Annotated in this window: 56 protein-coding genes and 1 pseudogene (1 of these 57 cut by a window edge); 42 read left to right on the top strand and 15 right to left on the bottom strand. The window is 61.3% G+C overall.

Features of this window, described 5'->3' with window-relative positions; all coding sequences use genetic code 11:
- The first annotated feature begins 56 nt into the window (after window positions 1-56).
- On the top strand, window positions 57-476 hold the full coding sequence (locus AC1U7K_RS01765) for a response regulator (RefSeq protein WP_480249079.1): 420 nt from the start codon (window positions 57-59) through the stop codon (window positions 474-476).
- 50 nt (window positions 477-526) lie between these two features.
- Here AC1U7K_RS01765 and AC1U7K_RS01770 read toward each other — a convergent pair whose 3' ends face one another.
- The 3 genes from AC1U7K_RS01770 to AC1U7K_RS01780 form a co-directional block, all read right to left on the bottom strand.
- The gene (locus AC1U7K_RS01770; RefSeq protein ID WP_480249080.1) at window positions 527-4,204 is read right to left on the bottom strand and encodes an aldo/keto reductase; all 3,678 of its coding nucleotides are present in this window, start codon (window positions 4,202-4,204) and stop codon (window positions 527-529) included.
- 104 nt (window positions 4,205-4,308) lie between these two features.
- Entirely contained in the window at window positions 4,309-4,524 is a 216-nt protein-coding gene (locus AC1U7K_RS01775; protein WP_480249081.1) for a hypothetical protein, read from the bottom strand.
- Window positions 4,525-4,627: 103 nt separating this feature from the next.
- Complete coding sequence (locus tag AC1U7K_RS01780) at window positions 4,628-4,774, bottom strand: hypothetical protein (RefSeq protein WP_480249082.1); 147 nt, start codon at window positions 4,772-4,774, stop codon at window positions 4,628-4,630.
- Window positions 4,775-4,947: 173 nt separating this feature from the next.
- Between AC1U7K_RS01780 and AC1U7K_RS01785 the strand changes: the two genes are divergently transcribed.
- Window positions 4,948-6,393, top strand: a complete 1,446-nt coding sequence (locus AC1U7K_RS01785) for an NAD-dependent malic enzyme (protein ID WP_480249083.1) — start codon at window positions 4,948-4,950, stop codon at window positions 6,391-6,393.
- A 19-nt stretch (window positions 6,394-6,412) separates the two neighbouring features.
- On the opposite strand, the gene AC1U7K_RS01790 is transcribed toward AC1U7K_RS01785, so the two are convergent.
- Window positions 6,413-6,907 carry a c-type cytochrome gene (locus AC1U7K_RS01790; RefSeq protein WP_480249084.1) on the bottom strand — a complete coding sequence of 165 codons (495 nt, stop codon included), beginning with the start codon at window positions 6,905-6,907 and terminating at the stop codon, window positions 6,413-6,415.
- A 165-nt stretch (window positions 6,908-7,072) separates the two neighbouring features.
- Here AC1U7K_RS01790 and AC1U7K_RS01795 point away from each other — a divergent pair, with 165 nt between their 5' ends.
- Both AC1U7K_RS01795 and rnd read left to right on the top strand, forming a co-directional pair.
- Window positions 7,073-7,717, top strand: coding sequence for a J domain-containing protein (locus tag AC1U7K_RS01795; RefSeq protein WP_480249085.1), 645 nt, complete (start codon window positions 7,073-7,075; stop codon window positions 7,715-7,717).
- 6 nt (window positions 7,718-7,723) lie between these two features.
- Complete coding sequence (rnd, locus tag AC1U7K_RS01800; protein WP_480249086.1) at window positions 7,724-8,911, top strand: ribonuclease D; 1,188 nt, start codon at window positions 7,724-7,726, stop codon at window positions 8,909-8,911.
- Window positions 8,912-8,915: 4 nt separating this feature from the next.
- Here the strand turns inward: rnd and arsC are convergent, their stop codons facing one another.
- Window positions 8,916-9,272 carry an arsenate reductase (glutaredoxin) gene (gene arsC, locus AC1U7K_RS01805; protein ID WP_480249087.1) on the bottom strand — a complete coding sequence of 119 codons (357 nt, stop codon included), beginning with the start codon at window positions 9,270-9,272 and terminating at the stop codon, window positions 8,916-8,918.
- 87 nt (window positions 9,273-9,359) lie between these two features.
- On the opposite strand from arsC, the gene AC1U7K_RS01810 reads away from it, so the two are divergent.
- A complete protein-coding gene (locus AC1U7K_RS01810; protein WP_480249088.1) occupies window positions 9,360-9,728 on the top strand; it encodes a hypothetical protein in 369 nt (122 codons plus the stop codon).
- 111 nt (window positions 9,729-9,839) lie between these two features.
- On the opposite strand, the gene AC1U7K_RS01815 is transcribed toward AC1U7K_RS01810, so the two are convergent.
- Window positions 9,840-10,244 (bottom strand): hypothetical protein, encoded by a 405-nt coding sequence (locus AC1U7K_RS01815; RefSeq protein WP_480249089.1) that lies wholly within the window; start codon window positions 10,242-10,244, stop codon window positions 9,840-9,842.
- Window positions 10,244-10,471 (bottom strand): hypothetical protein, encoded by a 228-nt coding sequence (locus AC1U7K_RS01820; protein WP_480249090.1) that lies wholly within the window; start codon window positions 10,469-10,471, stop codon window positions 10,244-10,246. The genes AC1U7K_RS01815 and AC1U7K_RS01820 overlap by 1 nt, the downstream gene beginning before the upstream one ends.
- Window positions 10,472-10,574: 103 nt before the next feature.
- Between AC1U7K_RS01820 and AC1U7K_RS01825 the strand changes: the two genes are divergently transcribed.
- Both AC1U7K_RS01825 and AC1U7K_RS01830 read left to right on the top strand, forming a co-directional pair.
- Window positions 10,575-11,708 carry a citrate synthase gene (locus tag AC1U7K_RS01825; RefSeq protein WP_480249091.1) on the top strand — a complete coding sequence of 378 codons (1,134 nt, stop codon included), beginning with the start codon at window positions 10,575-10,577 and terminating at the stop codon, window positions 11,706-11,708.
- A gap of 248 nt (window positions 11,709-11,956) precedes the next feature.
- Window positions 11,957-12,130, top strand: coding sequence for a hypothetical protein (locus AC1U7K_RS01830; RefSeq protein ID WP_480249092.1), 174 nt, complete (start codon window positions 11,957-11,959; stop codon window positions 12,128-12,130).
- Window positions 12,131-12,180: 50 nt separating this feature from the next.
- Here the strand turns inward: AC1U7K_RS01830 and AC1U7K_RS01835 are convergent, their stop codons facing one another.
- From AC1U7K_RS01835 to AC1U7K_RS01845, 3 genes are all read right to left on the bottom strand, one after another.
- The gene (locus AC1U7K_RS01835; protein WP_480249093.1) at window positions 12,181-13,305 is read right to left on the bottom strand and encodes a S1C family serine protease; all 1,125 of its coding nucleotides are present in this window, start codon (window positions 13,303-13,305) and stop codon (window positions 12,181-12,183) included.
- A gap of 116 nt (window positions 13,306-13,421) precedes the next feature.
- Window positions 13,422-13,577: a hypothetical protein gene (locus tag AC1U7K_RS01840; RefSeq protein ID WP_480249094.1), complete on the bottom strand. Its 156-nt coding sequence runs from the start codon at window positions 13,575-13,577 to the stop codon at window positions 13,422-13,424.
- A 27-nt stretch (window positions 13,578-13,604) separates the two neighbouring features.
- Window positions 13,605-14,996, bottom strand: a complete 1,392-nt coding sequence (locus AC1U7K_RS01845; RefSeq protein ID WP_480249095.1) for a DegQ family serine endoprotease — start codon at window positions 14,994-14,996, stop codon at window positions 13,605-13,607.
- Window positions 14,997-15,320: 324 nt separating this feature from the next.
- On the opposite strand from AC1U7K_RS01845, the gene AC1U7K_RS01850 reads away from it, so the two are divergent.
- Together AC1U7K_RS01850 and AC1U7K_RS01855 are read left to right on the top strand one after the other, a co-directional pair.
- Entirely contained in the window at window positions 15,321-16,742 is a 1,422-nt protein-coding gene (locus AC1U7K_RS01850; protein WP_480249136.1) for a class II fumarate hydratase, read from the top strand.
- 158 nt (window positions 16,743-16,900) lie between these two features.
- Complete coding sequence (locus AC1U7K_RS01855; protein ID WP_480249096.1) at window positions 16,901-18,292, top strand: FAD-dependent oxidoreductase; 1,392 nt, start codon at window positions 16,901-16,903, stop codon at window positions 18,290-18,292.
- Here the strand turns inward: AC1U7K_RS01855 and AC1U7K_RS01860 are convergent, their stop codons facing one another.
- Entirely contained in the window at window positions 18,293-19,150 is an 858-nt protein-coding gene (locus AC1U7K_RS01860) for an NAD(+)/NADH kinase (protein WP_480249097.1), read from the bottom strand.
- Window positions 19,151-19,370: 220 nt separating this feature from the next.
- Between AC1U7K_RS01860 and AC1U7K_RS01865 the strand changes: the two genes are divergently transcribed.
- The 13 genes from AC1U7K_RS01865 (at window position 19,371) to thiE (ending at window position 32,485) form a co-directional block, all read left to right on the top strand.
- Window positions 19,371-21,797, top strand: coding sequence for an ATP-dependent Clp protease ATP-binding subunit (locus AC1U7K_RS01865; RefSeq protein ID WP_480249098.1), 2,427 nt, complete (start codon window positions 19,371-19,373; stop codon window positions 21,795-21,797).
- Window positions 21,798-21,943: 146 nt separating this feature from the next.
- Entirely contained in the window at window positions 21,944-23,035 is a 1,092-nt protein-coding gene (gene tsaD, locus AC1U7K_RS01870) for a tRNA (adenosine(37)-N6)-threonylcarbamoyltransferase complex transferase subunit TsaD (RefSeq protein WP_480249099.1), read from the top strand.
- A 217-nt stretch (window positions 23,036-23,252) separates the two neighbouring features.
- Window positions 23,253-24,731 carry a GTPase HflX gene (gene hflX, locus AC1U7K_RS01875; RefSeq protein ID WP_480249100.1) on the top strand — a complete coding sequence of 493 codons (1,479 nt, stop codon included), beginning with the start codon at window positions 23,253-23,255 and terminating at the stop codon, window positions 24,729-24,731.
- A gap of 2 nt (window positions 24,732-24,733) precedes the next feature.
- The gene (gene nth, locus AC1U7K_RS01880) at window positions 24,734-25,423 is read left to right on the top strand and encodes an endonuclease III (RefSeq protein WP_480249101.1); all 690 of its coding nucleotides are present in this window, start codon (window positions 24,734-24,736) and stop codon (window positions 25,421-25,423) included.
- Window positions 25,387-26,286, top strand: a complete 900-nt coding sequence (locus AC1U7K_RS01885; RefSeq protein ID WP_480249102.1) for a YicC/YloC family endoribonuclease — start codon at window positions 25,387-25,389, stop codon at window positions 26,284-26,286. The genes nth and AC1U7K_RS01885 overlap by 37 nt, the downstream gene beginning before the upstream one ends.
- A gap of 68 nt (window positions 26,287-26,354) precedes the next feature.
- A complete protein-coding gene (gmk, locus tag AC1U7K_RS01890; protein ID WP_480249103.1) occupies window positions 26,355-27,005 on the top strand; it encodes a guanylate kinase in 651 nt (216 codons plus the stop codon).
- 22 nt (window positions 27,006-27,027) lie between these two features.
- Complete coding sequence (locus AC1U7K_RS01895) at window positions 27,028-27,432, top strand: DNA-directed RNA polymerase subunit omega (RefSeq protein WP_480249104.1); 405 nt, start codon at window positions 27,028-27,030, stop codon at window positions 27,430-27,432.
- Window positions 27,433-28,656, top strand: a complete 1,224-nt coding sequence (coaBC, locus tag AC1U7K_RS01900) for a bifunctional phosphopantothenoylcysteine decarboxylase/phosphopantothenate--cysteine ligase CoaBC (RefSeq protein ID WP_480249105.1) — start codon at window positions 27,433-27,435, stop codon at window positions 28,654-28,656.
- 120 nt (window positions 28,657-28,776) lie between these two features.
- Window positions 28,777-29,226 (top strand): type II 3-dehydroquinate dehydratase, encoded by a 450-nt coding sequence (aroQ, locus tag AC1U7K_RS01905; RefSeq protein WP_480249106.1) that lies wholly within the window; start codon window positions 28,777-28,779, stop codon window positions 29,224-29,226.
- 21 nt (window positions 29,227-29,247) lie between these two features.
- Complete coding sequence (gene efp, locus AC1U7K_RS01910; protein WP_480249107.1) at window positions 29,248-29,808, top strand: elongation factor P; 561 nt, start codon at window positions 29,248-29,250, stop codon at window positions 29,806-29,808.
- 104 nt (window positions 29,809-29,912) lie between these two features.
- A complete protein-coding gene (accB, locus tag AC1U7K_RS01915) occupies window positions 29,913-30,377 on the top strand; it encodes an acetyl-CoA carboxylase biotin carboxyl carrier protein (RefSeq protein WP_480249137.1) in 465 nt (154 codons plus the stop codon).
- 88 nt (window positions 30,378-30,465) lie between these two features.
- Window positions 30,466-31,824: an acetyl-CoA carboxylase biotin carboxylase subunit gene (gene accC, locus AC1U7K_RS01920; RefSeq protein ID WP_480249108.1), complete on the top strand. Its 1,359-nt coding sequence runs from the start codon at window positions 30,466-30,468 to the stop codon at window positions 31,822-31,824.
- A 4-nt stretch (window positions 31,825-31,828) separates the two neighbouring features.
- Window positions 31,829-32,485 (top strand): thiamine phosphate synthase, encoded by a 657-nt coding sequence (gene thiE / locus AC1U7K_RS01925; RefSeq protein ID WP_480249109.1) that lies wholly within the window; start codon window positions 31,829-31,831, stop codon window positions 32,483-32,485.
- On the opposite strand, the gene bioD is transcribed toward thiE, so the two are convergent.
- Complete coding sequence (gene bioD, locus AC1U7K_RS01930) at window positions 32,442-33,158, bottom strand: dethiobiotin synthase (RefSeq protein WP_480249110.1); 717 nt, start codon at window positions 33,156-33,158, stop codon at window positions 32,442-32,444. The two genes, thiE and bioD, sit on opposite strands and share 44 nt — an antisense overlap.
- A gap of 37 nt (window positions 33,159-33,195) precedes the next feature.
- Complete coding sequence (locus AC1U7K_RS01935; RefSeq protein WP_480249111.1) at window positions 33,196-33,972, bottom strand: SDR family NAD(P)-dependent oxidoreductase; 777 nt, start codon at window positions 33,970-33,972, stop codon at window positions 33,196-33,198.
- Between the two features lie 63 nt (window positions 33,973-34,035).
- Between AC1U7K_RS01935 and AC1U7K_RS01940 the strand changes: the two genes are divergently transcribed.
- The gene (locus AC1U7K_RS01940) at window positions 34,036-34,821 is read left to right on the top strand and encodes a hypothetical protein (protein WP_480249112.1); all 786 of its coding nucleotides are present in this window, start codon (window positions 34,036-34,038) and stop codon (window positions 34,819-34,821) included.
- Between the two features lie 15 nt (window positions 34,822-34,836).
- On the opposite strand, the gene AC1U7K_RS01945 is transcribed toward AC1U7K_RS01940, so the two are convergent.
- On the bottom strand, window positions 34,837-37,785 hold the full coding sequence (locus AC1U7K_RS01945) for a proline dehydrogenase family protein (RefSeq protein WP_480249113.1): 2,949 nt from the start codon (window positions 37,783-37,785) through the stop codon (window positions 34,837-34,839).
- Window positions 37,786-37,933: 148 nt separating this feature from the next.
- Between AC1U7K_RS01945 and AC1U7K_RS01950 the strand changes: the two genes are divergently transcribed.
- The 19 genes and pseudogenes from AC1U7K_RS01950 (at window position 37,934) to AC1U7K_RS02040 (ending at window position 55,432) form a co-directional block, all read left to right on the top strand.
- Complete coding sequence (locus AC1U7K_RS01950; protein ID WP_480249114.1) at window positions 37,934-38,761, top strand: acyl-CoA desaturase; 828 nt, start codon at window positions 37,934-37,936, stop codon at window positions 38,759-38,761.
- 479 nt (window positions 38,762-39,240) lie between these two features.
- The gene (locus tag AC1U7K_RS01955; RefSeq protein ID WP_480249115.1) at window positions 39,241-40,104 is read left to right on the top strand and encodes an Mrp/NBP35 family ATP-binding protein; all 864 of its coding nucleotides are present in this window, start codon (window positions 39,241-39,243) and stop codon (window positions 40,102-40,104) included.
- Window positions 40,105-40,124: 20 nt separating this feature from the next.
- A complete protein-coding gene (locus tag AC1U7K_RS01960) occupies window positions 40,125-40,430 on the top strand; it encodes a Rieske (2Fe-2S) protein (RefSeq protein WP_480249116.1) in 306 nt (101 codons plus the stop codon).
- A 97-nt stretch (window positions 40,431-40,527) separates the two neighbouring features.
- Entirely contained in the window at window positions 40,528-41,493 is a 966-nt protein-coding gene (gene pdhA, locus AC1U7K_RS01965) for a pyruvate dehydrogenase (acetyl-transferring) E1 component subunit alpha (RefSeq protein WP_480249117.1), read from the top strand.
- Window positions 41,494-41,495: 2 nt separating this feature from the next.
- The gene (locus AC1U7K_RS01970) at window positions 41,496-42,479 is read left to right on the top strand and encodes a pyruvate dehydrogenase complex E1 component subunit beta (RefSeq protein WP_480249118.1); all 984 of its coding nucleotides are present in this window, start codon (window positions 41,496-41,498) and stop codon (window positions 42,477-42,479) included.
- Between the two features lie 20 nt (window positions 42,480-42,499).
- Window positions 42,500-42,865, top strand: a complete 366-nt coding sequence (locus tag AC1U7K_RS01975; protein ID WP_480249119.1) for a hypothetical protein — start codon at window positions 42,500-42,502, stop codon at window positions 42,863-42,865.
- A 5-nt stretch (window positions 42,866-42,870) separates the two neighbouring features.
- Window positions 42,871-43,260, top strand: a complete 390-nt coding sequence (locus tag AC1U7K_RS01980) for a hypothetical protein (protein WP_480249120.1) — start codon at window positions 42,871-42,873, stop codon at window positions 43,258-43,260.
- A 289-nt stretch (window positions 43,261-43,549) separates the two neighbouring features.
- Window positions 43,550-44,833, top strand: coding sequence for a dihydrolipoamide acetyltransferase family protein (locus tag AC1U7K_RS01985; RefSeq protein WP_480249121.1), 1,284 nt, complete (start codon window positions 43,550-43,552; stop codon window positions 44,831-44,833).
- Window positions 44,830-45,720 carry a lipoyl synthase gene (lipA, locus tag AC1U7K_RS01990; protein ID WP_480249122.1) on the top strand — a complete coding sequence of 297 codons (891 nt, stop codon included), beginning with the start codon at window positions 44,830-44,832 and terminating at the stop codon, window positions 45,718-45,720. The genes AC1U7K_RS01985 and lipA overlap by 4 nt, the downstream gene beginning before the upstream one ends.
- A gap of 318 nt (window positions 45,721-46,038) precedes the next feature.
- Window positions 46,039-46,413 (top strand): hypothetical protein, encoded by a 375-nt coding sequence (locus AC1U7K_RS01995; protein ID WP_480249123.1) that lies wholly within the window; start codon window positions 46,039-46,041, stop codon window positions 46,411-46,413.
- Entirely contained in the window at window positions 46,410-48,236 is a 1,827-nt protein-coding gene (locus AC1U7K_RS02000; RefSeq protein ID WP_480249124.1) for a glutamate mutase L, read from the top strand. The genes AC1U7K_RS01995 and AC1U7K_RS02000 overlap by 4 nt, the downstream gene beginning before the upstream one ends.
- Before the next feature lie 140 nt (window positions 48,237-48,376).
- Window positions 48,377-49,510 carry a hypothetical protein gene (locus tag AC1U7K_RS02005; RefSeq protein ID WP_480249125.1) on the top strand — a complete coding sequence of 378 codons (1,134 nt, stop codon included), beginning with the start codon at window positions 48,377-48,379 and terminating at the stop codon, window positions 49,508-49,510.
- Between the two features lie 12 nt (window positions 49,511-49,522).
- Window positions 49,523-50,770 (top strand): DUF6754 domain-containing protein, encoded by a 1,248-nt coding sequence (locus tag AC1U7K_RS02010; protein WP_480249126.1) that lies wholly within the window; start codon window positions 49,523-49,525, stop codon window positions 50,768-50,770.
- Entirely contained in the window at window positions 50,767-51,417 is a 651-nt protein-coding gene (locus AC1U7K_RS02015; protein ID WP_480249127.1) for a hypothetical protein, read from the top strand. The genes AC1U7K_RS02010 and AC1U7K_RS02015 overlap by 4 nt, the downstream gene beginning before the upstream one ends.
- A 66-nt stretch (window positions 51,418-51,483) precedes the next feature.
- Window positions 51,484-52,320 (top strand): hypothetical protein, encoded by an 837-nt coding sequence (locus AC1U7K_RS02020; protein WP_480249128.1) that lies wholly within the window; start codon window positions 51,484-51,486, stop codon window positions 52,318-52,320.
- Window positions 52,317-53,075, top strand: coding sequence for a hypothetical protein (locus AC1U7K_RS02025; protein WP_480249129.1), 759 nt, complete (start codon window positions 52,317-52,319; stop codon window positions 53,073-53,075). The genes AC1U7K_RS02020 and AC1U7K_RS02025 overlap by 4 nt, the downstream gene beginning before the upstream one ends.
- 42 nt (window positions 53,076-53,117) lie before the next feature.
- Window positions 53,118-54,359, top strand: coding sequence for an AmmeMemoRadiSam system protein B (gene amrB / locus AC1U7K_RS02030; protein WP_480249130.1), 1,242 nt, complete (start codon window positions 53,118-53,120; stop codon window positions 54,357-54,359).
- A 76-nt stretch (window positions 54,360-54,435) separates the two neighbouring features.
- A pseudogene (locus AC1U7K_RS02035) lies at window positions 54,436-54,801 on the top strand (GAF domain-containing protein); the annotation flags it as partial.
- Between the two features lie 85 nt (window positions 54,802-54,886).
- Complete coding sequence (locus AC1U7K_RS02040; protein ID WP_480249131.1) at window positions 54,887-55,432, top strand: PAS domain S-box protein; 546 nt, start codon at window positions 54,887-54,889, stop codon at window positions 55,430-55,432.
- Between the two features lie 7 nt (window positions 55,433-55,439).
- Here AC1U7K_RS02040 and AC1U7K_RS02045 read toward each other — a convergent pair whose 3' ends face one another.
- Window positions 55,440-56,419, bottom strand: partial view of a tetratricopeptide repeat protein gene (locus AC1U7K_RS02045; RefSeq protein ID WP_480249132.1) — the 3' portion only. It continues 541 nt past the right edge of the window; the window shows 980 of its 1,521 coding nt (coding positions 542-1,521); its start codon lies beyond the right edge, outside the window; it ends in the stop codon at window positions 55,440-55,442.

A 56,419-nucleotide genomic window follows, 5' to 3' on the forward strand; every position in this document is an offset into this window, starting at 1 on the left:
CTGTGACGATTCACCCAAGGTGGTGATCCAAGCGGGCTAGGGAAGGAGTGTTCGCCATGAACCGATCAGTCGTCATGGTCGTGGATGATGAGGAGCCGGTCCGTCATGTGTTGAGCGTGCTGTTGACGCGAGCCGGCTATGAGGTCGATGTGGCGGAGGACGGTCGGGCCGCGATCGCGCGACTACACGAGCGGCCGTACGACGCGATCATTACCGATTACCGGATGCCGGGGATGAACGGCATTGAGCTGGCCGCCCAGGGCCGACAGCTCCAACCCGAGACTCCTATCATCGTGATGTCGGGAGAAGTCTCGACTCCTACCGGGGGGATGGTGAGCGCGGGCGTCTATGCGTGGCTGTCCAAGCCGATCGATCAAGGACAACTGCTCCAACTGCTGCGGGCTGCGATTTGCGAGTCGGTCAGCGCGCGCCTTCCGGTGAGTCATGGCATCCCGGCTACGCCGAGAGGCATGTGATCGCGCAGATTGCATCGCCGTCCTCTCCTGGCCCCGCTCGTTCATATGCGTCAGTCTGACGACAACCCTCTTCTCATCGCTTCATAGATCGGCCGGACGTCGGGGAGCGGTGCCCAGGAGAGGATCGCCAACGAATCGGCGACGTACGCCGGCGTCCGCATCCCGTTGAGCACGGACGTCACACCGGGCGTGCTCGCGACCACCCAGAGCGCCTTGCGGGAGAGCGACTCGCGGCGCTGAGCCGGTGGAAGGAGAGGGTCGAGGGCTTGGGCGAGTACCGTGGTCTTGGCCCGGCTCTTGAGGGTCGCTTCACGTCGGAGTTCTTTGAGCAGTCGCAGCAGTTCGGGCAGATAGCGAGCTTGCCACTCGTGCCAATCCTTCGCTCTGTCGTCGGTAAAGTACTGGGTGAGCGCGCGCAGCACCTGGTTGAGATGGGGCGCGATCATTTGGTTTTCAACGTGCTCCCAATGCTCGGCGTTTTGCACCTGCGGCCGAATCTTGGCCAGCTCCTCGGCCCAGGTGAAGTACTCATCCGGGGGCGTGCCTTGCCCGCCGGTTTGGATTTTTGATGCGAACTCGCGGCGGTACTCCTCTTCCAGGGCGGCGACGACCTTGCGCTGGTCCTCGAACCGGACCTCCTGCGGCTCCACGGAAAGGTCGGCGAGCCGAATCATGGCCCCGCCGGTCGGTGGAATCGCGTTGAGCGGACGGTTGACCAGGACCGCAACTCTTTCCACCTGCGCCACGTGGAGAACCGGCTGACGGCCGTCCGGGCCGGTATTCGGAACGAGCGGGGCGCCGGACTCGAACAAATTCATCGGCAGTTGGAGCGTCTTGAAATGATGGTGGTCACCACCGGCTTTTCGCGCAGCCTCCAGCATCCGGGACAACGACGTCGCCTCCGGGTTCGTCGGCTCGGCCGTACAGGTATTGGAGGAGACGCCATAAGCACGAATGGCGCCGGCGCTCACTTGGGTCTCGAGATAGCGAAAGGCCTGTTCGAGCCGGCCGTAGAATTCTTCTCGTACCCGGCCCAGATCGTTTTCGCCTCGGCGGTGCGCGTCCGAGAGAAAGTATTCGACGTTGTGGAGCAGAAGCACGTCCAGCGTGTCGAGGCCGAGGCGGTCGAGGGAAGCCGCGAGTTGGTCGGCGAGGAAGTCCGGATGCAAACAGTGCCACAGGCCTTCGGCGTACTTCACCATCTCGGGATACGGCTTGCCGGCCTTTTCCCGCGCCTGCGCGCGCCGGAGATTGTCGCCTTGCACGTAGCCGATTTTCGAGACGACGACGACTTCGTCCCGCTGCAGCCGGCCATTGGCGAATAGCTCTTGCAGGACCTGACCGACGAGCCGTTCGCTGTCACCATCCATATAATTGGTCGAGGTGTCGATGAGGTTGCAGCCGGCTTGCAGCGCATTGACCAGCGCCTGTCGGTGCTCTGCGTCACCGGTGCCCGTGCGATAGGTGCCAAAACCCAGCCGGCTGACGGTGAGGCCGGTTGACCCCAGAGCCGTGTACCCACGCGCGAGGTCTGCGCCCGCGTCCGGACGTGCGATCATGCGAGCCGCGTATCGGGCCGTTCCTGCCGGCGTGGCGTATCCGGGTCGTCGTGCGCCGCGCAGCGCCGTCGAGAGTGATTCAGGCGCTTCCGCCTGGTGGGCGGCGAGCGCAGTGGCGAGATCGGCTGCATTCGTGATGGGCGTCTGACAGGCGAAGTTGCGGCAGATGTAGACGGCAGCCCGCCCGTTTACGAGCCCTTTCCCCGCGACAAGAGGGTGGCGCGGATCCGGTCCTTGCGGATCGAAGTGGGCGATGACGCGATTAGGCAGATAGTGCCGATTGACCTCGACCCGCAACGCCTCGTATCCGGCTTCTCCTTGCGTGCCGATCAGTGCGATCTCGACGGGGCCGTGGAGCAGCAAGTCGGCGACGGACAGGCTCTTGGCGAAGGCGCGCGGATAGCGGCTGACCTGTGCGCCGTATGTCCGAACCGCGTCGGAGGCGGCTCGGCGAAAATCCTCCCGTGCAAAATGAAACGACAAGCGCGCCAGCGCCATGGCCGCCACCGCATTGCCGCTGGGCGTCGCCCCGTCGGGACCTTCACGACTTCGCACGATCAACGCTTCGTGGTCGGCCGCGGTGGTATAGAACCCGCCGTGCTCGGGATCCGAGAAGTCGGTGATCAGCCGGTCGGCGACCCGCACCGCTTCTTCGAGATAGCCTTCATGCGCCCCCGCTTCGTACAGGTCGATGAGGCCTTCGCACAAGAACGCGTAGTCTTCCAGACATGCATGAACGTGCGCTTTGCCCGCGCGATAGGTCCGGTAGAGGCCACCGTCGGGCCGCCGCATCGCGCGCAACAAGAAGTCCGCGGCTTCCTCCGCGGCTTCCAGATAGCGGCTTTCGCCGAGCACCCGCGCCCCTTCGGCCATCGCGCTGATCATCATGCCGTTCCAGGCCGTCAGAATCTTATCGTCGAGCCCGGGTGGCACGCGGCGACGTCGCGCGTCGTAAACCAGCGGTTTGATCCGCGCGATCGTCTCCCGCAGGTCGGCCGCTGAGATCCCAAGGTCCGTGGCCACCTCCTCGTACGAACGTGGCGTGTTCGGGATGCTCTTGTGTTCCCAGTTGCCGCGATCTGTGATGTCGTAATAGGCACAGAACCGCCTCGCGTCCTCGGCGTTCGGCACCGCGGCTCGGATCTCCTCCGGCGTCCACACGAAAAATTTGCCCTCGACGCCTTCCGAGTCCGCGTCGGTGGCGGAATAAAATCCGCCCTCCGGGGAAGTCATCTCGCGCAGAATGTACTCGAGGGTTTCGGTGGCAACGCGGCGGTCGTTGGCTTCGGCCGTTACCTGATACGCTTCCAAGTACGTCCGGGCCAGCAAGGCGTTGTCGTACAGCATCTTCTCGAAGTGCGGCACCAGCCACCGCTCATCGGTGGAATAGCGGGCAAACCCGCCGCCGATATGATCGTACATGCCGCCGGCCGCCATGCCGTCGAGCGTACGGCGTACCATCTTGAGAATCTGATCGTCCCGGGTACGAGCATAGCGCCTGAGCAGGAACGAGAGCCCCGTGGCGGGCGGAAATTTCGGCGCGTGGCCGAAGCCACCGTAGCGCGGATCGAATTCCTCGGCGTACTGGGTGACGGCCGCGTCGAGCTCCGCTTCACCGATCGAGGTCGCCGGCGCGACTTGCATCTCTCGGCGTAGCCGCTCGGTCAAGTCTGCTGCTTGGCGGCGAAGGCCGGGGGCGTCTTGTCGCCAATAGTCGGCCACCTTCTTCAGCACGGTCGCGAACCCCGGGCGGCCCCACCGGTCGGTAGGTGGAAAGTAGGTCCCGGCGAAGATCGGTTGCTGTTCCGGCGTGAGAAAGACCGTCATCGGCCAGCCGCCTTGGCCTTGATTCATGGCCAAGGTCGCCTGCATGTAAATTTCATCGAGGTCGGGCCGCTCTTCCCGGTCGACCTTGATGCAGACGAAATGCTCGTTCATCAACGCCGCGATGCGTTCGTCTTCGAACGATTCGCGTTCCATGACGTGGCACCAATGGCACGCCGAGTATCCGATCGAGAGCAGGATCGGCTTGTTCGTGGCCCGAGCCCGCTCCAGCGCTTCCGGTCCCCAGGGATACCAATCGACCGGATTGTGCGCATGCTGAAGAAGGTAGGGGCTAGTCTCGTGGATCAGGCGATTGGGACGGCGGGATGCGGCAGATTCGGCCATACTGGCACCGTATCATCGGCGCAGAGGAAGGGTCAACCAAGACACAACGGCCCGCGATCTCCATGAAGGAGCGCGGGCCGCGTGCGGGATTGACGACTGTTTCGCTACTGCTTGGCTTCGCTCTTTTTCTTGTGGCCCTTCTTCTTCCCGTGGCCTTTTTTCTCCATCTTCTTTTCCGGGGCCTTTTCCTCTCCGGCTGGCGGTGCGGAAGGAGCAGGCGCCGGCGTGGTTGGAGCAGGAGCCGTTTCCTGAGCGAACGTGATGGTTGTGAAGCTCATGAACAACAGCGCGGACAGAGCAAGAACGCCGATACGGGTCATCGAGAGTGCCTCCTGTTGGGATTGTGAATTCGGCCCGCCTACCGATGCGAGGGTCTGGGCGGGCCGAGGTTGAGGTTTGAGAAGGAACCGACGGACGAGACCATTACTTCTTCGTATCCTTCTTCTTCTCGTCCTTCTTCATGTCCCCCTTGGTTTCGGTCTTCGTACCACCCTTCTCATCGGCAAAGGCGACCGCATTCAGTCCGACGAAGAACATCACCGCGAATGCTGCTACCATTAATTGCTTCATGGCCTGTCCCTCCCTTTCTACGAGTGGTGCCGCTTCATCCCTTACGAGGGCCTACCCTAATCAAATCGCGGAGGCATGTCAACGAATCTCGGATGGCCGCTCGGCGATCGAGAAGCCGGACGAATGTGGTACTCTTTAGCAAAGCCGTCAACAGGCGCGGCGCGCGAAGATCTATGGGCGACGTTGAAACATTTTCGAATTACCGCTTGACGGTCAGACTGGAACTGACGAACCAACCCGGGATGTTCGCCAAGGTCGCCACCACATTGGCCGAGGAGGGCGCCAACCTCGGCGCCGTCGATATCGTCTCCGCGACACCGGAGATCATGATCCGCGACATTACCTTCGACGTGCAGAGTGAAGCGCACGGAGAACGGGTTCTGAAACGGCTCAACGACCTACCGAACGTCCGTGTCGTGTCGGCCTCGGATCGTGTGTTCCTCCTTCATCTCGGCGGCAAAATCCGCGTCGAAAGCAAGCTTCCGTTGCGGACCCGCAATGTCCTCTCCATGGTCTACACGCCCGGTGTCGGTCGGGTTTCGCAGGCCATCGCGCGCGACCGCATGAAGGCGTATGCGTTCACGACGAAGGGCAACAGTGTTGCGATCGTGACGGACGGATCGGCGGTCCTCGGGCTGGGAAATCTCGGACCCTATGCAGCCTTGCCGGTGATGGAGGGCAAGGCGATGTTGTTCAAGGAACTGGCCGACATCGACGCGTGGCCGCTGTGCCTCGACACCCAGGACCCGAACGAAATCGTCCGCATCGTGCAGGGAATTGCGCCGAGTTTCGGCGGGGTCAATCTCGAAGATATCAGCGCGCCCCGCTGCTTTGAGATCGAGCGCCGCTTGAAAGAAGTGCTGGACGTCCCGGTCATGCATGACGACCAGCATGGGACCGCCGTAGTGATCCTGGCTGCGCTGACGAATGCCTTGCGAGTTCTTGGGAAGCGGATGGAGGACGTGCGGATTGTCGTCAATGGGCTCGGGGCGGCTGGGCTGACGTGTTTTCAGATGCTGCTTGCTGCCGGGGCCGAGAATTTGATCGGCTGCAGCCGGCAGGGCATTGTGCTGGCGGGTCATGGGAAGCAATTGCGCGCGAACCGTCATCGGCTTGCGGATTGTCTCGACCCAGAGCACCCGCGCGGCAGTCTGCAAGATGCGCTCAAGGGGGCCGATGTCTTCATCGGCTTATCCGTCGCGAACGTCCTGACGGCCGTGGACTTGGATTTGATGCGCCCCGACCGCGTGGTCTTTGCGATGGCCAATCCCGACCCTGAAATCGAACCTCGCTTGGCGCTGTCCCATTGCCGGATTTTCGCGACGGGCCGATCCGACTTCCCCAACCAGATCAACAACGCGCTGGCCTTTCCCGGCATCTTCCGAGGGGCCCTCGATGTGCAGGCCCGTGACATCAACGAGCCGATGAAGCTCGCCGCCGCACAAGCCATCGCGGACCTGGTCCCGTCCGCCGCGCTGAGCGAGGATTACATCATCCCCAGTCTCTTCGACAAACAGGTCGTCCCGCGTGTCGCGAAAGCCGTGGCACAGGCGGCGATCGTCTCGGGCGTCGCCAGGCGCGCCGCGAAGGCTGGAAGCAGCGGTTACCTCACCGAATAGGCCCAGCTGCGATTCCCATTTACTGTCCGTTCGCTGAACCGCCCAGGCTCAGCTCGTAGAGCAACACTTTCCAGCCATCGTCTTCGCTCAGGAATTGCCCGACGATCGGCAGCATGCCCGTGCCCGGCACGCGACCAGATTGACCGAGGCTGCCGTTCTTGAGCACCCACATCAACTCGCCCGGCGTCCGATATTTCTTGAAGTTGGGATTCGTAAAGTTTCGCGGCTGAATCGGCAGGACTTTGGCTGCACCGCCGTCGCCTTTCCCCTCGGATCCGTGGCACTGAAAACACGTTCCCCGGCCGAGGAAGATTTGCTTCCCTTCCGCCAAGATTTCGGGGGTCGGCTCGAACGGCGGCTTTTGCGCCTTGGCGGCCGCGATCTCACCGGACGGCACGCGCGGGATCTTAATGTCGAATTCCCCGGCGGGCTGGCCGTACCCGGAAGGGTCGGCTGCGTATCCAATTGAAGAACAGGCCAGCACCGCTGCAATGAAAAGAACCGGTCGATACATGACGCCTCCTATCTGTCTCGGCCCAACGTTCGTGTTTGCCGAGCGATTGCGATGAATGAAAGCCCGCACTGTATCATGGGTTGTCTGACTCGGACAACGAACGGCTCCGGCTGCCTCGCGCACAGCGTTGTGCTAGAATGCGGCCTGCAGTGAAGGGGCGCCGCCATGCCGTTCACCGCGAGAGCGTACGTCAAATTCCAAGCGGGCATGCGGAAGCGGATCCTTGAGCTGCGCGCAAAGACCGAGGACTGTTTGGAATGCGCGATGGACTCAATGATGCAGGAGCGCGTGGACAGTTATTTTCGAATCGAGGAAGGGCTGGCGGAGATCGATCGGTCGCTGGGGCTGATCGAGGAGGAATTGCCGCATGTCGCGGACCTTGCGACCGCTCAGCGGCTCGATTCGCGCCTCGAGTTCATGGAGGACCGCTTCGAGGAGTTCGACAGCGAGGTGCGCCAGCGGCCGCGTCGCCGTCGTCGACGCATCAATATGGCGGACTTTTTCAAGGCGGCCGGCGGAGGAGGATCGAGCGAGGGCGCGAATGGGCGAGGCGAGATCGCGAATCCCGCCGATGCGTTCGCGGCGCTCGGGGTGGACTACGGGAGTTCCCTCACGGTGGTCACACGGGCCTTCCGGGAGCGCGCAAAGCAGCTGCATCCGGATGCGCGTGACGGGGACCGCAGCTCGGAGCCCGAGCTGCGCCGAATCATCGAAGCCTATCAGTTTCTGAAAGAGCATTTGGGTGTGAGCGGCGCCGAGCCGACGATGAATCCCGGCGGCAGTGCCGGGAGCTATTCACCCGCCGAGTAATCAGCAGTGCAGACCCACCCGACGCCGCTCTATATCGACGACCTCAAGACGTACCGGGCCTTTCTGGACCGCATCCGCGGAGAGCAGCGGCTGGCGCTCGACACGGAGTTCGTGGGGGAGGATACGTTCGTACCGAAGCTCGAGCTCATTCAGATTCTCGGCGGGTCGCATTCGGCAGTCGTCGATTTTCCCGCCGTCGGATCGTTGGACGGGTTGGCCGATCTGTTGGCCGACCCTCGCGTCGAGAAGATCGTCCATGCCGGGCGCCAAGACTTGGAGCTGTTTTACGCGCACACGGGACTGGTCCCGCAGTCGATCTTCGATACGCAAGTCGCGGCCGCGATGGTGGGGTACGGAACACAGGTCGCGTACGCGCAGCTCGTGCAGCGCGTCGTCGGGGTGAAGCTTGCCAAGGCGCACACGTTCACGAACTGGAGCCATCGCCCACTCACCCCGGAGCAAATCACCTATGCCATCGAGGATGTGTACTACTTGCTGCCGGTCCACGAGCATTTGCGCAAACGGCTCCATGCACTCGGGCGAACGGAATGGGTCGGAGAAGAGTTTCAGCGTCTGGGAGCCAAGGTCGCCGAGGCGACCCGGGAGCCCAGACAGCGCTATCAGCGGATTCGCGGGTGGGAGAACCTCAAGCCGCGCCATGCGGCCGTATTACGCGAATTGGTGGCCTGGCGTGAGGAAGAAGCACGGCGGCGAAATATTCCGCGCGGCCGTGTGGGGAGGGACGAAGTGTTGTTGGAACTCGCGCGCCATGCCCCGAAGACGATGCACGCCTTGAAAGCCATGCGAGGGCTGCATCATTCGGAAGTAGAGCGCAGCGGAGATGCCCTACTTGCGACGATTAAGCGGGGATTTGAGTCGCCGGAGCACGAATGGCCGGACATCCCCAAAGCCCGCCGGCCCGAGCCGGAGGCGGCCGGGCAGGTCGATCTGCTGCAAGCCGTGTTGAAGGCGGTGGCCCTGGAGAAGGAAATTGCGCCCAGCCTGCTCGCCAGTACGGCGGATCTTCAGGCACTGGTCGATGCCAAACACGATCGCCGGGATCTCGATCTCCCGCTGCTTCAAGGATGGCGACGAAAACTAGCGGGGGAACGGTTATTGGAAGTCGTGGAGGGGAAGGCGAGCGTGAGCATCGATCCCAAAACCGGCAGTGTCACGCTTCACCCGAGGCCGTAGCCCGTCAGGCTCGCAACATCGCTTTGATCGTCTCCGCGGGTCGTGCGAGCAGGGCACGCTCGCCCTTCTCGACGAGCGGTCGTTGAATCAAATCCGGATGCTTCAGCATCACGTCGATCAACTCATCGTCGCTCAGTTCCTTCTTAGCCAGTCCCAGCATCTTGTACGCGTCCTCCTTGGTTCGTAAGACATCCCGGGGCGTGAGCTTCGCCTTCTTGAGCAGCGTCTTGAGCTGCTGTTTCGTAAACGGCCGCTCATAATAGTTCACCGCCTCGAACGGTTCCCCACTTTCCTTTAAGAGTCGAACGGCCTCCCGGCAGGTGCTACAGGTCGGTTTTTGGTAGATCGTGATCTTTGCCATCGTTGCCCCACTTACCTTGACGTGATTTTTTCTCGCGTGCTAAGTATGAAAGCCTGATACAGGTATCGTCTCGATGCGCCAGTTCTTATGCTGACGGCCGGAACCAGTTCCACCGGTGAATTCGCCTGCGCAGGTCCGACGGCTCGGACGCTGAAGCAGCTGCGGACGAAACGCAAAGGGCAGCCCGTCTTCGTCCTGGGTCATGTGCCGGAGCGCAGCGGGCAGGAAGCAGTCTTTCAACTGTTTAACGAGCGGCTGGCCGTCGTGCAATTCGCCGACGGTGTCTCGATCGGCTATGATCCCGGCGAGTTGCTGCTGCCGACCGAGATCGACGACAAGGGCGTGGCCTATTTCGAGATCCGTCAGTGTAGTTCCTGCGACCAGCATTTCCCGCTCACCGCCGAAGAAGCCCAGTCCGACCCGGAACCCACCACATGCGCGGAGTGCCGAGCGTAGCGCAGGATGCTGAGTGACGAGTGCTGAGTGCTGAGTAAGAAACAGCCTCGAAAGAAAATATGAAATCTTGTCGTCCTACTCAGCACTGAGCGCTCAGCACTCATCACTTCCTCAGTCCACCAGCGGCGCGACCTCGAGCGCTTTGCGAAGCAAGCAATCACCCGCTATGCCTTGAAGCGTCATCGGCAGCATGCCGGCATCGAGCAGTCGTATCGAACTAATCTGATATCCCTCTGGCGTCTTCGTTCCCTCCGCGCGTAGTGAGTGACACATCTCGATCTTGCGCCAAATCGGACTGTCCGTGACGGTGTCCGAGGGAATGAGGACCGCTTCAGAAACCGTTCCGCTCGCCGACACCTGCGCTGTGACCTGTCGTTTGTCCTTCCCGACATGGGTGACGACAGCGAACAGGTCCTCGCCGTAGGAGGTGACCGGCACGGCAATCGTGACGAGTAGGAATGCTGTGAGAGCCCAAGCGCGGGCATGCAATGCCGTGGCGACGAGCGGGAGGACCATCACCGTTGCTCTAACGGCACGTCGCGAGCCGGATCACGCCGAGGACTGTCGGGTGGCGTCGGACCGCCATGGCCGATCGCGCTGGAGCCCGGTCGCTTCCCGCTTGGTGTCGCCGGCGTTGAGGTGAGCGGCTCAGATGATGGCGGAGTCACGAACAGCAAGGCGATGATTCCGGCGATTAGGGCAATCACGCCGAGCACGAGCATGATCGAGAGCACGCGTGACATCGTGCTCCGTAGTATGCCGAATGCCTCGTTGTCGGTGCAACTCCCTTGACCGAACTCCGTGGGCCCCATACTATGAAACTGATGACCAGCCGAGGAGGAATCGATGCCGCATGATTTCATGCCGGGACTCGCCGGGGTGCCTGCCGCCAAGTCGGCGGTCAGCGATGTGGACGGGCAGCGGGGCGTGCTCGAATACCGGGGCATTCGGATCGAGGATCTGTCCGACAAGTCGTCATTCCTCGAAACGAGCTATCTGCTGTTGTTTGGCCGGCTTCCAGATCAGGAGCAGCTCGCGACGTTCGCCGACAACATTACGCGTCATCGGCGCATCAAATATCGCATCGTCGATCTGCTCAAGTCGCTGCCTGAGCACGGCCATCCTATGGATGCGTTGCAGGCGGCGGTCGCCGCGCTGGGCATGTTCTATCCCGGCCGCAATGTGAAGGACGTCGAGAACAATTATTGGTCCGCCGTCCGGTTGATCGCCAAGTTGCCGACGATCATTGCCGCTTATGCGCGGCTCCGCAAAGGCGACGATTGCATCCCCCCGCGCGATGATCTCAGTTTCAGCGAAAACTTTCTCTACATGTTGACCGAAACCATCCCGCCTCCGATTTGGGTGCGGACGCTCGACGTCTGCTTGATCCTGCATGCCGAGCACACAATGAACGCGTCCACGTTCACCGGGCTCGTCACGGCGTCCACCTTGGCCGATCCCTATACGGTGGTGGCGTCCTCGATCGGCGCGTTGAAAGGGCCGTTGCACGGCGGCGCCAACGAAGAAGTGGTGCAGATGCTCAAGGAGATCGGGACGCCGGCACGCGCAAGGGCATACGTCGAGCAGAAGATCAAGGCGAAGGACAAGATCATGGGCTTCGGCCATCGGGTCTACAAAGTGAAAGACCCACGGGCGACGGTGCTTCAAGCCCTCTGCGAGCGGTTGTTCAAAGAGTGCGGGACCTCGCCGCTGTATGACGTCGCGTTGGAAGTCGAACGCGTGGCTGCGGAGCTGTTAGGAGAGAAGAAGGTGTATCCCAACGTCGATTTCTACTCGGGCATCATCTACGACAAGATGGGGATCGAGGTGGAATTCTTCACGCCGATCTTTGCGATGGCGCGCGTCGCCGGCTGGTTGGCGCATTGGTTCGAGCAGCTCAAGGAGAACAAACTCTACCGACCGGATCAAATCTACGCCGGGGAGCACAACCGGCCTTATGTGCCGATCGAGGCGCGCTGATCGGGTCTACTCAAAGAGTGCAAGAAATCTCCACAGCGCCAGCGCGACGATCAGAATCATCGCGAACATCACACCCATCCCGAGAAGTTCGAGCATCTCTCCCTCACATCACCTGGAATTGATTTCTGAATAATGCCGGGAGCCGGCGAGTCAAGGCTACGCGACGCGACGCCGGCCCTTGACGCGGCGCTGTTCGAGATTACTTACAAAGCGTCACCCTCACGCAATGCGGAAAGGAGGTGGGAATCATGATGGTCGATCTCATGAGTTCCGTCATTGATGGCACCATTGCGATGTTCGGGATGGTCTCGATGCTGGCTATCGGCCTCTGGACCATGTCTGTACATTCGGCGACTGCCTCCGACGCGAAAGAGCATACGCCGCGCACGGCCATGACGGAAGACTTCAGACAAGCGGCATGATCGAGCGAGTCTTCCATCGGAGAAGCACTTTCACGCTCGTGCTCGCCGCCTTAATCGACCGCCTGCAGCACGACCGTGGCCTGCTGCCGGCGGCCATCCCGTAGATATTCGACCATGACCTTGTCGCCGACCACGTGATGATCCAGAATCGTCAAGAGATCGTCGGCGACCCGCACCGCTTTCCCGTCGACTGCGGTGATCACGTCTCCCAGCGCGATCGCGCCCGTCCGGTTCTCGCGTAGACCCCGCAGCCCGGCCACTTCCGCCCCTCCGCCGGGCGCGACGCGCGCGATCACGATACCCTGAACCCCCAGCCGAGCGGCGAGTTCATCCGGCAAAAGGCTCAATCCCAGGCCGGGCCGGATCACCTTGCCATGTTTGATCAACTCCGGCACGATGCGGTTGATCGTGTCGACGGGCACCGCGAAGCCAATGCCGGCATACGCGCCGCTGGGGCTGATGATCTGAGTATTGATACCGATGAGGCGTCCCGAGCTTTCGAGGAGCGGCCCGCCGGAGTTGCCGGGATTGATGGCGGCGTCCGTCTGAATCACGCCGTCGATCGTGCGGTTGGTCATGGACTTGATCGTGCGGCCCACGGCGCTGACCACGCCCGTCGTCAGCGTATGATCGAGCCCGAACGGATTCCCGATCGCCAAGACCTTCTGCCCAACCTTCAAATCGCGCGAACTGCCGATCGTGATCGGCGTCAGGGCATCAGCCGGCGCGCGAATCTGCAAGACCGCCAAGTCATGATCGGGATCGATGCCGACGACGCGCGCGCGATATTCCTGGCGATCGGACAAGGTCACCGTAATGGCATCGGCGCCGTAGATGACATGAAAGTTCGTGACGATATGGCCTTCCTTATTCCAGGCGAAGCCCGACCCCGAACCTTGCGGCACCTCGAAGAGGTTGAGCGACCACGGGCCGCGGCGAAGCGCGCTGTTCGCGATGAAGACCACCGAGTGCGACGCGCGTTCGAACACGTCGATGGTCGCACGCTCATCCGGGCTCAGGTCCGATGGAGGCGAGACGGGGCGCGGTTGTCCTTCAGGCCCCGAATAGGCCGCGCCGAGCGGGCGGCCCCAGTCGCCCCGTTCCCGCACCGCCGCATATACGATCACGGCGGCGAGAATGAGGAGCGCCAACAGCGTCAGCAGATCTCGTCGCATGCGACTCATTATATATAAATTATAGTGGAGCTGTGAGCGTCGAGGTGAACACTTTAGAGAGGGAGGAGGACGGACAAGGAGGCCGGGACGAAGGCTGCTCCGCCCCGGCACGTTCTCTATGCCGCACGGCGATGAACGGTCTCCGTGTCGACGTGACGGCCCGTCATGCGCTGCCCCAGTCCGATGAGAGCGGCGCCGGCCGCCATCACGATGAAAATCGCAGCGAGACCGTCCATCCAGTTCACGTTGAAGATCGCGGCGATCGTATCCATCCGAATCACCTCCTTCTTCTTCCCGTCTTAGGGGTTGATCGAAAGGTAAATCGTGGCATTCTCGCGTGTGATCAGGAGTAAGACGCTTGATTTGGGGTCCAGTTGACTCACGGCGCGCTCAAAGTCCTGCACACTGCGGATCGGTTTGCGGTTGATTTCACGAATGACGTCGCCTGCGCGAAGACCGGCGCGCTCTGCCGGCGAGTCAGGATCCACGTCGGTCACCACGACCCCGCTCTCTTTTCGCGTCCCTTTCCCAAATCGCTCGGACAGCGGCTCGACGGTCACCCCGGCCAACGCATGCTCACCCCGTCCCTCGGCGCCGCCCCGCGACGCTTTGGCAAGGTCCTTGGGCAGCTCGCCCACGGTCAATTTCACCTCGCGCGATTCCTTGTCGCGCCAGACGGTCACGGTCACCGACGTATCGGGCGGGGTATCGGCGACAAGCGACCGAAGGTGCGTAGGGTCCTTGACCTTCACGCCGTTATAGGCGGTGACGATGTCTCCTCGCTGCAATTTTGCTTTGGCGGCCGGACTGTCGTCGAGCACGTCTGCAACGAGTGCGCCCGCGGTATCCGGCGCACCAAATTCCTTCGCGAGATCCTGTGTCACCTCTTGAATCGAGACGCCCAACCAGCCGCGGACGACCTTCCCGTGCTTGATCAAACTGTTCATGACCGACTTCGCCATGTTGGCGGGAATCGCAAAACCTATCCCCATGTTGCCGCCGGTCCGGCTGAAGATCGCCGTGTTGATTCCGACCAATTCACCCCGCAGATTGACGAGCGCGCCGCCGGAGTTCCCGGGATTGATGGCCGCATCGGTCTGGATGAAGTCTTCGTAATCGACGATGCCCATGTTTGCGCGACCTACGGCGCTGATGATGCCCATCGTCACGGTTTGACTGAGGCCGAAGGGATTGCCGACGGCAAGGACCAGCTCGCCGACTTCGAGCCGGCTCGAATCGCCCCACGGCAACGTCGGGAGATCCTTCGCGTCGATTTTGATGACCGCGACGTCGGTCTTCGGATCGGTGCCGACGATTTTGGCTTTGAACGTTCGTTTATCGGGGAGCAACACTTTGATCTCGTCGGTCTGCTCGACGACATGATTATTGGTCAGAATATACCCGTCGGTGCTAACGATCACACCCGACCCCAAGCCTTGCTCGCGGCGTTCACGCGGGGCCGGGCCTCGGCGCTCGGGAGGCTCGCCAAAAAACCGGCGGAACAACGGGTCGTCGAAAAACGGATTGGAGAATCGCTCGGTCCCCTCTTTCGCTTTCTGAGAGGAGGAAATGTTCACAACCGACGCACGGGCAAGCTTGGCTACGGCAATGAATGTTTCATTCGCGGGAAACGTGCTTGTCGCAGCGACCTGAGATGTAGCCGCCATCGCTTGCGGCGCTGCCGTCGTCATCTCGGGTGTCCGTTCTCCTGAACACTGAGTAAGTGTGAGGAGGAGGATGAGGCTCAGATGAACGGCAGTGGCCGGGACTGTCCGCCGTCGATGGATAGAGACGTTGACCCACATCATTGGGGCTTCACGCAAAGACGTGCTTTGCGACAATAGATAATGTGTCTCGTTGGCCAGTCAAGAGGATCGGGATGTGGGGCCTTGTACGTGCACATATGATGGACTAAGATTGTGCGCCTTTCGCACCGGCCAACAGGAGATTATCCGTTTATGACGACACGGAAGCAGGACAGGGACTCGCCATCGGCCCCGAGACCGAAGAATGAGATGGCCGTGACGGCCGACGTGCGGATTGAGCGTGACACCATGGGGGAACTGGCTGTTCCTGCTGGTGCTTACTACGGTGTCCAGACGGCGCGGGCGCTGGAAAACTTCCCCATCAGCGATCTCCGATTTCCGAGAGCGTTCATTCGTGCCATGGGATTGCTGAAGTCCGCCGCAGCCACTGTGAATCACTCGCTCGGGTTATTGGATAAGAAGATCTGTGACGCGATCGTCACGGCCGGCCGAGAAGTCATGGACGGCACGTGGGACGCCGAGTTTCCCGTGGACATTTTTCAGACCGGCTCCGGGACCTCAACCAACATGAATACGAATGAGGTCATTGCCAATCGTGCAGCCGAACTCATCGGCGCAACACGCGGGAGCAAGGCCGTCCATCCGAACGACCATGTGAACCTGGGTCAGTCGAGTAATGACGTCATCCCGACGGCGATCCATGTCGCGGCCGTCGATCTCATCGAACGGCGTCTGACCCCCGCTTTGACGCGCCTTCACCAGGCGCTCTCCGCCAAGGCGAGGGAGTTCGACGGGATCGTGAAGATCGGCCGCACGCATTTGCAGGACGCCACCCCTGTCCGGTTGGGCCAAGAATTCGGAGGCTACGCCCGGCAAATTGAGTTGGCGCTCGAGCGGGCGCGCCACGCGGAAGAGGTGTTGAGCGAAGTGGCGCTCGGTGGGACCGCCGTCGGGACCGGGCTCAACGCCCATCCGGAGTTTGCACGGCGCGCCCTGGCCATTGTGTCGGAGGAGATCGGCCGGCCGTTCCGCGAGGCCACGAATCATTTCGAAGCACAGTCGGCTCAAGATTCCGTGGTGCAGGCCAGCGGCGATCTCCGGACTGTTGCCGTGAGCTTGATGAAGATCGCCAATGACGTCCGGTGGCTCGGATCCGGACCGCGATGCGGGCTGGGCGAGATCGTTCTACCAGAAACACAGCCTGGATCGTCCATCATGCCCGGGAAGGTCAATCCCGTCATCGCCGAATCGGTCACGATGGTCGCCGCTCAAGTCATTGGAAATGATGTGACGATCACGGTCGGAGGGCAGGCGGGAAATTTCGAATTGCTCGTCATGTTGCCGGTGATGGCCTATAACCTCCTGCAGTCGATCGAACTGCTCGCCTCATCGTCGATGAATTTTGCGGCCCGGTGTATCGAGGGGCTGAAGGCCGATGAAGAACGTTGCCGGAATACGATCGAGAAAAGCCTTGCCATGTGCACCGCGCTGGCGCCCGAGATCGGGTACGATGCGGCCGCGAAGATCGCGAAGGAGGCGTATCGAACCGGGAAGACGGTTCGGGAAATCGCGCGCGCTCAACACGTGCTCCCCGATGAACGTCTCGACGCCCTCCTCGATCCCTGGCGGATGACCGAACCCGGCGGGCCTGTCGGCTCCGCCGGCGGCTGAACCACCGCCCTGGTCGATGTCCGACAACCCGCGCGCTGGAGCGCTTACCGAGTCCTTCCATTTTGACAAGCCGAAGAACCCTATGCTAAAGTCGCCAAATTCTTGAGGACTAATGCTTAGTTGGCGCGTTTAGGCGAGCCTAATTGTCGAGGAGGACGATGAGCAGCGCGAACTCCGATGAGCAACGCATGCACGTGGTAATCGTGGTGGGCGCCGGCCCGGCCGGCATGTCTGTCGCCAATCTCATGTCGAAGGCGGGCCATGAGGTCGTCATTCTGAACCGGGACATCAAGTTCGGCGGTCTGGCGGAATACGGCATCTTCCCAAGCAAGCTGAAGCTCCGGGGCGGCCTGCGGAAATCGTATTGGGAAATCGTCGAGCGCCCGAACGTCCATTATTTCGGCAACGTCTCCGTTGGACATGGGAAAGACCTCACAGTGGACGATCTGCGAAGCTTGGGTGCGAGCGCCATCGTCTTCGCCACCGGCGCGCAGGGCACCAAGACGATCGGCGTTGAAGGGGATTCGGCGGCCGGCGTCTTTCACGCCAAGGACGTCGTCTATCATTTCAATCGATTGCCGCTGCTCAGCGGCCGACCCTTTGAGATGGGAAAACGTGTCGCCGTCATCGGGGTGGGCGACGTCATGGTGGACATCGCGCATTGGCTCATCAAATACAAGCGCGTGGAGCAAGTGACGGCGATTGCGCGCCGTGGTCCCGTCGAACGGAAATACAATCCGAAAGAGATCCGGGCGATTTGTGCCAACATTGACCACGGAGCTCTGAAGGAAGAATTCGCGCGTATTCGGACGCGACTCGAGGCGGTCGGGCAGGACCCCGATAAGATCCTTAAAGAGATGACCGAGGAGTTCACGAAGTGCGAACCGAAGGTCAGCGAGACAAAAATGGGGTTCCGTTTCCTGGCCTCGCCCAAGCGCGTCCTTACCGATAGCCAGAACCGAGTGCGTGCGTTGGAGATCGAGGAGACGAAACTGGAGCCGAAAGGGCAGGATACGGCGGCAGTCGGCTTGAAGCAGTATTACGAGTTTCCGTGCGACAGTGTCGTCTTTGCCGTCGGCGATCGCGTGGATGAAACGGTCGGCCTTCCTTATAAGAATGGCATTTTCGTGACGAACCCTAAGCCGTCCGGCAATGATCCGGATGATTCGCTCTTTCAGGCTTACGATGAAGCGTCGGGCAAGGTGGTCGATGGCGTGTTCTTGACCGGTTGGGCGCGGAAGGCCAGCGAAGGCCTCGTCGGAATTGCGAAGCGCGACGGGGAGTGGTGCGCGGAAGTCATGGCGCGATACCTACAGACACAGCCCGCGCGGGAGCGGAAGGCCATTGAAGCTGTGCTGGACCGCCTGAGGAAGCACTTGCAGGAACGGAATGTCGAGACCGTGGAAGCTCACGAGTTGCGTCTCTTGGAAGCGGCCGAGAAGGAATGCGTGGAGCGAGGCGACTGTATCGGAGAATTTAAGTTTGCAACCAACCAGGAAATGATCGAGCGGATCCGGCAGCGGCAGACAGTCAAAGCCAGTTCGGGCTAGCTACCAGCTATCACCCCACCGCAGTTTTCGCCGCAACACGTCATAATAGGTGTGATCAGGGAAGCGGATGAGGCGCGTTCGATGCTCCGAGGCGCCGATCGTCACCGTGTCGCCCTGCACCATAGCAATGCCGACCTGACCATCAAACGTCGTCATCGCTCCCTCATCTTTTCCGGTCAAGACCACCTCGAGCGTCACCGTGCTGGGAATCACGAGCGGTCGGTGCGCCAAGGTGTGCGGGCAAATGGGCGTGAGCATCAAAGCCTCGACGGACGGATTGATGATCGGTCCTCCTGCGCTGAGCGAGTAGGCCGTCGAACCGGTGGCCGTCGCGATAATCAAACCGTCACCGCGAAGCCTGGTCACGAATTGGCCGTTGATCGAAATTTGGATTTCGATCATACGCGCGAGTGTTCCTTTGCTGACCACGACGTCGTTCAGTACGGTTGCATGCGCCACGTGCTCGCCGTGTCGATCGATTCGCGCGCGCAGCATCATCCGCTCATCGACGTGATACTCGCCGGCGAAGATTTTTGTCAGCGTCGGGTACAGCGTCTCCACGCTGACTTCGGTGAGAAATCCGAGTCCGCCCATGTTCACACCAAGGATCGGGATTTCGCGCTCCTCGACAAGACGAGCCGCGTTCAGCATCGTGCCGTCCCCACCGAGGACGATCAGCATGTCGGCGAGTGCGGCCATCTGCGGTTTCTGGTGCGGCATGGTTTCGCCGATCAGTGCCGCCGTCTTGTTGTCGAGCACCACGGTTTTCTCGCGCTCCCGCAGCCACGAGACGAGGTCTTTGAGAATCGGTTTGACGTCGGGGAATTTTGGCTTGGTGAGAATGCCGATCGTCTTCATGATGACCCTTGGTTTGGTGCGGAAGCGAACGGCGCGCGGGAAGGGCGATTTTATCGGCACGCCGGAATTCTTGTCAATGAATGGTGGCGCGGGCGCATGTGACGCATACAGATGGGGCATCGGCCCTTGACACGCTTGTGTTCGGTCGATAGAATTACGGCAAGAATTTCGATGGTTTTCCCACTGTTTCTCTCACCGCAGCATCCACAGAGGAGGTAGGATGTTCGAACGCTTCACGGATAAGGGTCGCAAGATCATCATCCTCGCCAGAGAAGAAGCTGAGCGCCACCAGAACGACTATCTCGGCACCGAACATCTGGTCTTGGCTATTCTCCGTGAAACGGACGGCATCGCCTTGATGATCATTAAGAAGATGGGCCTCTCCACCGAGCAGATTCGCCTCGAAATCGAGCGGAATCTGCCGAGCGGCGGGACCACGATGACGTTCGGGGAGATCCCGTTCAGCCCTCGCGTGAAGAAAGTGATCGAGTACGGCGTCGAGGAGGCGCGGCTCCTTGGCCACAACCATATCGGCGGGGAGCACCTGCTGCTGGGTCTGCTGCGGGAAGAAGAAGGGATCGGCGGAAAGATCTTGCGCAGCTTGGGCGCGAATCTGCTGACAGCGCGTCAACTCACCGTCACGTTTCTTCGGAAGTCAGCGCCTCGCGAGCGGGACCGCAAGAGCAATACACCGGCGCTCGATGAGTTCGGGCGCGACCTCACGCAGCTTGCGCAGGAAGGCCAGCTTGACCCGGTTATTGGTCGGGCCGACGAGATCGAACGCGTGCTCCAGATCCTGAGTCGGCGCACCAAGAACAACCCCGTGTTAATCGGCGAGTCCGGTGTCGGAAAGACGGCGATCGTGGAGGGTCTTGCACAGCGCATCGTGCAGTCGGAAGTGCCCGACAATCTGCTGTCGCGGCGCGTCATTGCGCTCGACCTCGGCTCGCTCGTCGCCGGCACGAAGTACCGCGGCCAGTTCGAAGAGCGTCTGAAGGTCGTGATGAAGGAAATCGCCCAGGCTGGCAACATCATCATCTTTATCGACGAGCTGCACACCCTGGTCGGCGCCGGGGCTGCAGAGGGTTCGATCGACGCCTCGAATATGCTCAAGCCGGCGCTCTCGCGTGGCGAGATCCAATGCATCGGCGCCACCACCCTGGATGAATATCGGAAGCACATTGAAAAAGATGGCGCGCTGAAACGGCGCTTCCAGCCGATCTATGTGCAGCCGCCGAGCATCGAAGAGACGATCCGCATCATTCAAGGTTTGCGTGATCGTTATGAAGAGCATCACGGCGTCGAAATCACCGAAGAGGCGATCGTCGAGGCGGTCAAACTTTCCGACCGCTACATTACAGATCGCTTCCTTCCGGATAAGGCTATCGACCTCATCGACGAAACGGGGTCACGGGCAAAGCTTCAGACGTACGCACTGCCGAACGAGCTGAAGGCGCTCGAGCAAGAACTCAAGAAGGTATCGCGCGAGAAGGAAGTCGCGATCTCGCTTCAGAACTTCGAGGAGGCGGTGAAGTACCGCGAGGAAGAGGAGCGGCTGCGGAAGTTGCTCGAAGAGTCCAAGCGGGAATGGAAGAAGAACCAGGAGAAGAATCGCCCGGTCATCACCAAAGAGGATGTCGCCTACGTCGTCTCGAAGATGACGGGGATCCCCTTGTTCAAGCTGGAGGAGGAAGAGTCGAACAAGCTCCTCAATATGGAGGAGTTCCTCCACAAACGAATCGTGGGACAGGAAGAAGCGATCTCGGCGGTGTGCCGAGCGATCCGTCGGTCGCGTGCCGGTCTCAAGGATGCGAAGAAGCCGATCGGCTCGTTCATCTTCCTTGGCCCAACGGGTGTCGGCAAGACCGAATTAGCGCGCGCCTTGGCGGAATTCCTCTTCAATACCGAAGAAGCGCTGATTCGGATCGACATGTCCGAGTACCAGGAAAAATTCACGAGCTCGCGACTGTTCGGGGCACCTCCCGGGTACGTTGGCTACGAAGAGGGCGGCCAGTTGACCGAGCGTGTACGGCGCCGGCCGTATTCAGTCGTGCTCTTCGATGAAATTGAAAAAGCGCACCCGGACATCTTCAACGTCATGCTGCAAGTGCTGGATGACGGCGTACTCACGGACAGTCTCGGGCGGAAGGTCGACTTCAAGAACACGGTCATCATCATGACCTCCAACTTGGGGACCAAGCTGATCCAGAAAGGCGTGTCCCTAGGCTTCCATCGAGAGCAGGGCGATCAGGATCGGCGGATCAAGGATGACGTGCTTGCCGAGTTGCGGCGGTCCTTTAGTCCGGAGTTCTTGAACCGTATTGACGAGATCGTCGTCTTCCATCCGCTCGAAAAGCAGCACTTGATCAGCATCACCGATATCTTGATCAAGGAACTGAACGCTCGTCTGCTCGATCGTGGCGTGCAGCTGGAGGTCGGCGAGGACGTGAAGCAGTGGTTGATCCAAGAGGGGTATCAACCGTTGTACGGCGCCAGGCCGATGCGCCGGACCATCCAGAAAAACATCGGTGACCCGTTGTCGGAGGAGCTGCTGCGCGGTCGCTTCAAGGATGTGCGGAAGATCAAGGTGGTGTTGAGGGACAATGCACCGACGTTCGTGGAAGCGGAAGCCATGGCAGGTGTGTAGCTAGCAGTGAAGATCCGGACGGCTGCACCGATCACCATAACGGAAGCCGTCGCCGGTTCGTGAGTACCGAAACGACCCTCGGATGCGCATCCGAGGGTCGTTTTGTCTTTAAGACAAATCGTCCGTCCACCCAGTATGATAGCGATATGATGTTGGCTAGACCGCTGATCTTGGGCATCGAAACGTCGTGTGATGAGACGGCGGCAGCGGTGGTTGACGGCCACGGCCGTGTCGGCGCCAGCGTCCTGTCGTCCCAGCACGATGTGCATCAACGTTACGGCGGTGTGGTGCCCGAATTGGCTGCACGTCGGCACATCGAGGTGATTGAAGGCATCGTGTCGGATGCGATGGCGAAGGCCTCAGTGTCATGGAGCGATCTAGATGCCGTCGCCGTGACGCGAGGTCCCGGTCTCGCCGGCGCGCTGCTCGTTGGCGTCACGTTTGCGAAGGCCATCGCGTACGCCCGTGGCCTACCCCTGGTCGCTGTCAATCATTTGGAAGGCCACATGGCATCGGCATGGGTGGAATGCCCGGACTTGCCGACACCCTGTGTGATGCTCGTGGTGTCGGGAGGGCATACGCATCTCTTTCTCGCTGAAGCACAAGGCAAGTATCGCCTCGTGGGACGGACGTTGGATGATGCGGCGGGTGAAGCCTTCGACAAAGGCGCCAAGATGTTGGGGTTGGAGTATCCGGGCGGACCGGCCATTGATCGCGAAGCCAAACATGGATGCGAGAATGCCGTCTCATTTCCACGGGCTTACATCAAATCAGGCAACCTTGACTTTAGCTTTAGCGGTCTGAAAACGGCATTGCTCTATCACCTGCGCAATCTCGATCGTGCCGGTCGTCCGAGGCGCGTCGCCGACCTTGCGGCTTCCTATCAGGAAGCGATTGTTGAGGTGCTGGTGGAAAAAGCCTTTCGAGCGGTTCAGCGCTTCGGCACGCCCTCTTTGGCGGTGGTCGGGGGCGTATCGGCAAATTCGCGGCTGCGGACGCTTCTCGCTGAACGCGCCGACGGCCTCGGGGTTCGGCTCGCCATCCCGCGCCCGGGTCTCTGTACAGACAACGCGGTCATGATCGCCGCCGCCGGCCTGCAAGCGTATCGAAACGGCCGTTTCGTAGGATGGGACTTGGAGGCGGACGCGGATTTGCCGCTCTGCGATACCCTGGACTCCTTGCCATTGCCGCGCACGGCCCGCCAGCACGAGCGGTCTACTTCGGTGCAGCGAGGATAACATTCCTACCGTCCTGGGAAACATTCACGGTCTCAAGCCGAGCCACCTGCTCCGCCTTCAACACCTGTATCGACGTCGGGTTCCGGTCGAGAAGGTCATCACGCCCGAGCTGGCGCGTACTTGTACCGAATTATCGGCGGAGATTCGCTCGCAAATCGGGCTGATCATCAACCGCCGCGGTGTTATCGAGCAGGTCATCGTCGGAAATGGCAACGAATTGGTACTGAACGATCTCTGGAAGTATCGAGTCGGTCAGCGATCGCTGCGCGGGATCCGGCTCGTGCATACCCATCTCAACAATGAGCCGTTGACCCAGGATGATTTGACGGATCTCGCCCTCCTTCGCCTCGATCTCATCGCCGCCATCGGCGTAGGACCGGATACGTTGCCTGCGTCGATATATGTCGCGCACCTGGTACCGGCCAATCCTCGAGGACAGCTCTACGAAATCTTTCCGGCCACGCCGTTTCATCAATTTCACCTTGACTACCAGGGTTTCATCGATGCACTCGAAGACGAGTTGGCGCGCGAGGCGGCGAGCCACGCCGTCAAGGCGGGAGAGGCGACGGCCATCTTGGTCAGCGTGTCGACGAAGAGTCGCGTGCTGCAAGAGGAGCGCCTCGATGAATTAGTCGAGCTGGTGAAGTCCGACGGCATGACCGTGCTCGATACCGTCATGCAGCGGCCGAAAGAGATCCACCCCAAATATCTCTTGGGGAGTGGGAAGCTCAAAGAGGTTGTGATGAAAGCCCTGCAACGGAGGGCCGACGTGGTTATCTTCGATCAGGATTTGACGCCGGCTCAAGTGCGGGCCATCGCCGATATCACGGATCTGCGGATCATCGACCGCACGCAGCTCATTCTCGACATTTTCGCGCGCCGGGCGCACAGCCGCGAAGGGAAAATTCAGGTCGAACTCGCGCAGCTTCGGTACCTCCTGCCGAGGCTCGCGACGGCGGGAAAAAGTACGACCCTCTCGCGTCTGGGCGGGGGCATCGGAGGCCGCGGTCCAGGCGAGACGAAGCTCGAAACGGATCGGCGCCGCGTGCGAGATCGCATCACGCACCTCGAGCACCAGTTGCATGCGTTTGCGCGGCATCGCGATCAGCGGCGGGCGCGTCGATCAAGGCGGATGCTGCCGATCATCTCGATCGTCGGTTATACGAATGTGGGGAAATCGACGCTGCTCAACGCCCTCACCGACAGCCATGTGCCGGCACAGAATCGCCCGTTTGAAACGCTCGATACGTCAAGCCGCAGGTTGCGGTTTCCCGAGGACCGTGAAGTGATCATCACCGATACCGTCGGTTTCATCCGGGACCTGCCCAAAGACTTGGTGGGCGCGTTTCGGACGACCCTCGAAGAACTGCTCGATGCCGACTTCCTGTTGCATGTCGCCGATGCGAGCGCGCGCGATCTGGACGGCCAGATCAAGGCGGTCGAGACGACGCTAAGCGACTTGGGATTGGACGATGTGCCTCGCCTCCTTGTGTTGAACAAGATCGATCGGTTGAGCGAAGAGGACGTCGACATGCTGCGGCGCCGCTACCGTGCTTTGGCGATCTCTGCCCTCCGGCCGGACACCCTTCCGCCGCTCGTCGCACACTTGGATCACGTCCTTCGCGAGCGCCACATGGAGATGCAAGGCGAGGTCCAGCTCGGTGAGCCGGTAGGACCGACAGCCGAGAGATCGTGATCATGCGTATCGTGTCACAAAGGCCTGCTGGGAGGAGCCAGGCGGGGACGAAAGCGAGGCTCGCGCGGATCCTGGCGAAGCTGGAGCGCGCCATCCCGAACGCGCGAGTCGAGCTCAATTACGTCTCGCCGCTCCAACTTTTGGTTGCCACGATCCTGTCTGCGCAATGCACCGACGAACGGGTCAATCAGGTCACACCCACGGTGTTCCGGCGGTACCCGAACGCCGCTGCATATGCCGAGGCCGATCCGGGTGAACTTGAGGCGATGATCAAGCCGACCGGGTTTTACAAGAGCAAAGCTAAGAGCTTAGTCGGATGCGGCAAGGCGTTGGTCGAGCGGTTCGGTGGCCAGGTGCCGAGAACCATGGAGGAGTTGGTGACGTTGCCCGGCGTGGGACGCAAGACGGCGAACGTGATCCTTGGCGCGTGTTTTGGTCAGCCCGCAGTCGTTGTCGATACGCACGTCACCCGTGTCGCGCAGCGCCTGGCGTTGACCCGAGCCGATGAGGCCGATGTCATCGAGCAAGACCTGCAACGACTGATGCCGAAGGAGTGGTGGACGCGCGGCTCCCAACGACTCCTGTTGCATGGCCGGTATACGTGTCTGGCGCGCAAGCCGAAGTGTGATCAGTGCGCGATCTACGACGAGTGTCGATGGGAAGGAAAGCAGCGCCGATGCTCAGAAGCATGACCGGATACGGGCGGGCGGAAGAAGCGTGGGACGGCGGCCACGTCACGGCTGAGGTGCGCTCGGTCAATCATCGATTTTGCGAGGTGGTGGTTCGGTTGCCGAGAACGTTCGCGGCGTTGGAAGAGGATCTCAAGAAAGCTGTGCAGGAGCGCTGTGCGCGCGGCCGGATCGAATTAGTGGTGTCGTTGAGCGGCAGCAAGGAATCGACAAAGCGTCTGAGTCTTGACCATGAATTGGCAAGACAGTACCATGGCCTCCTTCGCGAGTTGAAGAAACGGCTGCGACTCTCCGGGGCAGTGGATTTGGCTACGATGGCGGGATTTCGGGACATCATTACGGTGGTGGAGTATGCGGCCGACGAGCAACGATTGGCGGAACGGATCAAGGGGGCGACGAGCAAAGCGCTCAGCGCATTGGAGGAGATGCGCCGCCGAGAAGGCGTCGCGCTTTCTCAGGACCTGAAGAGCCGCCTCGCCTCCGTTCGAAACGTGGTGTCAGTCGTGGCGGAGCGGGCGCCGCTGGTGGCGCAACAGAACTTTGATCGGATGAAGAGCCGCGTGGAGAAATTGCTCGGCTCGACCGACCTCGACACCGCACGATTGCACCAAGAGTTGGCGCTCTATGCGGACCGCGCCGACATCACCGAGGAGTTGACACGGGTGGGGTCGCATCTCGACCAGTTCGAAGGCGCACTCGACAGCCGGGAGCCGGTTGGCCGGACGATGGATTTCCTCCTCCAGGAAATGGGGCGGGAAGTCAATACGCTGGGATCGAAGGCAAATGATGCCGCCATCGCGAGTCACGTCGTCAGACTGAAGGGCGATCTCGAGAAGATTCGCGAGCAAGTGCAGAATATCGAGTGAGGCCGGGTCTCCTGAGACGGTGAGCGATGAGCTGAGCGTTCACGCTCACGACTCACCGTCACGACAACATGGAACGACGCGGATTATTGTTCGTGGTGTCGGCTCCGTCCGGGGCGGGCAAGACGACGCTCTGTAAAGAGCTCGTGGCCACAGTGCCCGACCTCCGCCATTCAATCTCCTATACCACGCGCAAACCGAGACCCGGTGAGGTCCACGGCCGCGAGTACTATTTCGTCGATGACGCGCAATTCCAGGCGATGGTGGATCGCGACGAGTTTGCGGAATGGGCGCCGGTGTACGGGCACCGGTACGGGACTCCCCGGGCGGCCTTGATCGAGATGATGGACAAGGGCATCGATGTCTTGCTCGAAATCGATTCGCAGGGCGCGATGCAGATCAAGCGAAAGTTCGACGATGCGGTCTACGTCTACATCATGCCACCGTCGATCGAGGCCCTTCGTATTCGCCTGCAGCAGCGTGGCGGTGACAGTCAGGAGGAGATCAATCGCCGGTTGCAGAAGGCGCGCGAGGAGTTGTGGAGCTATCGGGAGTACTACTACATCGTGAAGAACGATGACATGAAGCAGGCGATCAAGGAATTAGAGTCGATCGTGCTCGCCGAGCGGATCAAGACCAAACGGTTGGATCTTCATTGGCTGGAAGAGAATTTCATTCGGGACAAGGACCCTCAAGCACGCACATCCGAGATGTCACAGTGAGTGAAGGAAGGAGCAAGGCCCTATGGTAGAGATGCTGTCGTTATTGCCAGAGAATAGCGTGAAACCATTCGATTCGCGGCATCGTCTGGTGATTGCGGCCTCGCAACGCGCCAAGCAATTGATGCAAGGCGCGAGGCACACGATGCCGTCGAAGTTCACGAAAGAAACGACGATGGCGATCGAGGAGATGCTGCAGGCCCGGTTGGAGTATCTCGTCGGAAAAGACGCCCGGCAGGCGATGAAGGATGCCAAGCGCGTGAGAGAAAGCGAGATCGAACGGATGGCCATGGCCGCGGCCACCGCGACCCTCGGTGAAGATGCTCGGGAGATCAAGAAGGAGCTGAGCGTCTACGTCGACGACTCACCGAAGGTCGAGGAAGCCGAAGGGGAGGCCTCGCCGGAATCCGAATCCGAGGGCGAAGAATAAGTGACACCGCCTGCGCCGCGATTCGCCGGTCTGCGCATTGTGCTCGGCGTGAGCGGCAGCATCGCCGCCTACAAAGCGGTGAGTTTACTTCGGACGTTGATTCAGGAAGGGGCCGACGTGTCCGTCGTGATGACGGAGGCGGCGACCCGATTCATCACTCCACTCACGTTCGAGGTCTTGTCCCGCCATCCCGTCGCCCTCGAGCTCTTTGCCGCGCACGAGCAGATGCTTCATCTGTCCCTTCCCGAACAAGCCTCCGTCATGGTGGTTGCCCCGGCGAGTGCGAATCAGCTCGCCAAATACGCCGCCGGGCTCGCCGACGATCTGCTGAGCACGATGGTGCTCACTGCGCGCTGTCCGTTGATCGTTGTGCCGGCGATGGATGGCGGGATGTGGGACCATCCGGCCGTGCAAGCGAACGTGGAGGCGCTTCGCCGCCGCGGTGTGACCGTGTTGGATCCGGAGGAGGGGCCGTTGGCTTCCGGACGCGTGGGCAAGGGGCGCCTCACCGAGGAGACGACGATCCTCGATGCGATCGAGCGGGTACTTGCGCGACGCCGTGACTTGACCGGCGAGCGGGTCCTGATCTCGGCAGGGCCGACGCAAGAGCCGATCGACGCTGTACGGTTCATTTCGAATCGTTCGTCGGGCAAAATGGGTTTTGCACTGGCGGAAGCGGCGCGGGACCGCGGTGCCGAGGTCATCGTGGTCAGCGGCCCGACGACCGTGGCGCCCCCGGCGGGTGTCGAGATCATCCCCGTCGCGACCGCCGAAGAGATGTCCAAAGCGCTGCACGCGCGCTTTTCGTGGGCCACGGTGCTGATCATGGCGGCGGCGGTCGCCGATTTTCAGATCGCCGGACCGGAAGCCCGGAAGATCAAAAAACAAGAAGGGCGGTGGCACGAGCTGAAGCTGGAGCCGACCGAGGACATCGTTGCCTCGCTGGTCCAACGGCGCACCACGCAACGCATCGTCGGCTTTGCGGCGGAAACCGAGCGGCTCATCGAACATGCCACCGAGAAGCTCCGGCGAAAAGGATTGGATGTGGTGGTGGGAAACAACGTCGCCGAAGCGGGTTCCGGATTTGGATCCGAAACCTCCGCTGCCGTGCTGATCGATCGCGAAGAACGCGTGACGCGAATTCCAATGATGCTGAAGCGTGAGCTGGCCGATCGGATCCTGGATGTCGTGAAGGCATTGGGCGAGAAGAAGGCGCGTTCGTGATGCCGACCGTGTTCTCCGATCACGATCTTTCGCCAGGTTCTGTTTGACCGTTCCCGCCGCCGCCTGCTAGAATGGGCGCCGTTTTGTGGCTTCCCCGGTCCGCTGGTCCTCCTCCTACGGATGATCAACATTCTCGTACTCCATGGTCCGAACTTGAACCTGCTCGGAGCCCGAGAGCAGTCCGTGTACGGCCAAGCATCGCTGAAAGAGATTGATGCCTCGATCGAGGATTTGGCGAAGGAGTTGGGGGTGCGGGTCGACATCCGCCAATCGAACATGGAGGGCGAATTGGTCACGTGGATTCAGGAAGCCCGACATCGGTTCGACGCGGTGATTCTCAATCCCGGCGCATACACGCATACCAGCGTGGCGATTCGCGATGCGATCGCGGCGGTTGAAGTGCCGGCCATCGAAGTGCACATCAGCAACATTTACAAACGCGAGGCATTCCGGCACCGGTCCTACATCGCGCCGGTTGCGTTGGGGCAAATCAGCGGCTTCGGACCGGCCGGGTACTTATTAGCGCTGCGCGCGGCCGTTGATCATCTTCGTACCGCATCATCATCCTGACGAGGACAGGGAGGACTGTTTGTGATTTCGACAGCGGATTTCCGAAATGGCGCGCGGCTGCTCATTGAAGGCGAACCCTTCTACATCGTCGAGTTTCAACACGTGAAGCCCGGCAAGGGCGGCGCGTTCGTGCGCACGAAATTGAAGAGCTACAAGACCGGCAGCGTGCAGGACAAGACCTTTCGTTCGGGGGAAAAATTTCAAGAGCCGGATCTCGAAGAGCGCGAAATGCAATTTTTGTATGCCTCGGGCGATGCGTATACGTTCATGGATACCGAGACGTTCGAGCAGTTCACGTACGACAAGAAGCAGTTGGGGGACAACGCGGATCTCCTGAAAGAGAATACGGTCGCGAAGATTCTCATCTACGAACATCGACCGCTCGCGGTGGAGTTGCCGACCTTCATCGAACTCAAGGTCGTCGACGCCGAACCCGGTGTACGAGGTGACACGGCGTCTGGTGGAACCAAGCCGGCCGTCGTCGAAACCGGCGCGGTCATCAAGGTGCCGCTCTATTTGGAAGTCGGTGAGGTGATCAAGATCGATACGCGCACGCGCGAATACGTGGAGCGGGTCCGGTGAGAAAGGCCAAAGGCCGAGAACGTGCGGCGAAGGGCCGTCGCTCGCCGCCACCGTTCCGCCCCGCCCCGCCTGCACCTTCGCGTTCGGTCGATGGGACCGATGATTTGGCCGGCCAGAGTCGGACCATCCAAGCCTTCATCGATTTGCTGAAGCAGCACAATCTCGCCGAGTTGGAATTCGCCCAAGGCGAGTTTCTGATTCGCCTCAAGCGCGAGGTCTCCGCGCCCGCCGTAGCTCCCCGTTCTGATATGCCGGCACAAGTCGGTCAGCCGGCCGCGCCCGAGAAGCCGTCCAAGCTGTCGCCGGAGCAAACAGAAGGGCTGGTGACGATTACCTCTCCCATTGTGGGGACGTTTTACCGGTCCCCGTCGCCCGATGCCGATCCCTATGTCGAGGAAGGTGATCTTGTGAAGAAGGGCCAAGTGCTCTGTATCGTCGAGGCGATGAAGTTGATGAACGAAATCGAATCCGAAGTGGATGGGCGGGTGGTCAAAATCTTGGCCGAGAGCACCAAACCAGTCGAGTATGGCCAGCCGCTCTTTCTCATCGATCCTGCTCACACGACCTGACCGTGCGGACCATTCACGTTACTCGTGCAGGCGAACCGACCTACCCATTCCGTCAGTGTGACAAGCGGCGATCAACGGGGAGACCGTCGTGTTCAAGAAGATCTTAGTGGCCAACCGCGGAGAGATCGCCCTCCGCGTGATTCGGGCCTGTAAAGAACTCGGCATTCAGACCGTCGCGATTCACTCCGATGTCGATGCCAATTCGCTCCATGTCCGCCTGGCCGACGAGCACGTCTGCGTCGGGCCCGCCGACGACGGTCTGAGTTATCGCAACATTCCGAACGTCCTGAGCGCCGCGGAAATCACCGGTGCGGAAGCCATCCATCCCGGGTACGGGTTCCTTTCGGAGAATGCCCACTTTGCCGAAGTCTGCGAATCGATCGGCCTGACATTCATCGGGCCGACATCCGAAAATATCGCCGCGCTGGGCGATAAGGCCCGCGCACGCGAGATCATGATGCGCCGCGGAATTCCGGTCATGCCGGGCAGTCCCGGAGAGTTGCACAGCGAAGCGGAGGCGTTGGAGGCGGCCAAGAAGATCGGCTTTCCGGTGATCATCAAGGCATCGGCTGGCGGCGGCGGTCGCGGGATGCGCGTCGTCAACAAGGAAGAGGACTTGATTCGGGCGTTTCAAGCCGCGCAGACCGAGGCGAAATCGACGTTTGGCAATGAAGCCGTCTATCTCGAACGCTACTTCATCGAGCCGCGCCACATCGAAGTCCAGGTCCTGGCCGATGAGCGGGGGCGCGCGGTCTATTTGGGGGAGCGCGACTGTTCGATTCAGCGGCGCTATCAAAAGTTGGTGGAGGAGACGCCGTCACCGGCCGTGGATGAGCCATTGCGACGTGAGATCGGCCGGGTGGCGGTCGAAGCGATCAAGGCGGTCCATTACCGCAACGCCGGCACCGTGGAATTCCTGCTCGACAAAGACCACAATTTCTATTTCATGGAGGTGAATGCGCGGATCCAGGTGGAGCACCCGGTGACCGAAATGATCACCGGCATCGACCTCATCAAGGAGCAGATCCGTGTCGCCGCGGGCCTTCCGCTTCCATTCCGGCAACAAGAGATTCGCCTGACCGGCCACAGTTTCGAATGCCGGATCAATGCGGAAGATCCCGAGAAGTTCACGCCCTGTCCTGGGCTGATTACGCGCTATCATCCGCCCGGCGGCATCGGGGTGCGAGTCGACTCCGCGATGGAGTCCAACAGCACCGTCGTGCCGCACTACGATTCGATGATCGCCAAGCTGATCACCCACGGCCAAGACCGCGAAGAAGCGATGGCGCGCATGCGGCGGGCATTGGATGAGTTCGTCATCGAGGGCATCAAGACGACGATTCCCCTGCACCGTCGCATTTTCAACGATGCGGAATTCATGAAAGGGCGCGTCTCGACGAGCTTCCTCGATCGCCTTCTTGCCAATCAAGCGGCGCCAGACAAGTAACGACGTGGCCGCTCACGCTCGGCCCGGCTTGCGCGGGCTGTACGTCATCCTCGATCCCCAGGTCGTTCGCGGGTTCTCCCTCGTCGAAGCGCTGCGTCTGGCGACGGCCGGCGGGGCTCGACTCTTTCAATATCGTGATAAGGTTTCCTCGCCGCGTGACGTGTACCGGTCCGCCGAGCGGTTGCGGCAGGCGGCCGACGACGCAAAAGCCTTGTTCGTTGTGAACGATCGATGCGATATCGCGATGGCGGTCGATGCGGATGGCGTCCATTTGGGGCAGGATGATCTGCCGGTGCGCGATGCGCGGACGATCCTCGGGCCGTCAAAGTTGATCGGCCTCTCGACCCACACGGCCGAGCAGGTGCGTGTGGCGCCGAATGATGCCGATTATCTGGGATTTGGCCCTATTTTTCCGTCATCGACGAAGCGGGATCATGATCCCGTCGTAGGGATCGAGGGATTGCGTACTATCCGGACGCTGACTCGGCGACCGATTGTCGCGATCGGGGGGATCGACGTCGAGCGGGCCTCCGATGTCATGGCCGCGGGTGCGGACGCCGTCGCGGTCATCTCCGCCATCTGGACGGCGCAGGATCCGGCCGCCGCCGTCGCCGCCCTCATTCAGCGCCTTTCAGTACACGATCCGCCAAATCCACGATAGCGGGCGACCTCGCCAACTGTTCGATCCCAGGGCGCCACGCCGTCTCGAGAGCCGGATCATGGTCGAGAGGACCCAAGACCGGCACGCCGCTGAACCCGCGCAAGAGATCCACCGTCGAGGCGACCTGTTCACCCTCGACCGGCCTCATCACTTTCCCTGCCGTGTTCAGAACGAGAGCCAAGATCGGCCGGCCGGTGCGCCGAAGCGCTTCGAGCGTCAGCAGCGCGTGGTTGACGCCGCCTAACGCCGCTCGGCCGACGACGACGACAGGAAAGGCGAGCCGTTCTATCAATGTCCGGACATTGGCGCCCTCGGTGAGCGGGACCAGTAGCCCACCCACGCCTTCGACCAACACAACATCCGTCTCTGTCAGACCAGCGATCCGATCGACGATGAGATCGACGTCGATCGAGACGCCCGCGGCGCGGGCGGCCGTGAGCGGGGCAACCGGAAGCCGAAGCCGATAATGAGGGATGCCCGACATGTCATGACAGGGAGCGACGGCGTGCAGTTTGTCGACGTCGGATTTCCGGCCGGCCTCCTCGACGCCGGTCTCGATTGGCTTGAGCGCGACGACGCAGAGGCCGCGCTCGCGAATGGCATACGCCAATGCCGCGGTCACGACCGTCTTGCCCACCGCTGTATCGGTGCCCGTCACGAAACAGCCGATCATGATGCCTCGTATCCTGTCGAACGAGAAGCGAACACGATCAAGGAAGAATCCGGCTATCGAGGTTCCACACCTGTCCGGACACGTCGCGTGCCGTCGCCAACGTCACAATGCACCGAGCAATCTCCTCCAGGTCGGCGGGGCGATGCAACACGTGGTCGTCGAACTCGGCCGGCAGGGCGGACGCCGCGAGTTCCGTCGGATGCCAACCGGGGCAGACGAGATTGACCCGGATATTGTGCTCACCCCACTCCCGCGCGGCCGTTTTCACGAGGCCCAGAAGTCCCGCTTTCGACGCGGCGTACGCGGCTTGTCCCCGCTGGCCTTGGAAGCCGGCGTACGAACCGATGACCACGATCGATCCGCCGCCATGTGCAGCCATCCAATGCCCGCCTGCTTGGAGAGAGGAAAATACCCCGCTCAGGTTCGTCGCAATGACCGAGGCCCACTCGTCCAGCGGCAGCCGGACCAACAGACGGGTCGGCCCGATGCCGGCATTGCACACCAAGACGTCCAGGCCGTGCGACGACTCCGCATATTGGTTGATCATCGCCTGCATGTCGCGGTGCTGCCGTACGTCGGCTTGACAAATGACAGCCTCGCCGCCGGATGCGATGATCTCAGTCGCGGTCTGTTCCGCTTCGTCCTTTCGGTCGCGGTAGTGGACGCCCACCCGCCACCCGGCGCGGCCGAACTGAAGAGAAATTCCGCGTCCGATCCCGCGAGAGCCACCGGTGACGAGTACGACCGAGCGCGGCGAACGAACGCCGGAATGATTGGTGACCATCTGCGTATTATTCACAACGTTGTCTGGCAAGGCAATCTGCTTGCTGCTCTGCGGACGCTTGTGTTACCGTTTTAGGGTATGAGCCTCCTCGTAATGCGCGCAATGATTGTAAGCGCGATGGTCGCCGTCGCGAGTGGGGCCTCCGTCCACGCGATGGATCCCGCGCTCCCGCCTGGCATCGAACGAGTCGGTAATGCCGAGGATTACTTTCCCGACGCCATCGGGCTGCAGTGGCGGTATCGTGGAGAAATCGTGGAGGGCCCGCTTCAGTCCATTGGCCGAACGGGCTTCGTCAATATTTCCACGGTGAAGGGGACCGACAAGGTCCGAGGCGTTTTGGTGAAGGTGTTTCATGACACCAACCCGGGCAATCATGGGCCCTCGGACAGCTTCTACCGTCGGGACCTCGCGGGCATCGTGTACTACGGCTCGGAGCCCGGCACCTCGATTGAGAAGCAACTCGTTCCCTATCAGATCGTCCGTTTTCCCATCGATATTCCATCATCGTTCCAGCAGTTCGACCGGAAGGGATTGGATTTTGGCAGCGACTTGGACGGCGATGAGGTGAACGAGCAGGCCGACATGCACGCAATCGTGACGGTGCTCGGCAAAGAGCCGGTGACCGTCCCGGCCAGGACCTATCCAGAGGCGATCCGGATCGAAGCGAGGATGACGATGCGCATCACGCTGTCTGCCGCCAAGCGCTCGGTGATCGGCAGCGACGTGATGACGGCGTGGTTTGCCAAAGGGGTGGGACTGGTCAAATACGTCGAGCGCCAGGAACTGCCGCCGTTACGATCCGATCGCGGGATGGTGACCGAGATTACGGAAGAATTGGAATCGATGACGACGAATCCTCGGGCGAGTCGGGTTCCGTAACGACCTCATCCCAACTCAAAATTCCGAGGGTGCAAAGCCGCGCCGGATCGTATTCTCACTGACCACCCGGGTCACCAGGAATTGTAAGAGATACTCCTCGCCTCCGGTTTTCGCACCGACCCCCGAGAGCCGATGTCCGCCGAAGGGCTGCCGTGCGACGAGCGCCCCGGTGATGGACCGGTTGATGTACAAGTTCCCCACGTCGAACGAACGCCGAGCCATGTCAATGTGCGCGGGGCTGCGCGAATAGAGCCCGCCCGTGAGGGCATAGCACGAGTCATTAGCGAGCGCGAGTGCCTCTTCGAATGACCGAGCGCGCATGACGGCGAGCACGGGTCCGAAAATCTCTTCCTGCGCGAGGCGGTGGCTGCGCTCGATATCGGCGAAAATCGCGGGGCCGACGAAGTAGCCCGGACAATCCACTTCGCGACCGACGACCAGTCGGCCTTCCTGTTTGCCGATCTTGATGTACTCCTTCACTTTCGCCAGTGCCCGCGCGTCGATCATCGGACCGACACTGGTGCCCGGCTCATCGGCCGGGCCGATGCGGAGGCTCAGGACGGCGTCCGTGAGCCGGCGGAGAAAGACGTCGTAGATTGATTCATGGACGATCGCCCGGGAGCAAGCGGAGCACTTCTGCCCTTGATACCCGGTGAAGGACCGAACCACCCCGAGGACGGCCTCATCCAGGTCAGCCGTCTCATCCACGATGATGGCGTTCTTTCCTCCCATTTCGGCGATGACCCGTTTGACCGCCCTGTCGCCAGGTTGGACGTCGGCGCTGATTTTCAGAAGTGCCAAGCCGACGTCCTTCGAGCCCGTAAAGGCGATCAGGTCGACGTTCGGATGCGTGGCGAGTGCGCGACCGATCTCGGGGCCCCCGGGCAAGACCTGTAACGCCGTCTTCGGGACTCCGGCCTCATACAACAGCTCGGTCAACAGCAGGCCGAGGATTGAGGCCCGCTCTGAGGGTTTGAAGAGGACGCTGTTGCCCGTGACGAGTGCGGCGGAGACCATGCCGGTGGGAATCGCCAGCGGGAAGTTCCACGGGGCGATGACGACCGCGGTGCCGCGAGGATCGTAGAACACCTCGTTCAGTTCGCCCGGCTCATGTCCAAGGCGCCTCGGTTCGGCAAGCCGTTTCATCTCGCGGGCATAGTACTCCAGAAAGTCGATCGCCTCGGCGACGTCGGCATCGGCCTCTCGCCACGGCTTTCCCGTCTCGAAAATTTCCCACGCAGCCAACTCGAATCGGCGTTGCCGCATCAGGCCGGCGGCCTTGATCAGCCGATGCGCGCGCTCAGCGGCGGGAACGGCGCGCCACTGTTGATCGGCCCGCACGTACTCCACCGCGCGCCGTGCATCTGCCTGATCGGCTGTCGCCACGCGGCCGATGATTTCATCGGGGCGGCCGGGGTTGCGAGAGGGAACTTCGGCTCCTGAGGCACGTTGGCCGGCGAGGTCGACGGCGAACCGCTTGCCGAAGCGGTGGCGTACCTCCTCAATCGCTTGCTGCATCGCCGCGCGTGCCGACGCCTTGGAGAAGTCCGTGTGCGGTTCATTGGTGAACCGATCCGATAGACCGGCGGGCCTTGGAGCGGCGGACGCGACTAGCGGTGGACTCAACAGACGTTCCAGCGGCTCGTGCTCGGAGTATTCCTTCCGTAGGAACGATTCGTTGGAGGTATTCTCCAACAGCCGACGAACGAGGTACGCCATGCCGGGAATCAGTTCGCCGACCGGCGTGTAGAGTCGCAGGCGCCGGCCAGATGCCACGACCGCATGTTGGAACGGTTCCGCCATGCCGTAGATCATTTGGTACTCGTACGCCTCGGGAGGAACCCCCATCGTCTGTGCCGCCGCTTCCGCATGAGCCAGGCTCCGAAGGTTGTGCGTGCCGAACGCCGGCCGGACGATGTCGATGTGTTCAAGCAGCAGACGGGACAATCGCTCGTAGCTGGCGTCGGTTTCCGCTTTCGATTCGAACACCGGTATGGGCCAGCCCCGTTGTTGATAGCGGATCATCTCGGAATCCCAGTACGCGCCCTTCACGAGCCGCACGCCGATCGGGCTGCCTCGCGCCCGACCCCACTCCAACAACCGGCCAAGGTCCGCCTCCGTCTCCTTTAAATAAGCCTGCAGTGCAATCCCGGCATACGGGTAGGACCGGTACGGCTCTTCTGTAAGGATTCGCATGAAGATGGACAGCACGAGATCCTTGAATTCCGCCTGCTCCATGTCGAATGTGATCGACGCGGGCAGGGTTCGGCCGAGGTCGAGCAATGGACGCAGCCGCGCGGCGACCGCCTCGTACGAACCCTCGGGATCGATTGGATCGAGTTGTGAATAGAGCGCGGACAGTTTGACGGAGAGATTGACGCGCGGAATCGGCCCGAGATGGTCGCGCTCGGGCAGCGGCGTGGCGGGCCAGGTGGCCGTCGCTTTCGCCAAGGCGTTCAGCGCCGCGACGCACTGATCGCGATACCGGTCCGCTTCAGTTTCGGCCACGCACGCCTCGCCAAGCAGATCCACAGAGAAGGTCCGGCCCTCCTTCCACATCCCGGCCAGCGCCGGCTCGGCATCCTCGGGGCTCACGCCGGCAATGAACAGTTTCGCCATGTTCAAAATTTGCTGGCGCATTGATGGCGCGCTCATGCGGGCGCCAAGTTTCGTGGAGGACAACAGACGCATGCCCCACTGGACCACGCCGGCCGGCGCCGTGAGGTTGCCGAAATATTCTTCGATGAGTGTGGCCAAGCGCGTATCGTCCGCGACCGCCGGCAGCACGTCGACGAACCGGAACAACCGAACCTTGAACGTCTCGTCCTTCATGGCCCAGTCGAGTAGCGCATTCGACCACCACCGCCGCTCGAACAGAGCCGGCGATTGACCCGCCGCCCGCTCGGCCAAGGCGCGACCGATACGGACAATATCGGGTTCGAATGAGGCAATGTCAGGCTTCATACGTCAATGGGTTAGACCATCCCCTGTTCGTACTATACACTTTAGCGGGTGGAAAAATTTTAGTTGAAAAGGTCGATGCCATTCCTCTAACATGGCACCGCCTTTTTCCCTGCTTTTGCCATTCGCAACACGTTCATCGGAGGAGACAGTGGCGACAGAGACCAAGATTGATTATATAACGATCGTCCTATTTTTCACCGTCACCTTGGGGGCTGTCGTCGGAGTCCCGGTGTTCGGCGTCGTCTACGGGTTCACGACGTTCGATTGGGTCCTTCTCGGCGTCCTATACGTGGTGACAGGGCTCGGGATCACCGTCGGGTATCATCGTCTCATCGCCCACCGTAGCTTTGAATGCCAAGACTGGGTCAAGGCAGCCCTGCTGATCGCCGGGGGCTGGGCATTGGAAAACTCGGCCTTACGCTGGTGTGCCGATCACATTCGGCACCATGCGAAGTGCGATCAGCCTGAAGACCCGTACAATGCGACGAAAGGGTTCTGGTACAGCCACTGCGGGTGGCTGTTCGTCGATACGCCGCATCGGGAAGAGAAGTATGAAAGCCGGCTGCGCAAGGATCCGCTGATCATGTGGCAGCATCGATACTATGTCCCGATCCTGCTGTCCGGATTTGCCGTACCGCTCGTCGCCGGTTATCTCAATAATGGTTGGATGGGCGCCGTGAGTTGCTTCTTGCTCGCCGGCGTGGCGCGCACGTTTCTCGTGCTCAACTCCACGTTCTGCATCAATTCGATTTGCCATCTGTGGGGCGCGCAGCCCCACGGCAACTTCGACAGCAGCCGGGACAGTTGGTGGATCTCGGTGATTACGTTCGGCGAGGGCTATCACAACTATCACCACATGTATCTCCGCGACTACCGGAATGGCCCTGAGTGGTACCACTTCGATCCGTCCAAGTGGCTGATCTTCACCCTCTCCAAGCTGCGCCTGGCCTATAATCTCCAGCGGCACCAAACCTAATTCTTGGCGCGACCGTCGTCGTCAGATCAACCAGCGACCGTGGCGCGCCAGACCGACCTTCCGGCCATGGCACTGGATGCCGGAAGCGGGGTCGCTTCGCGAGACTTGATTTCACGTCTTGGCGCGACCGGCGTCATCAGATCAACCAGCGACAGTGACGCGCCAGGTACCGACCGGTCGTGGCGATTGATCACCGGAAGCGAAGCGCATGCGCGATCAGATGTAAGTTCTTGGCGCGACCGTCGGTGGTTGACACGCGACCGTCACCCGTCAGACGGACTTTTCCGGCCATGGCACTGGATACCGGAAGCGGGCGCATGCGCGATCAGGATCTAGCCGGACTTTTTTGCGCTCTCCCGCCGTTGTCTGCTTGTCTCGCTGGAAAGGCATGACGTATCATGAACCAAGCGGTCCGGCGACGACTTGCGACCGGGCGTCTCTGGTAGGCGACCAATCGAGCGATGAAGGAGAAGTAAGCCATGGCTGACGCAGCAGCCGAGCAGGGCCAACAGGAGCGTTTGATTCCAGGCGTCCAGCACGTCATTGCGATCAGCAGTGGGAAAGGCGGGGTCGGCAAGTCGACGGTCGCCGTGAACCTGGCCGTCGCTCTCCATCAGCTTGGCGGCAAAGTCGGATTAATGGATGCCGACATCTATGGGCCCAACATCCCGATGATGATGGGCGTCACGAAGCCGCCCGAGCAAACGGACGGAAAGATCCAGCCCGCCGAGAGCCACGGCGTGAAGTTGATCTCCATGGGCTTCTTCGTTCCCGAAGAGACGGCGGTGGTGTGGCGCGGGCCGATGGTCCACACGGCGATCCAGCAGTTCTTCCGCGATGTCGTGTGGGGCGAACTCGACTATTTGCTCGTCGATCTGCCACCCGGCACCGGCGATGCACAGCTGACGATCTCCCAGGTCGTTCCTTTGCGTGGGGCGATTACCGTCACCACCCCTCAGGAAGTGGCGCTCCATGACGTGCGCAAGGGGCTGATGATGTTTCAGAAGGTCAACGTCCCGCTGCTCGGCCTCGTCGAGAACATGAGCTATTACGTGTGCAAGCACTGCGGGGAACGCGAAGACATCTTCTCGACGGGCGGCGGCGAACGTGCGGCGGACAAGCTCGGCATTCCATTTCTGGGTCGCATTCCCATCGATCCCGCCATCCGCGCCGGCGGGGACACGGGGCTGCCCATTGTGGTGGCCGATCCGGCCTCGCCGCAGGCCAAGGCTTTTCAAGAGATCGCAAAGAAAGTCATGGCCGCACTGGGCGCTGAACCGACGCAGGGTCGACCGAAGACGATCGAGAGCTTGCTTCAGAAGATCAAACGTCCGAAAGGCTGACGGCAACGGAGGAGGAGACGATGGGAGCATTCAAGCGCGCGGCCTGCGCCGCGGACGTCAAGCCCGGAACCGGAATCGTGGCGGAAGTCGAGGGCCAGGCCATCGCGCTCTTCAACGTCGATGGGACCTACTATGCGATCGATAACACGTGTGTCCACCGCGGCGGCCCGTTGGGCGAAGGTGAACTCGAGGGCGATGTGGTGACGTGCCCGTGGCACGCATGGCAGTTCAACGTGAAGACCGGCGTGTCCCTCAACAATCCGGCGGCGTGCGTGAAAACCTACCAAGTCAAGCTGGAAGGCGACGACATCCACGTGCTGCTGTAACGGCGCTTCCTTCCTTTTCGCTCGCCTTCATTTTCACCACGGCCCTGTAGGTCTCCCGCCTTCTTGTCGTCACTCCCGCCGTTGGGCATAATGCCTCATGGACCGCGACGACCTGTTCGACCTCTACCGGCAGATGTTGCTGATCCGCCGCTTCGAGGAGAAGTCGGCGGAAATGTACGCCCTCGCCAAGATCGCCGGCTTCCTCCATCTCTACATCGGTGAAGAAGCGGTCGCCGTCGGCGCCATCGCGGCGATTCGGCCGGACGACTATGTGATCACCGCCTACCGCGATCACGGTCATTGCCTTGCCAAGGGCTCCGATCCCAAAAAAGTCATGGCGGAGCTGTTCGGGAAGGTCACCGGGCTCTGCAAGGGGAAAGGCGGCTCGATGCACTTGATCGACGTCGACCGTCATTTCATGGGCGGCTATGCGATCGTCGGGGGCCACCTCCCGCTGGCCACCGGGCTTGCATTTGCTGCACAGTACGAGCAGCGCGACCAGGTGGTCTTGTGTTTCTTCGGCGAGGGCGCGTTGCCGAGCGGGCAGGCGCATGAAGCCTTCAATCTCGCGGCGCTGTGGAAGCTTCCGGTGATCTTTATTTGCGAGAACAACCGATTCGGGATGGGGACGCCGGTGCATCGCGCCGTCGCGATGTATGACGACATTCTCGACACGGGACGGTCGTATGGCATCCAAGGCGAACGGGTCGACGGGATGGACGTCCTGACGATGCGCGAGGTCACGCGTCGCGCTGTCGACCGGGTGAGGCAGGGCCAGGGGCCCTATTTCCTCGAGGCCATCACCTATCGGTTCATGGGACATTCCATGGCCGATCCGGCGCATGGCCATTACCGCACGAAGGAAGAAGTCGAAGAGGAGCGCAAGCGCGATCCCTTGATCCTGCTCAAGCAGACCATGCTCGACAAAGGCCTCGCGAAGGAGGAAGACTTCAAGCACCTTGAGCGCGAGATTGCTGCGGTCGTCGCCGACTGCGTGAAATTTGCCGAGGACAGTCCGTTTCCGCCTCGGGAGGAACTGCACACGGACGTGTACGTGGAGTAGGCATGCCGACCCTGCTGACATATCGGGAAGCGCTCAACCAGGCGATGCGCGAGGAGATGCGGCGCGACCCCACGGTGTTCCTCATCGGCGAGGAGGTGGGCTACTACCAAGGCGCGTTCAAGGTCAGCAAGGGGTTCGTGGAGGACTTCGGCCCAAAGCGCGTGCTCGATACGCCGATTACCGAAGCGGGATTCACCGGGCTTGCGATCGGGGCCGCGATGGCGGGCCTGCATCCGATCGTCGAGTTGATGACGTTCAACTTCGGCATTCTTGCGATGGATCAGATCGTCAACAACGCCGCCAAGATTCGCTACATGTCGGGCGGGCAGCTCTCGGTCCCGATGGTGATCCGTGGGCCGGGCAGCGCGGCGCACCAATTGGCGGCGCAACACTCCCAGAGCCTCGAAGCGTGGTTTGCGCACGTGCCGGGCTTGAAGGTGATGGCTCCCGCGACCCCGCACGACGCCAAGGGCCTGTTGAAGAGCGCGGTGCGCGACCCGAACCCGGTGATCTTTATCGAGGCGCAATTGCTCTACGCGACAAAAGGCGAGGTCGCGGACGGCGAGTACACGATTCCGATCGGCCGGGCGGAGATCAAGCGAAGCGGACGTGATTGCACGGTGGTGGCGTATTCGAAAATGCTCTTGCTCGCGCTTGACGCGGCAAAAGCCTTGGAGAAGGACGGGATCGACATCGAGCTCGTCGATCCGCGCACGTTGAAGCCGCTCGATCTCGACACGATCGTCACGTCCGTGAAGAAGACGGGACGGCTCGTGATCGTGGAGGAAGGTTGGCGGTTTGCAGGTCTCGGCGCGCAGATTGCCGAGAGCGTCTACAGCGCGGCGTTCGACTATCTCGACGGCCCGATCGTGCGCGTGACCGGCGAAGACGTGCCGATGCCCTACACGCGCCCGCTCGAAGACGCCGCCATTCCAGACGTGGCGCGTGTCACCGCCGCGGTCAAACGGGTGCTCGGTCGCAATTAACCCTTATCATGGAGGCCGCGATGCCTACCGATGTGGTCGTCCCTCGGCACATCGAAGTGACCGAGATGATGGTGCGATTGTACGTGTTTCTCGCAAACTACTTGGATCGGTGTGTGAACGAGTCGGCCCGGCAGACCTATCCCGAAGAGGAACTGCAGGCCCATCTCACCGAGACGGTGGAGCGGCTGTCGGAAATCCTTTCCATCAATCGCGTTGTGAAGGCCAAGGTTGAAAAAGAATGTGATGAAATCCTGGCGCTCGGCTCTGCGTGTCTGAAGGCGGGGGGCAGCGGCACCATGGCGGAAGACATCAAAACCGCGCGCAGCGTCTTGCAGAACAAGATGATCGCGCTGAGTGATGTGCTCGCGGTGTTTCGGTCGATTTGAAGGCAATGGTCAACAAACCCTCGGTCATCGAACAGTACCAGGTGGCTGGGCTCGATGAGCGCGAGCGGGGCTTCAACCGGCAGATCGATATGGAACAGGTCGACGGCGGCATTCGCGCCGTTCTTCGGTACGAGAAGACCTTGATCGAGACGCGGGCGTGTGCGACGTCGGCGGAGGCCGTCGATGACTTGATTCGGATGTTGCGCGAGCGCGGCTATTCCCAATTGCGCAGCCGGCTGAATTTTCGTGGAACGATCTATTTGGGAAGCCAAGAGCCGTGGATCGAGCATCCCGATCCAGACGGTGGAGACACGGCCATTCCGACAGTCGGCGAACAATTAGCCCGCCGGAGCGGATGGATCCGTCAGATGCTGTCGCTATTCGTGAAACGTTAATCGGTAATTGTTAACACTGAATTCGAACATCAGCATGAGAAGGATGCTCAAAAAGGTCGTCCAACAAGGCCGCAGCCGAAGTCAACACCGGAGGCGTACATCGTTCTCACCCACCCACCCCGAGCCTGCCAAGACAGGCTCTCAACCCGTGTGGGGTACGTTGAGGGCGCACGGCGCGACGAATAAGTCGCGCCGCGTTTGTGGGCGCCGCCGAGATGGTGAGGCGGCAGGGACGTTGACGAGGCGAGAACGCGGTTGGCGGCCTTTTTCAGCATCCTTGGAGTAATCGATGCCCACACGTGTTGTCATGCCCAAGCTCACCGACACGATGGAGGAAGGCACCGTCTTGTCGTGGAAGAAGAAAGAAGGCGAGACCGTGGCCGCCGGGGACGTGCTCGCCGAAATTGAAACCGACAAGGCCGTGATGGACTTGGAAGCGTTCGGCTCGGGGACGTTGCGGAAGGTCCTGGCCAATGCCGGCCAAACGGTGAAGTCAGGCGCGTTGATCGCGGTGATCGCCGAACCCGACGAGGACATCAATGCCGTCCTCTCGGAATCGACTCAACCCGGGCACACCAGTGGACCGGAGGTGAAGCCGAAACCAGGCGCCCAGGTCAAGGCGCCACCTCAACCGGCGGCGAAGGCTGAGCCTGACGGGAAGAAACGTGAGGCTCAGCCGAAGGTCGAGGCGAGGCAGGAAGAAAAGTCGCGCGCTGAAGAAAAGCCACGGGAGGTCAAAGCTTCTCCCCGCGCCCGCATGTTAGCGGCGGAACGCGGCATCGATCTCCGCACGATCAAGGGCACCGGCCCCGACGGCCGAATCATCGAACGCGATATCCCGGACGTCAACCGCGAAGCGCCGGCACGGAAAGTTGAGCCGGCCGCGGCAACCGATCGGCCGCTGAGCCAGATGCGCAAGGCGATCGCGCGCACGATGACCCAGAGTAAGGCGCCCGTGCCGCACTTCTACCTGATGGCCGACATCGACATGGCGGAGGCCGAGCAGATAAGGGCACAGATCAAACAGAGTCGTCGGACCCATCCGAGCGTCACCGATTTGCTCGTCAAGGCGGCGGCATTGGCACTCGCCAAGCATCCGAACATGAATGTGAGCTTCGCCGGCGAGAGCCTGAAGCAGCATGGGACGATCGATATCGGGGTCGCGGTCGGGATGGAAGAAGGGCTCATCACCCCTGTGATCCGGGATTGCGGCCGCAAGTCGCTCTGGGACATCGCGCGCGAATCGCGGGAGCTGATCGAGCGGACCAGAGCGCGCAAGCTCCAGCCGGCTGAATACAGCGACGCGACGTTCACGATCTCGAACCTGGGTATGTTCGACGTCGACAACTTCATCGCCATCCTGGTTCCCCCACAGGCTGCATCACTTGCCATCGGCGGTATCACGGACGCACCGATCATCGAACATGGTATGGTACGAGCAGGCCGCCGGATGAAAGTGACCTTATCCTGCGATCACCGTGCGGTGGACGGCATGCAAGCCGTGCAATTCTTGCAAGAGTTCAAACGAATCATGGAACACCCGATCGAGCTGTTGATCCCGGAGGGCGAATGACCTTCGTGCCGATCGATCGGCTTAGCCGTCCCTCTGATGCTGCTCCCGCTCGCCGCCTCCCCCCATGGTTCAAGGTCAAGATCCAGCAAGGACCCGACTACCGGGACATCCGGGCGATCATGGATCGCCTCAAGCTCCACACCATCTGCGAAGAGGCCCGGTGTCCGAACGTCTGGGAATGTTGGAACAGCCGCACCGCCACCTTTCTGATCCTCGGCGATATTTGCACCCGACGCTGTCACTATTGCTCCGTCACGACCGGCCGCCCGTTACCCATTGATCACGAGGAGCCGCGTCGTGTGGCCGAAGCGGTGCAAGCCCTCGGTCTGCGCCACGCGGTGATCACATCCGTCAATCGAGACGAGCTACCGGACGGCGGGGCGGCCCTCTTCGCTGAAACAATCCGACAGATCCGGCGGTTGATCCCGACATGCACCGTCGAAGTGTTGATTCCTGACTTCGAAGGCAACGAGACCGCGCTCGCAACAGTAATCGACGAGCGGCCTGACATTCTCAACCACAATATCGAAACGGTGCGCCGCCTCTTTCCCTCGATCAGACCGCAAGGCAAGTACGATCGGTCGATCGAGTTGCTGGGGCGGGCCAAGGCCATGGGCGCGTGCACGAAATCCGGATTGATAGTTGGAATGGGCGAGACGATCGAGGAGGCGCGTGAGGTGATGCGCGATCTGCGGGCTGTCGGCTGCGACATCATGACCCTCGGACAATACCTGCAGCCCACCAAGCAGCATCTCCCCGTCGCCCGCTTCTATCATCCGGATGAATTTCTGATGCTCAAGGAAGAAGGTCTCGAACTAGGCTTCGAGCACGTCGAGTCGGGACCCCTTGTGCGAAGTAGCTACCATGCCGGTGACTTGGCGCGATAGGATCGGTCTGTTGGCAAACCTGGCGCGCCCCGGCGGGAAGGTTGTTTATCTGGTGGTTCCTGTCACGCCAGGTAAAGGTTGGTATCTGGCGCGTCACAGTCGATGGTTTTACGTGTGATGAAGGTCGCGCCAAGAAGGAAAAAAAGAGAGTCGCGAAGCGACCCTGCTTCCGGTGATCACGTGCCATGACCGGTTGGTACCTGGCGCGTCACAGTCGATGGTTTACGTGTGATGAAGGTCGTGCCAAGAAGGTTTGACTCTGTTCCGACCAGCCCCCTATAATGATTCGACGGTTCTGAGCCCACTCTTTCCCTCTGCATGATGGCGTTCTCCGCGCATCACCTCGTCCAACGTTTCCAGGGTCTTGCCGCGCATGTCCGGCATGCGTTTGCAGTGGCGCCCGAGGGCCAGCCATTGACCGCGGAGGAGTTGGCGTTGCTCGAGCGGGTGGCCGATGCCGTCGTCCGACGCGGGATGGCAATGCCCTCGGTGCTGTTTCTGGAATCCCTCGGGCCGATGAATTTTCTCGGCAGTCAGGCCCTGCATTTCTTCACGCCGCTCCTCGACGTCGTGTTCCCACAGCGTGACGTGGAGCGTATCGCGCTGTTGCTCGAACGCCGCGATACGCTCACCCGCCTCGCCGCACTCATCGAAGCCCGGGCCGATGCTCAGCGGGTATCCGGTCAGCGATGACGTCTGCCGCCTCTGTGGATCGGCCGCTTCAGACGATCATCGCCACGGATTGCGGCAGCACCACGACCAAGGCCATCCTCATTGAAAAGACGCCGAACGGGTACCGCCAGACGTTTCGCGGCGAAGCGCCGACGACGGTCGAGGCGCCGTTTGAGGACGTGACGCGCGGCGTCTTGAACGCGATCGCGGAGGTCGAAGAGTTGTCGGGCCGGAAGATTCTCGACGGCGAGAAGATTCTGACCCCGAGCGGGATCGGAGGGAATCCGAAGGCGGGCGTCGATATCTACATTTCGACCAGCAGCGCGGGAGGCGGTCTGCAGATGATGGTCGCGGGCGTCGTGCAGAACATGACGGCGGAAAGTGCGCAGCGGTGCGCCTTGGGAGCGGGCGCGATCGTCATGGATGTCCTGGCGGCCAACGACGGTCGGTTGCCGCACGACAAGATCGAACGGATCCGCTCACTCCGGCCCGATATGATCTTGCTGTCCGGCGGAACGGACGGGGGGACCATCACCCATGTGGTGGAGATGGCCGAGTACATCGCCGCGGCCGAACCGCAGCCGCGCTTCGGCTTGGGCTATCGGCTGCCGCTCATCTATGCCGGGAACAAGGACGCGCGGCCGCGGATTCAAGAGATCCTCGGGGAGAAGACGGCGCTGACCGTCACCGAAAACATTCGCCCCGTGCTCGAACGGGAAAACCTGGCGCCCGCGCGCGACAAGATCCACGATCTGTTCCTGGAGCACGTCATGGCCCAGGCGCCCGGCTACAAGAAACTGATCTCCTGGGCGGGCGCGCCCATCATCCCGACGCCGGCGGCCGTCGGGATGATCATGGAAAGTCTCGCGCGCCGCGACGGCATCAACCTGATCGGTGTCGATATCGGCGGCGCCACGACCGACGTCTTCTCCGTCTTCAATGGGATTTTCAATCGGACGGTCAGCGCGAATCTCGGCATGTCGTACAGCATCTCGAACGTGCTCGCGGAAGCCGGTCTTGCGAACATCATGCGCTGGGTGCCGTTCAGTTTAGAGGAACAGACGCTCCGCAATCGCATCAAGAACAAGATGATCCGGCCGACGACCATTCCCCAGACATTGGATGAGTTGCAGATCGAGCATGCGATCGCGCGGGAGGCGCTCCGGCTGGCGCTCGTGCACCACAAATCACTGGCGACAGGGCTCAAGGGCGTGCAGCAGGAACGGACCATCTCGGACATCTTCGAGCAACGCACCTCCGGCGCGACGCTGATCGACATGGCGAAGCTCGACTTGATCGTCGGGAGCGGGGGGATTCTCTCCCACGCGCCGCGCCGGGTGCAATCCATGCTCATGATGGTCGATGCCTACGAACCGCTTGGCGTCACCACATTGGCCGTCGACAGCATCTTCATGATGCCGCACCTCGGCGTCTTGAGCACGGTGAACGAGCACGCCGCCACTGAGGTCTTCGTCAAGGATTGCCTCGTGTATCTGGGCACGTGCGTGGCGCCGATCGCGCGCGGCAAGGAGGGCGAACGCTGCCTGGCGTATACCGTGACGTTCGAAGGCGGACGAACGGCCGAGCAAGGCGTGCTGGCCTTCGGCGACCTCAAGCTGATTCCCGTGGGAACCGAGGAACGCGCACAGATCGAGATCCGCCCGGCGCGAACCGTGGACATCGGAGCCGGCAAGGGCGAACCGGTGACCAAACCGGTGAAGGGCGGGGTGGTCGGCCTTCTGCTCGACGGCCGTGGTCGATCACTGCAATTGCCGGTGGAGTCCCATGCCCGCGTCGCGGCGCTCACAAAGTGGTACCGGGCGGTGGGACTGTACCCGAAGTAGATAAAGAAGTGCTGAGTGCTGAGTTTTGAGTGCTGAGTGAGGAACCGGCCATGAGAAAAGTGGAAGGATGCAGGGCACTCATTTTTATTCCTGGGTCTTTACTCAGCACTCAGCACTCATAACTCAGCACTCATTAGAAGATGGGTCATTCCTACACGCCCGGCTTGACGGTGACGGAGCGGACGGTCGTCCGCAAGCGACGGCTGCTCCCGATTCCCGGCACCGTCCTCGTGCAGATCGGCGATCGCGTCGCGTCGGATCAAATCGTGGCGCGCACGGAATTACCGGGGAAGGTCCACCCGGTGAACCTGGCCAATCTGCTCGGCGTGGCACCCGACGAAATCGGCGACTATCTCATCAAGAAGCCCGGGGAGTCGATCGCCAAGGACGACGTCATTGCCGAGAACAAGCCGTTCATCAAATGGCTGAAGACCGAAGTGCGGGCGCCGATTGCCGGGACGTTCGAATCGCTATCGGCCGTGACCGGCCAAGCGATTCTCCGCGAACCGCCGCGCGCGCTCAATCTCCTGGCCTACATCGATGGGACCGTCGTCGAGGTGCAGCCGACGCACGGGGTGACGGTCGAGACGCCGTGTACCTTGATCCAGGGCATCTTCGGGATCGGTGGTGAGACGTGGGGCGAGCTGATGATGGCGGTCAAAGCCCCCGATGAGGTGCTCGTGCCCGAGAAGCTGGATCCGAAGATGAAGGGGAAGATCGTGATCGGCGGCTCGTTTCTGGGCGCGGAGACGATGACGCGCGCACGGGATCTCGGCGTCGCGGCGCTCGTCGTCGGCGGTATTCACGACAAGGATCTGCGCGAGCTGCTGGGCTATGATCTCGGTGTCGCGATCACCGGCACCGAGCGCGTCGGGTTCACGCTCGTTCTGACCGAAGGATTCGGCACGATTCCCATGGCGGCGAAGACGTTCAAACTTCTCCAGGCTCATGCGGGGCAGAAGGCGTCGATCTCCGGCGCCACGCAGATCCGCGCTGGGGTGATCCGGCCCGAGCTGATCATTGCGCGCGGTGACGGGACCCGGCCTGCCGTCGAGGACACGGGCGATGATTCCGAGCGCGGCGGCTTGCAAATTGGCGATCAAGTCCGCATTATTCGCGATCCCTTGTTCGGGAAGATCGGTCAGGTGGTCGGACTACCGCCGGAGTTGACGAAGATCGAAACCGAGAGCGACGTGCGGGTCCTTCAAGTCCAATTCGCGGACCAGAGCGTTGCCACGATTCCACGCGCGAACGTGGAAATCATTGAAGGCTGATTGGAGCCGTTGTTGAAGCGTCCCTCGACGAGCAGCAGATTCTGGCTCGCTGGTGTGCTCCTTCTCCTTCAGCCCGCTCCTTCCTTCGCTGACCCGTTACCGCCGCCGCAACACGTCCAGGCGTTCGATGCGCCGAGCGATGCCGGCGGCGCGATCGTCCTTGTCTGGTCGCCCGCGCCGTACGACAGTCCGGGCGTGAAGTACGAAATTCGCGTCAGCAATGGCTTGCAGGACGTCCCGTCGGGCGGGAAAGTCCTCGCGCAATTCGCCGCCGACACCCATTATACGAAGGACGCGAAGTTGCCGTGGTGGACGCGGCCGGCGAAAGCCACCGATCACTATTACGTCGTGAAAAGCGGCAAAGGCATGGAGTTGAAGAACGGCGACGCGTACGCGTTCGTGGTCGCGGCCGTCCGAGGCGAGGAACGCAGCGAAGCGCCGGCCGTCCGCGCCGTGCCGGGCCCGAACTGGGTCAATTGGAATCAATTGAACAACTTTTTCGTCGTACTCATCTTCGGTGCGGTCGTCGTCGGCTCCATTCAACAGGCCAAGCGGAAGGAGATTTTTCTGCGCCGCATTCCGGGATTGGATGCAGTTGATGAAGCCATCGGGCGGGCGACCGAGCTCGGGAAGCCGATCCTTTATCTCACCGGCGCGGGCGATATGAGCGAGCCGTCGACATTAGCTGCCGCCGTGATTTTGGGGCGCGTCTCCAAGCGCGTGGCGCTGTACGAGACGGATTTGATGGTGCCGCACCGTGATCCGATCGTGATGGCGGTGTGCCAGGAAATTACGAAGCAAGGGTATCTGGAGGCGGGAAAGCCCGATGCGTTCAAAGAAGATTCCAACTTCTTCATCACCACGGATCAGTTCAGCTACACGGCGGCCGTGGATGGCCTCATGCTGCGCAAGCAACCGGCGGCCAACTTTTTCATGGGGTCCTATTTTGCCGAGGCCCTGTTGCTGACCGAAACTGGGGCGAGCACCGGTGCGATTCAGATTGCGGGAACCGACTCGGATCACCAGTTGCCGTTCTTCGTGACGACCTGCGACTACACGTTGATCGGCGAAGAGCTCTATGCCGCCAGCGCCTACCTCTCGCGCGAACCGGTACAGGTTGGGACGCTCCGCGGTCAGGATATCGGTAAAGCAATCGTGCTGGGCGTGATTCTCGTGGGTTCGCTGCTGGCAAGTGCCGGCGTGCTGTTCGGTACCGACTGGCCGTCGGTCGTGCTCGATCTGTTCAAGGACTTGAAATGATCTTCCTTCGCCGCCAGTTGCCGCTGCTGATCACGTTCGTGACCGGTATCATCTTCATCGCGCAGTACTATGTCCCGCATCCGGCGTCCGAAGAGCTGCTCACGACCGTCAACAAGTGGCTGCAGATCATCGGCGGCTTCGCGTTGGTGCTCGGCGTCACGAGCCTGTTCCATCAGCACGCGGTCAAGATTCGCCGCCGCGAGCCGGGATGGGGCTACAGCTTCGTCCTGTACGCGGGGATGGTGGGGACCATCGTCGTCGGCCTGGCCGTCAACGGCAAAGAGTCGATGGACGGCGGCATGACGGCGTTCGGCTGGATTTATTCGTACACGATGGTGCCGCTCCAAGGGACGATGTTCGCGTTGCTGGCCTTTTTCATTGCGTCGGCGGCGTATCGATCCTTTCGGGCGCGAAGCCGTGAGGCGGCTGTCCTGCTCGTCGCCGCGATCATCGTCATGATGGGCCGCGTGCCGTTGGGCGAATACCTCGTGCCCGTGACCGGCGACATCACCCAGTGGGTGCTGAACGTGCTCAACGCGTCGGTCCGCCGCGCCATCCTGATCGGCATCAGCCTTGGCGCCGTGGCGCTCTCGCTCAAGATCATTTTCGGGATCGAGCGGTCGTATCTCGGCGGCGGCAGGGAATAGGACACAGTGCTGAGTGATAAGTGCTGAGTAGCGAGAGATGAACGGCTGAGCGCTGAGTGGACACGGATGACCTTGGCTGAAAAAATGTTGCGGCTCGATCGGCGGGTGATCTTCCTGCTGATCGGCGTCTGCACGTTGATTCCGCTTCTCTACCCGGTCGGGCTGGCCATCAAGGTGTCGCCAGAGGTGCGCGGCGTCTACGACTACATCGAATCGCTGCCGGAGGGCAGCGTGTTTCTCCTCTCCCTCGACTTCGACCCGGCGTCGAAGCCGGAGTTGTATCCTCAGGCGGTCGCGCTCTTGCGGCACGCGTTTCGAAAAAACCTGCGCGTGATCGGGATGACGCTGTGGGTCTCGGGTACCGGGATGGCCGATCAAGTCGTCACTCAAACGGCGCGAGACATGGGAAAGGTGAACGGGAAGGATTATGTCTTTCTCGGGTGGAGCCCAGGCGTCAGCTCGTTGATCATCACGATGGGCCAGGATCTATACAAGGCGTTCCCCAGCGACTACTACGGCAACGCCACGAAGGACCTGGCCGTGCTGCAGGGCGTCCAGACGTTACGCGATGTGAATTACGTCGTGAGTCTTGCGGCGGGCACGGCGGGGATCGAAACCTGGTACGTGTTCGGCAAGGACAAATATCGCTTCGAATTGGGTGGCGGCTGCACGGGTGTCATCGCGCCAGGCCTCTATCCGCTTCTCCGGAGTGGACAGATCAATGGCTTGATTGGTGGCCTGCGCGGCGCGGCGGAATACGAGGTGTTGATCGACAAGAAGGGGCGGGCGGTGGCCGGCATGGACGCGCAATCGGTCACGCATTTCACGATCATCGGCCTCGTCATCCTCTGTAACGTGTTCTATCTGTCGCTGCGCCGGCAACGAACGGAACGACCATCATGAGCACGGAGCTGTTGCTCGGCGCGTGGGTGGCGACCGGGCTGACGATCTTCATCTTCACGTTCCTGTACAAGGACAACCCGCTGTTCAAGCTCGCCGAGCATCTGTACGTTGGCATCTCGGTCGGCTACACGATCGCCAAAGCCTACGATACCGTCGTGGTGCGGTTGATCTACGAGCCGATGGTCAAGGAGGGGGACTGGTCCTTGCTGATCCCGCTCGGCATCGGCGTCCTCATGCTCGCGCGCTACGTCCCGAAGGCCGCATGGCTCTCGCGAATCGCCTTCGCGTTCGTCGTCGGCGTCGGCTCGGGCCTGGCGATTCCACGGGTGATCTCCTCCTATGTGTTGAAGCAGATCGAGGATACCGTGCGGCCGTTGGTGTCAATGACGCCCGATGGCCTCACCTTTACCGCGAGCCTGCTCAATCCCGCGAGTAACTTGAATGCGATTCTCCTGCTGGTCGGCGTCGTGTCTGTCCTCTTCTATTTCTTCTTTTCGATTGAGCATACCGGCCCGGTGCATGTCGCGGCCCGCACCGGCATCGTCTTTTTGATGATCGCTTTCGGCGCCGCCTTCGGTTATACCGTCATGGCCCGTATGTCACTCCTGATCGGCCGATTGAGCGACCTCATCGAGTTCGCTTCGCCGCTCTACTACCGGGCTTCGCTCGTCCTCGGTGTGGCGACGATCATCGTGCTGGTGGTGTGGGCCAGACGGCGGCCGGACGACGGGCCGAGGGAGTCCCAAACGTCCTAGGCCATTGCAACGCGGCCGTTTTGTCGGGTACGATGCCTGGCCATGGCACCACCGACGAAAGACGCGCGACAGTTTCCGGCGCTCCGCAACCTCCAATACTCTCCGCTCAAACAGAACGACGAGCAGTATATCGTCCTCTGGGACCCCACCGGCTTGAGCACCGAAAAGCTGATCATCCCCTTGAACTATTTCTACATGATGCAGTTTTTCGACGGCGAGCATTCGCGCGAGCAGATCGGTGCCGAGTATCTGCGGAAGTTCGGCGAATTCCTGATGCCCGATCGTTTGGAGAAGCTGATCGCGGATCTTGATGACAAGTTGTTTTTGGAAGGGGAGCGAGTCGAACTGGCGCGGGCGGCCGCGATCGAGGCCTACCGACAGCGACCGTCGCGGCCGGCGCGGTACGCGGGGCAGGCTTACTCGGCCGATCCGAATCAGTTGAAAAAGGACATCGACGGCTTCTTTACATCGAAAGAAGGGCCGGATTGGCGGCCCTCGTCCAATGCCGGGAAGTCGATCAAGGGCATCGTCGCGCCACACTACGACATTCGCCAGGCGGGCCCGATCTACGCCTGGGCGTACAAGGAAATTCGGGATGCCCAGACACCGCCCACCTTTCTCGTCATCGGGACGGCGCACGCCGGATTGCAGCACGGCTATGCGTTGACCGACAAGGATTTCGACACGCCGCTTGGGACCGTATCGATTGACCGCGATCTGGTAGGTTCGATTCGCAAGCGTGGCGGGGCCTCGTTTTTCGAGGAGGAGTTGAGCCACCAGCACGAACATTCGATCGAATTTCAGCTTCCCTTCCTTCAGCATCTTGTCGGATCGAAGCAGCCGATCACATTCTTGCCGATCTTGACCGCCTTTTCGCCCGACGACTTGGCGGACCTCACACTCAAAGATCACGTGGAGTCATTTCTGCAGATCCTTCGGGACGCGATTGAAGACACAGGTCAGCCCGTCTGTGTCGTGGCCAGTGCCGAGCTGGCCCACATCGGCCTGCGGTACGGCGACAACAAACCACCCACCGATTTTTCCTTCCACAAATGCATGCAGGCCGACCTGGAGATGCTCAAGTACGTCGAGCAGCTTGACGCCGACGGCTTTGCGACGTTCATTCGCCGCGAGGGCAATGCGCGCCGCATTTCCGGGTTCGCCGCGATCTACACACTCCTGAAGCTGATCCGCGCCGAGAAGGGCGAGGTTTTGCGGTACGACCGTGGCGTCACGGACCAATTCAACTCCACGGTGACCTACGCGAGCATGGCATTCTACTGACCGTTGTCGCCCCGCTGGATTTGGGCAGCCGCCTTTTAGTACAGTACTTTTCTCGTGATCCTCTACGGAGTGACCGATGGACCGATCCTTGCGTTTGATCGAAACCATCCAACGCCTGTCCTTCGCCCGGACCCTCACGGACATCCAAGCCGAGATCAGGAAAGAAGCGCGTGATTTGCTCGGGGCCGACGGGGTGACGTTTATTCTCCGTCGTGACAACACCGTCTGTTACGTCGACGAAGACGCCGTCGCCCCGCTGTGGAAGGGCCAATCGTTTCCCGTGGAGTGCTGTATCTCCGGGTGGGCCATTCGCCATCGGCAGCCCGTCGCGATCCCGGACATTTATGCCGACACGCGGATTCCGACGGATTTGTACCGCCCGACGTTCGTGAAGAGCCTCATGATGGTGCCGATTCGCATGGATCAACCCATCGGTGCGATCGGCGCCTATTGGGCTCGGCCGCATGCCGCGGCCGCCGAGGAGCTGCACTGGCTGCAGGCCTCTCGCCGACAGCACCGCGCTGGCCTTGTCCAACATCGAACAGCGACGGGAGCTGGAGGAGCGGAGCCGGCTGCTGCAGCTCGCGCACGAGCCGATGCTCATCCGGAAGGTCGATGGGACGATCCTGTCATGGAACGAAGGCGCCCGCGAACTGTATGGCTTTACCGAGCACGAGGCACTCGGGCGGATCAGTCACGACTTGCTGCGGACCGTGTTCCCTTCAGCGGTCGCGGATGTGGAGCGCGCGCTTGAGCAACAGGGTGTCTGGAAGGGAGAGCTCACGCATTCCACCAAGCACGGTCGGGCGGTGATCGTCGAAAGCCGAATGCAATTGTTGCCGACGGAGGCCGGTGCGTCGATCGTGCTGGAGACGAATCGGGACATGACCAGACGGAAAGAAACCGAGCGGGCCTTGGAGCAGACGGTCGCGGAGTTGAAAGACAAGGTGGCCGAGCTGGAAGCCTTCCACGATGTCGTCGTCGATCGAGAATTGCGTATGATGGAATTGGAAAAGGAGATCGAACGGCTTCGACGGGTCGTCGAACAGGTGAATGCTCCGGAGAGGCGCTGACTCCCCGCTACGTTTTCTTCTCGGTCTGCCGCATTCGAATCTCCTCCAGCAATCGAGGTGAGATGGTCTCTGCACGGGAGAAATCGTGCCGGGCGGCCGTCGGTTCATTCAACGCCAGATAGACCAAGCCGCGCGCCAAGTAGGCTTCGGCATTCGTCGTGTCGAGCGTGATCGAGAGCGACGTATCCTGAAGTGCGCCGATCAGATCGCCCAATTCCAGTTTCGCAAGCCCTCGCAGCATGTACGGCTCGGCGTAGTTCGGTGCCAATGCGACCGCTCGGCTGGTATCGTCGACGGCGGCATGGTACTCGTGCAGGGTGAGGAGAATCCGACCGCGCGCGGCATACGCGTACTCATAACGCGGGTTCAGGTCGATGGCCCGAGCGAGATCATCGATCGCCCCACGGGTGTCTTCCAAGAGAAAGCGTGCCCAGCCCCGGTTGGCATAGCTCACCGGGTCGTTCGGATCCAAGCTGATGGCCTCCGAATAATCCTCGACGGCTCCCGGCAATTCCCCCAACGAGACGCGCGTGCGTCCGCGCGCGAGAAATGTACGGGCCGAGCGCTCACCTAACGCAATGGCTTCAGTCAGGTCGCGGACGGCCTGTTCGGGGCGTCCGCGCTTGAGGTTGACTTCGCCTCGCAGCACGTACGCCGAGGCCATCGTGGGATTGTTGTGGATCGCTTCCGACAGATCCGATGCCGCCCACTCGACGTCGCCTTTCAGCAGCTTGACCCACCCGCGGTTGACCCGGGCCGCGGCATGGCGGGGATTGCGGACCAAGGCCGCGTCCGCATCGGAGAGCGCCCCATCGAGATCACCGACCTGGATGCGCAGATGGCTGCGGGTGCTATAGATGTCCGCATCCGCGGCGCCGAGCGCCACCACCTGGTTGTAATCCGCCAACGCGTCGTGCCAGTGACCGAGATCGACGTGAATGGTGCCGCGAAGAAGATACGCCCATGCGTGATGGGGCGCCAGCCGAA

Source organism: Nitrospira sp. Vd2, assembly GCF_979581665.1.

Excerpts from the sequence above, each read along its gene's own strand:
- gmk (WP_480249103.1), top strand. The coding sequence starts at position 26,355 with ATGGAACGACGCGGATTATTGTTCGTGGTGTCGGCTCCGTCCGGGGCG.
- AC1U7K_RS01855 (WP_480249096.1), top strand. The coding sequence starts at position 16,901 with ATGAGCAGCGCGAACTCCGATGAGCAACGCATGCACGTGGTAATCGTG.
- aroQ (WP_480249106.1), top strand. The coding sequence starts at position 28,777 with ATGATCAACATTCTCGTACTCCATGGTCCGAACTTGAACCTGCTCGGA.
- pdhA (WP_480249117.1), top strand. The coding sequence starts at position 40,528 with ATGGACCGCGACGACCTGTTCGACCTCTACCGGCAGATGTTGCTGATC.
- AC1U7K_RS01790 (WP_480249084.1), bottom strand. The coding sequence starts at position 6,907 with ATGTATCGACCGGTTCTTTTCATTGCAGCGGTGCTGGCCTGTTCTTCA.
- AC1U7K_RS02020 (WP_480249128.1), top strand. The coding sequence starts at position 51,484 with ATGACCTTGGCTGAAAAAATGTTGCGGCTCGATCGGCGGGTGATCTTC.
- AC1U7K_RS02025 (WP_480249129.1), top strand. The coding sequence starts at position 52,317 with ATGAGCACGGAGCTGTTGCTCGGCGCGTGGGTGGCGACCGGGCTGACG.
- AC1U7K_RS02000 (WP_480249124.1), top strand. The coding sequence starts at position 46,410 with ATGACGTCTGCCGCCTCTGTGGATCGGCCGCTTCAGACGATCATCGCC.
- AC1U7K_RS01825 (WP_480249091.1), top strand. The coding sequence starts at position 10,575 with ATGCCGCATGATTTCATGCCGGGACTCGCCGGGGTGCCTGCCGCCAAG.
- AC1U7K_RS01985 (WP_480249121.1), top strand. The coding sequence starts at position 43,550 with ATGCCCACACGTGTTGTCATGCCCAAGCTCACCGACACGATGGAGGAA.
- AC1U7K_RS01970 (WP_480249118.1), top strand. The coding sequence starts at position 41,496 with ATGCCGACCCTGCTGACATATCGGGAAGCGCTCAACCAGGCGATGCGC.
- AC1U7K_RS01795 (WP_480249085.1), top strand. The coding sequence starts at position 7,073 with ATGCCGTTCACCGCGAGAGCGTACGTCAAATTCCAAGCGGGCATGCGG.
- AC1U7K_RS01780 (WP_480249082.1), bottom strand. The coding sequence starts at position 4,774 with ATGAAGCAATTAATGGTAGCAGCATTCGCGGTGATGTTCTTCGTCGGA.
- AC1U7K_RS01835 (WP_480249093.1), bottom strand. The coding sequence starts at position 13,305 with ATGCGACGAGATCTGCTGACGCTGTTGGCGCTCCTCATTCTCGCCGCC.
- AC1U7K_RS01865 (WP_480249098.1), top strand. The coding sequence starts at position 19,371 with ATGTTCGAACGCTTCACGGATAAGGGTCGCAAGATCATCATCCTCGCC.
- AC1U7K_RS01820 (WP_480249090.1), bottom strand. The coding sequence starts at position 10,471 with ATGTCACGCGTGCTCTCGATCATGCTCGTGCTCGGCGTGATTGCCCTA.
- AC1U7K_RS01845 (WP_480249095.1), bottom strand. The coding sequence starts at position 14,996 with ATGACGACGGCAGCGCCGCAAGCGATGGCGGCTACATCTCAGGTCGCT.
- AC1U7K_RS01960 (WP_480249116.1), top strand. The coding sequence starts at position 40,125 with ATGGGAGCATTCAAGCGCGCGGCCTGCGCCGCGGACGTCAAGCCCGGA.
- tsaD (WP_480249099.1), top strand. The coding sequence starts at position 21,944 with ATGATGTTGGCTAGACCGCTGATCTTGGGCATCGAAACGTCGTGTGAT.
- AC1U7K_RS01775 (WP_480249081.1), bottom strand. The coding sequence starts at position 4,524 with ATGACCCGTATCGGCGTTCTTGCTCTGTCCGCGCTGTTGTTCATGAGC.
- AC1U7K_RS01850 (WP_480249136.1), top strand. The coding sequence starts at position 15,321 with ATGGCCGTGACGGCCGACGTGCGGATTGAGCGTGACACCATGGGGGAA.
- AC1U7K_RS01955 (WP_480249115.1), top strand. The coding sequence starts at position 39,241 with ATGGCTGACGCAGCAGCCGAGCAGGGCCAACAGGAGCGTTTGATTCCA.
- AC1U7K_RS02005 (WP_480249125.1), top strand. The coding sequence starts at position 48,377 with ATGGGTCATTCCTACACGCCCGGCTTGACGGTGACGGAGCGGACGGTC.
- AC1U7K_RS01995 (WP_480249123.1), top strand. The coding sequence starts at position 46,039 with ATGATGGCGTTCTCCGCGCATCACCTCGTCCAACGTTTCCAGGGTCTT.
- AC1U7K_RS01840 (WP_480249094.1), bottom strand. The coding sequence starts at position 13,577 with ATGGATACGATCGCCGCGATCTTCAACGTGAACTGGATGGACGGTCTC.
- AC1U7K_RS01830 (WP_480249092.1), top strand. The coding sequence starts at position 11,957 with ATGATGGTCGATCTCATGAGTTCCGTCATTGATGGCACCATTGCGATG.
- AC1U7K_RS01810 (WP_480249088.1), top strand. The coding sequence starts at position 9,360 with ATGCTGACGGCCGGAACCAGTTCCACCGGTGAATTCGCCTGCGCAGGT.
- AC1U7K_RS01980 (WP_480249120.1), top strand. The coding sequence starts at position 42,871 with ATGGTCAACAAACCCTCGGTCATCGAACAGTACCAGGTGGCTGGGCTC.
- AC1U7K_RS01975 (WP_480249119.1), top strand. The coding sequence starts at position 42,500 with ATGCCTACCGATGTGGTCGTCCCTCGGCACATCGAAGTGACCGAGATG.
- AC1U7K_RS01765 (WP_480249079.1), top strand. The coding sequence starts at position 57 with ATGAACCGATCAGTCGTCATGGTCGTGGATGATGAGGAGCCGGTCCGT.
- AC1U7K_RS01940 (WP_480249112.1), top strand. The coding sequence starts at position 34,036 with ATGCGCGCAATGATTGTAAGCGCGATGGTCGCCGTCGCGAGTGGGGCC.
- AC1U7K_RS01770 (WP_480249080.1), bottom strand. The coding sequence starts at position 4,204 with ATGGCCGAATCTGCCGCATCCCGCCGTCCCAATCGCCTGATCCACGAG.
- lipA (WP_480249122.1), top strand. The coding sequence starts at position 44,830 with ATGACCTTCGTGCCGATCGATCGGCTTAGCCGTCCCTCTGATGCTGCT.
- AC1U7K_RS01815 (WP_480249089.1), bottom strand. The coding sequence starts at position 10,244 with ATGGTCCTCCCGCTCGTCGCCACGGCATTGCATGCCCGCGCTTGGGCT.
- AC1U7K_RS02015 (WP_480249127.1), top strand. The coding sequence starts at position 50,767 with ATGATCTTCCTTCGCCGCCAGTTGCCGCTGCTGATCACGTTCGTGACC.
- bioD (WP_480249110.1), bottom strand. The coding sequence starts at position 33,158 with ATGATCGGCTGTTTCGTGACGGGCACCGATACAGCGGTGGGCAAGACG.
- AC1U7K_RS01945 (WP_480249113.1), bottom strand. The coding sequence starts at position 37,785 with ATGAAGCCTGACATTGCCTCATTCGAACCCGATATTGTCCGTATCGGT.
- AC1U7K_RS01785 (WP_480249083.1), top strand. The coding sequence starts at position 4,948 with ATGGGCGACGTTGAAACATTTTCGAATTACCGCTTGACGGTCAGACTG.
- AC1U7K_RS01860 (WP_480249097.1), bottom strand. The coding sequence starts at position 19,150 with ATGAAGACGATCGGCATTCTCACCAAGCCAAAATTCCCCGACGTCAAA.
- arsC (WP_480249087.1), bottom strand. The coding sequence starts at position 9,272 with ATGGCAAAGATCACGATCTACCAAAAACCGACCTGTAGCACCTGCCGG.
- nth (WP_480249101.1), top strand. The coding sequence starts at position 24,734 with ATGCGTATCGTGTCACAAAGGCCTGCTGGGAGGAGCCAGGCGGGGACG.
- amrB (WP_480249130.1), top strand. The coding sequence starts at position 53,118 with ATGGCACCACCGACGAAAGACGCGCGACAGTTTCCGGCGCTCCGCAAC.
- AC1U7K_RS01885 (WP_480249102.1), top strand. The coding sequence starts at position 25,387 with ATGGGAAGGAAAGCAGCGCCGATGCTCAGAAGCATGACCGGATACGGG.
- AC1U7K_RS01895 (WP_480249104.1), top strand. The coding sequence starts at position 27,028 with ATGGTAGAGATGCTGTCGTTATTGCCAGAGAATAGCGTGAAACCATTC.